The organism is Clostridium sp., assembly GCF_051650885.1.
GTDB lineage: Bacteria > Bacillota > Clostridia > Clostridiales > Clostridiaceae > Clostridium.
The window spans coordinates 1-57671 of record NZ_JBOFRG010000367.1; the positions used below are offsets into that span (position 1 = coordinate 1).

Annotated in this window: 63 protein-coding genes (1 of these 63 running past the window's edge); 11 read left to right on the forward strand and 52 right to left on the reverse strand. The window is 30.1% G+C overall.

Going from position 1 to position 57671, the window contains the following annotated elements:
- Positions 1–931 precede the first annotated feature (931 nt).
- From ACRC28_RS18465 to ACRC28_RS18655, 39 genes are all read right to left on the reverse strand, one after another.
- Positions 932–1525 (reverse strand): hypothetical protein, encoded by a 594-nt coding sequence (locus ACRC28_RS18465; protein ID WP_438544920.1) that lies wholly within the window; start codon positions 1523–1525, stop codon positions 932–934.
- 1 nt (position 1526) lies between these two features.
- Positions 1527–1694, reverse strand: a complete 168-nt coding sequence (locus ACRC28_RS18470) for a hypothetical protein (protein WP_438544921.1) — start codon at positions 1692–1694, stop codon at positions 1527–1529.
- A 2-nt stretch (positions 1695–1696) separates the two neighbouring features.
- The gene (locus ACRC28_RS18475; protein WP_438544922.1) at positions 1697–2032 is read right to left on the reverse strand and encodes a hypothetical protein; all 336 of its coding nucleotides are present in this window, start codon (positions 2030–2032) and stop codon (positions 1697–1699) included.
- A 180-nt stretch (positions 2033–2212) separates the two neighbouring features.
- Complete coding sequence (locus tag ACRC28_RS18480; protein ID WP_438544923.1) at positions 2213–2500, reverse strand: hypothetical protein; 288 nt, start codon at positions 2498–2500, stop codon at positions 2213–2215.
- Positions 2501–2517: 17 nt separating this feature from the next.
- Complete coding sequence (locus ACRC28_RS18485) at positions 2518–2670, reverse strand: hypothetical protein (protein WP_438544924.1); 153 nt, start codon at positions 2668–2670, stop codon at positions 2518–2520.
- Between the two features lie 127 nt (positions 2671–2797).
- Entirely contained in the window at positions 2798–3268 is a 471-nt protein-coding gene (locus ACRC28_RS18490; protein WP_438544925.1) for a hypothetical protein, read from the reverse strand.
- A 78-nt stretch (positions 3269–3346) separates the two neighbouring features.
- A complete protein-coding gene (locus ACRC28_RS18495) occupies positions 3347–3655 on the reverse strand; it encodes a hypothetical protein (RefSeq protein WP_438544926.1) in 309 nt (102 codons plus the stop codon).
- Between the two features lie 76 nt (positions 3656–3731).
- Positions 3732–4523, reverse strand: coding sequence for a hypothetical protein (locus tag ACRC28_RS18500; protein ID WP_438544927.1), 792 nt, complete (start codon positions 4521–4523; stop codon positions 3732–3734).
- 114 nt (positions 4524–4637) lie between these two features.
- Positions 4638–5189 carry a hypothetical protein gene (locus tag ACRC28_RS18505; protein WP_438544928.1) on the reverse strand — a complete coding sequence of 184 codons (552 nt, stop codon included), beginning with the start codon at positions 5187–5189 and terminating at the stop codon, positions 4638–4640.
- A gap of 1479 nt (positions 5190–6668) precedes the next feature.
- Positions 6669–7436 carry a sigma-70 family RNA polymerase sigma factor gene (locus ACRC28_RS18510; RefSeq protein WP_438544929.1) on the reverse strand — a complete coding sequence of 256 codons (768 nt, stop codon included), beginning with the start codon at positions 7434–7436 and terminating at the stop codon, positions 6669–6671.
- A gap of 34 nt (positions 7437–7470) precedes the next feature.
- Positions 7471–7614 (reverse strand): hypothetical protein, encoded by a 144-nt coding sequence (locus ACRC28_RS18515; RefSeq protein ID WP_438544930.1) that lies wholly within the window; start codon positions 7612–7614, stop codon positions 7471–7473.
- A gap of 355 nt (positions 7615–7969) precedes the next feature.
- Positions 7970–8566: a hypothetical protein gene (locus ACRC28_RS18520; RefSeq protein ID WP_438544931.1), complete on the reverse strand. Its 597-nt coding sequence runs from the start codon at positions 8564–8566 to the stop codon at positions 7970–7972.
- A gap of 191 nt (positions 8567–8757) precedes the next feature.
- Positions 8758–9336: a hypothetical protein gene (locus ACRC28_RS18525; protein WP_438544932.1), complete on the reverse strand. Its 579-nt coding sequence runs from the start codon at positions 9334–9336 to the stop codon at positions 8758–8760.
- Between the two features lie 75 nt (positions 9337–9411).
- Positions 9412–11877, reverse strand: a complete 2466-nt coding sequence (locus tag ACRC28_RS18530; RefSeq protein WP_438544933.1) for a helix-hairpin-helix domain-containing protein — start codon at positions 11875–11877, stop codon at positions 9412–9414.
- A 239-nt stretch (positions 11878–12116) separates the two neighbouring features.
- Positions 12117–13427 carry a PHP domain-containing protein gene (locus ACRC28_RS18535; RefSeq protein ID WP_438544934.1) on the reverse strand — a complete coding sequence of 437 codons (1311 nt, stop codon included), beginning with the start codon at positions 13425–13427 and terminating at the stop codon, positions 12117–12119.
- Positions 13428–13514: 87 nt separating this feature from the next.
- Positions 13515–13667: a hypothetical protein gene (locus ACRC28_RS18540; RefSeq protein WP_438544935.1), complete on the reverse strand. Its 153-nt coding sequence runs from the start codon at positions 13665–13667 to the stop codon at positions 13515–13517.
- A gap of 68 nt (positions 13668–13735) precedes the next feature.
- Positions 13736–15442 (reverse strand): DHH family phosphoesterase, encoded by a 1707-nt coding sequence (locus ACRC28_RS18545; RefSeq protein WP_438544936.1) that lies wholly within the window; start codon positions 15440–15442, stop codon positions 13736–13738.
- Between the two features lie 11 nt (positions 15443–15453).
- Positions 15454–16506 carry a toprim domain-containing protein gene (locus ACRC28_RS18550; protein WP_438544937.1) on the reverse strand — a complete coding sequence of 351 codons (1053 nt, stop codon included), beginning with the start codon at positions 16504–16506 and terminating at the stop codon, positions 15454–15456.
- 240 nt (positions 16507–16746) lie between these two features.
- A complete protein-coding gene (locus tag ACRC28_RS18555) occupies positions 16747–19260 on the reverse strand; it encodes a DnaB-like helicase C-terminal domain-containing protein (RefSeq protein WP_438544938.1) in 2514 nt (837 codons plus the stop codon).
- A 12-nt stretch (positions 19261–19272) separates the two neighbouring features.
- Positions 19273–19761, reverse strand: a complete 489-nt coding sequence (locus tag ACRC28_RS18560) for a hypothetical protein (RefSeq protein WP_438544939.1) — start codon at positions 19759–19761, stop codon at positions 19273–19275.
- Positions 19762–19765: 4 nt separating this feature from the next.
- Positions 19766–20047, reverse strand: a complete 282-nt coding sequence (locus ACRC28_RS18565; RefSeq protein ID WP_438544940.1) for a hypothetical protein — start codon at positions 20045–20047, stop codon at positions 19766–19768.
- Between the two features lies 1 nt (position 20048).
- Positions 20049–20711 (reverse strand): 3D domain-containing protein, encoded by a 663-nt coding sequence (locus tag ACRC28_RS18570; RefSeq protein WP_438544941.1) that lies wholly within the window; start codon positions 20709–20711, stop codon positions 20049–20051.
- Positions 20712–20784: 73 nt separating this feature from the next.
- Positions 20785–20967, reverse strand: a complete 183-nt coding sequence (locus ACRC28_RS18575) for a hypothetical protein (protein ID WP_438544942.1) — start codon at positions 20965–20967, stop codon at positions 20785–20787.
- A 40-nt stretch (positions 20968–21007) separates the two neighbouring features.
- The gene (locus ACRC28_RS18580) at positions 21008–21316 is read right to left on the reverse strand and encodes a DUF7296 family protein (protein WP_438544943.1); all 309 of its coding nucleotides are present in this window, start codon (positions 21314–21316) and stop codon (positions 21008–21010) included.
- A gap of 26 nt (positions 21317–21342) precedes the next feature.
- Positions 21343–21597, reverse strand: coding sequence for a hypothetical protein (locus ACRC28_RS18585; RefSeq protein ID WP_438544944.1), 255 nt, complete (start codon positions 21595–21597; stop codon positions 21343–21345).
- 47 nt (positions 21598–21644) lie between these two features.
- On the reverse strand, positions 21645–21890 hold the full coding sequence (locus tag ACRC28_RS18590; protein WP_438544945.1) for a hypothetical protein: 246 nt from the start codon (positions 21888–21890) through the stop codon (positions 21645–21647).
- 64 nt (positions 21891–21954) lie between these two features.
- Positions 21955–22185, reverse strand: coding sequence for a hypothetical protein (locus ACRC28_RS18595; protein WP_438544946.1), 231 nt, complete (start codon positions 22183–22185; stop codon positions 21955–21957).
- A 77-nt stretch (positions 22186–22262) separates the two neighbouring features.
- Complete coding sequence (locus ACRC28_RS18600; RefSeq protein ID WP_438544947.1) at positions 22263–23126, reverse strand: alpha-amylase family glycosyl hydrolase; 864 nt, start codon at positions 23124–23126, stop codon at positions 22263–22265.
- Positions 23127–23227: 101 nt separating this feature from the next.
- Positions 23228–25330 (reverse strand): AAA family ATPase, encoded by a 2103-nt coding sequence (locus tag ACRC28_RS18605; RefSeq protein WP_438544948.1) that lies wholly within the window; start codon positions 25328–25330, stop codon positions 23228–23230.
- A 51-nt stretch (positions 25331–25381) separates the two neighbouring features.
- Entirely contained in the window at positions 25382–25681 is a 300-nt protein-coding gene (locus ACRC28_RS18610) for a hypothetical protein (protein ID WP_438544949.1), read from the reverse strand.
- Between the two features lie 27 nt (positions 25682–25708).
- On the reverse strand, positions 25709–25912 hold the full coding sequence (locus ACRC28_RS18615; RefSeq protein ID WP_438544950.1) for a hypothetical protein: 204 nt from the start codon (positions 25910–25912) through the stop codon (positions 25709–25711).
- A 13-nt stretch (positions 25913–25925) separates the two neighbouring features.
- Positions 25926–26177 (reverse strand): hypothetical protein, encoded by a 252-nt coding sequence (locus tag ACRC28_RS18620; protein ID WP_438544951.1) that lies wholly within the window; start codon positions 26175–26177, stop codon positions 25926–25928.
- A gap of 65 nt (positions 26178–26242) precedes the next feature.
- On the reverse strand, positions 26243–27193 hold the full coding sequence (locus tag ACRC28_RS18625; RefSeq protein ID WP_438544952.1) for a hypothetical protein: 951 nt from the start codon (positions 27191–27193) through the stop codon (positions 26243–26245).
- 78 nt (positions 27194–27271) lie between these two features.
- The gene (locus tag ACRC28_RS18630; RefSeq protein ID WP_438544953.1) at positions 27272–28018 is read right to left on the reverse strand and encodes a phage antirepressor KilAC domain-containing protein; all 747 of its coding nucleotides are present in this window, start codon (positions 28016–28018) and stop codon (positions 27272–27274) included.
- 111 nt (positions 28019–28129) lie between these two features.
- Positions 28130–28360, reverse strand: coding sequence for a hypothetical protein (locus tag ACRC28_RS18635; RefSeq protein ID WP_438544954.1), 231 nt, complete (start codon positions 28358–28360; stop codon positions 28130–28132).
- Positions 28360–29394 (reverse strand): hypothetical protein, encoded by a 1035-nt coding sequence (locus ACRC28_RS18640; protein ID WP_438544955.1) that lies wholly within the window; start codon positions 29392–29394, stop codon positions 28360–28362. The genes ACRC28_RS18635 and ACRC28_RS18640 overlap by 1 nt, the downstream gene beginning before the upstream one ends.
- Positions 29395–29628: 234 nt before the next feature.
- A complete protein-coding gene (locus tag ACRC28_RS18645) occupies positions 29629–30285 on the reverse strand; it encodes a hypothetical protein (protein ID WP_438544956.1) in 657 nt (218 codons plus the stop codon).
- A gap of 47 nt (positions 30286–30332) precedes the next feature.
- Positions 30333–31439: a hypothetical protein gene (locus tag ACRC28_RS18650; RefSeq protein ID WP_438544957.1), complete on the reverse strand. Its 1107-nt coding sequence runs from the start codon at positions 31437–31439 to the stop codon at positions 30333–30335.
- Between the two features lie 64 nt (positions 31440–31503).
- Positions 31504–32136 (reverse strand): helix-turn-helix domain-containing protein, encoded by a 633-nt coding sequence (locus ACRC28_RS18655; RefSeq protein WP_438544958.1) that lies wholly within the window; start codon positions 32134–32136, stop codon positions 31504–31506.
- A gap of 343 nt (positions 32137–32479) precedes the next feature.
- On the opposite strand from ACRC28_RS18655, the gene ACRC28_RS18660 reads away from it, so the two are divergent.
- The gene (locus tag ACRC28_RS18660; protein WP_438544959.1) at positions 32480–33145 is read left to right on the forward strand and encodes a hypothetical protein; all 666 of its coding nucleotides are present in this window, start codon (positions 32480–32482) and stop codon (positions 33143–33145) included.
- Positions 33146–33437: 292 nt separating this feature from the next.
- On the opposite strand, the gene ACRC28_RS18665 is transcribed toward ACRC28_RS18660, so the two are convergent.
- Positions 33438–33770: a hypothetical protein gene (locus ACRC28_RS18665; RefSeq protein ID WP_438544960.1), complete on the reverse strand. Its 333-nt coding sequence runs from the start codon at positions 33768–33770 to the stop codon at positions 33438–33440.
- 167 nt (positions 33771–33937) lie between these two features.
- Here ACRC28_RS18665 and ACRC28_RS18670 point away from each other — a divergent pair, with 167 nt between their 5' ends.
- From ACRC28_RS18670 to ACRC28_RS18715, 10 genes are all read left to right on the forward strand, one after another.
- Positions 33938–34624 (forward strand): antA/AntB antirepressor family protein, encoded by a 687-nt coding sequence (locus ACRC28_RS18670; RefSeq protein ID WP_438544961.1) that lies wholly within the window; start codon positions 33938–33940, stop codon positions 34622–34624.
- Positions 34625–34684: 60 nt separating this feature from the next.
- Positions 34685–35245, forward strand: coding sequence for a RusA family crossover junction endodeoxyribonuclease (locus ACRC28_RS18675; RefSeq protein ID WP_438544962.1), 561 nt, complete (start codon positions 34685–34687; stop codon positions 35243–35245).
- A gap of 1 nt (position 35246) precedes the next feature.
- Complete coding sequence (locus tag ACRC28_RS18680; protein ID WP_438544963.1) at positions 35247–36086, forward strand: tetrahydrofolate dehydrogenase/cyclohydrolase catalytic domain-containing protein; 840 nt, start codon at positions 35247–35249, stop codon at positions 36084–36086.
- 99 nt (positions 36087–36185) lie between these two features.
- Complete coding sequence (locus tag ACRC28_RS18685) at positions 36186–36743, forward strand: hypothetical protein (protein ID WP_438544964.1); 558 nt, start codon at positions 36186–36188, stop codon at positions 36741–36743.
- Positions 36740–37198 carry a hypothetical protein gene (locus ACRC28_RS18690; RefSeq protein ID WP_438544965.1) on the forward strand — a complete coding sequence of 153 codons (459 nt, stop codon included), beginning with the start codon at positions 36740–36742 and terminating at the stop codon, positions 37196–37198. The genes ACRC28_RS18685 and ACRC28_RS18690 overlap by 4 nt, the downstream gene beginning before the upstream one ends.
- Positions 37198–37653 (forward strand): hypothetical protein, encoded by a 456-nt coding sequence (locus tag ACRC28_RS18695; protein ID WP_438544966.1) that lies wholly within the window; start codon positions 37198–37200, stop codon positions 37651–37653. Before ACRC28_RS18690 ends, ACRC28_RS18695 begins: the two co-directional genes overlap by 1 nt.
- Entirely contained in the window at positions 37653–38108 is a 456-nt protein-coding gene (locus ACRC28_RS18700; RefSeq protein WP_438544967.1) for a dUTP diphosphatase, read from the forward strand. Before ACRC28_RS18695 ends, ACRC28_RS18700 begins: the two co-directional genes overlap by 1 nt.
- Position 38109: 1 nt before the next feature.
- Positions 38110–38283 (forward strand): hypothetical protein, encoded by a 174-nt coding sequence (locus ACRC28_RS18705; protein WP_438544968.1) that lies wholly within the window; start codon positions 38110–38112, stop codon positions 38281–38283.
- Positions 38284–38363: 80 nt separating this feature from the next.
- On the forward strand, positions 38364–39002 hold the full coding sequence (locus ACRC28_RS18710) for a sigma factor (RefSeq protein WP_438544969.1): 639 nt from the start codon (positions 38364–38366) through the stop codon (positions 39000–39002).
- Positions 39003–39065: 63 nt separating this feature from the next.
- A complete protein-coding gene (locus tag ACRC28_RS18715; protein WP_438544970.1) occupies positions 39066–39800 on the forward strand; it encodes a Rha family transcriptional regulator in 735 nt (244 codons plus the stop codon).
- Between the two features lie 32 nt (positions 39801–39832).
- Here ACRC28_RS18715 and ACRC28_RS18720 read toward each other — a convergent pair whose 3' ends face one another.
- From ACRC28_RS18720 to ACRC28_RS18775, 12 genes are all read right to left on the reverse strand, one after another.
- Complete coding sequence (locus ACRC28_RS18720) at positions 39833–40810, reverse strand: tyrosine-type recombinase/integrase (protein WP_438544971.1); 978 nt, start codon at positions 40808–40810, stop codon at positions 39833–39835.
- Between the two features lie 24 nt (positions 40811–40834).
- A complete protein-coding gene (locus ACRC28_RS18725) occupies positions 40835–41173 on the reverse strand; it encodes a hypothetical protein (RefSeq protein WP_438544972.1) in 339 nt (112 codons plus the stop codon).
- A 71-nt stretch (positions 41174–41244) separates the two neighbouring features.
- Positions 41245–42867 (reverse strand): hypothetical protein, encoded by a 1623-nt coding sequence (locus ACRC28_RS18730; RefSeq protein WP_438544973.1) that lies wholly within the window; start codon positions 42865–42867, stop codon positions 41245–41247.
- Positions 42868–42911: 44 nt separating this feature from the next.
- A complete protein-coding gene (locus ACRC28_RS18735) occupies positions 42912–44387 on the reverse strand; it encodes a hypothetical protein (RefSeq protein ID WP_438544974.1) in 1476 nt (491 codons plus the stop codon).
- On the reverse strand, positions 44387–44665 hold the full coding sequence (locus ACRC28_RS18740) for a hypothetical protein (RefSeq protein WP_438544975.1): 279 nt from the start codon (positions 44663–44665) through the stop codon (positions 44387–44389). The genes ACRC28_RS18735 and ACRC28_RS18740 overlap by 1 nt, the downstream gene beginning before the upstream one ends.
- A gap of 84 nt (positions 44666–44749) precedes the next feature.
- Positions 44750–46084 carry a hypothetical protein gene (locus ACRC28_RS18745; RefSeq protein WP_438544976.1) on the reverse strand — a complete coding sequence of 445 codons (1335 nt, stop codon included), beginning with the start codon at positions 46082–46084 and terminating at the stop codon, positions 44750–44752.
- Between the two features lie 14 nt (positions 46085–46098).
- Entirely contained in the window at positions 46099–46311 is a 213-nt protein-coding gene (locus tag ACRC28_RS18750) for a hypothetical protein (RefSeq protein ID WP_438544977.1), read from the reverse strand.
- Positions 46298–51688, reverse strand: a complete 5391-nt coding sequence (locus ACRC28_RS18755) for a phage tail spike protein (protein WP_438544978.1) — start codon at positions 51686–51688, stop codon at positions 46298–46300. Before ACRC28_RS18755 ends, ACRC28_RS18750 begins: the two co-directional genes overlap by 14 nt.
- 19 nt (positions 51689–51707) lie before the next feature.
- Positions 51708–53195, reverse strand: a complete 1488-nt coding sequence (locus ACRC28_RS18760; protein ID WP_438544979.1) for a distal tail protein Dit — start codon at positions 53193–53195, stop codon at positions 51708–51710.
- Positions 53196–53197: 2 nt separating this feature from the next.
- Positions 53198–55939: a phage tail tape measure protein gene (locus ACRC28_RS18765; RefSeq protein WP_438545020.1), complete on the reverse strand. Its 2742-nt coding sequence runs from the start codon at positions 55937–55939 to the stop codon at positions 53198–53200.
- 866 nt (positions 55940–56805) lie between these two features.
- Complete coding sequence (locus ACRC28_RS18770) at positions 56806–57507, reverse strand: HNH endonuclease (RefSeq protein ID WP_438544980.1); 702 nt, start codon at positions 57505–57507, stop codon at positions 56806–56808.
- 109 nt (positions 57508–57616) lie between these two features.
- Positions 57617–57671, reverse strand: the 3' end of a protein-coding gene (locus ACRC28_RS18775) for a hypothetical protein (protein WP_438544981.1). Its footprint extends 194 nt past the window's final position; the window shows 55 of its 249 coding nt (coding positions 195–249); the start codon falls outside the window, past its right edge; the stop codon is at positions 57617–57619.

Here is a 57671-nt window from a genome sequence, read left to right on the forward strand (position 1 = left end):
ATTGTAAGGAAATTTTTATTTTTTTATATAAGAGTAGGGGGGTGGTCTTACATATACCATATGTGGGTGTATCTCGATACTATATACACTATATATTGTGGCATATATACCATATGTTATACTATATATATAACAATGCTAGTATAGTGAGTCAACAACCACACAAACATAATAATAATAAATAAATAACAACTAATACAACAACACTAACAACTACATAGTACCACCGACGGGACGGGAGGGGAGGGGAGGGAGGGGGAGGCGTGGGTAGGTAGGTGTGTAAGGTATAGGTATAGGTGTGGTGGTGTGGTGGTGAGTAGTATACACAACTATATACAACAACTACATAACAACTATATACATACAACACTAACAACTAATACAACAACAATATATACAATAACTACATAACAACTATACATACTACTATGTATACCCTAGTACACTACCCACCATACAGCTATATACAATAGCTATATACTACATACTATAAATACAATATCCTAAATTAAATCTATTATTATTTAATCCTACCTTTTATACCCTTACCTTTATTACCTCCAGTATTATTGACCCTACCTTTTATATGCCACCTTTATTCTACTAACACTACTATACAAGACTACATATATATAGGGCGTTATATATGCTATATACTATATACTACCTCTATATATACTCTATATGTAACACTACTTATACAGCACTACACTTATATAAAGCTATACAAGACGATATAAGACGATTATATATTTAGTAATGATATATGTATACTAACATAAATAGAACGCCTTATAATCCAATATAAAGCGTCGAATTAAAGTAGATTAATATTAAGTTATAGATATGTAGTATATTGGAGGGAGATAAAACAAGAAAAATATTCCGGATCTTTTTGTTTTTAAAACAAAAAAAGAAGGCTATTAACCTTCTATAAGTACACGTTATATTCTATTATATTCTTTAAATTATATTCTAATAAGTATTTATCTAAGTTTATATATTCATTTAAGTATTTGTAAGTTGCTTGTGACTGTAATTTTGTTTGATTAGGATACATTCTAAAACTAGCGTACCAACTTGCAAAGTATTCCATATTATCAGATAAAGCGTGTTCAAGTCCATTTTCTTCTTTAAACAATTTATAAGACTCATGTATAAGTGTTTTAGTAAATTCATTACTTATATTAAAATAGAAGTCAATGCAATGGGCTAATTCGTGGTAATAAGTATCTAAATCAAAAAGTAAGTCGTCATATACTTCAACTATCATTGTGAAACTTTCATAATTGTTGTTGAAGTAAGCTAACCCGACAGCACCTTCTACACCCTCATATTTTTCAATGTAGTTTTCATTTATTGTAAATATTCTATTAGTAACTTTTATCGTTTCTTCCTCCAATTCCTCTATTGTTATTCTGTCGTCAAGCTCAATTATATCTTTATTTAACTTAAATTCTAATACATTACTAATATTGAAAACTGGAAACAATGTAAAAGTTAATATAAAAGCTAATAATCTCATTTTAGAATCCCCCCTTCATTAAAGCTTTAGTAATCTTAATTATATCGCCCATAAATGGGAACATTGTTATTATCGCTAAGACTAAAGTAGTTGTAAAATTTAAGTTTCCGTTGCTCCAAACGCTCAATACCCAAAATACTAATATCCATATCATTCTAACCTTTTTCATTATTACTTCCCTCCATTTTTAAACACTGTATCTCTAGTCCCGTCTGATAACATTAATCTTACTTCTTTTACTTTTACTATTGTTGCAGTCCCGTCTTCTCTCGTTGCTTTAACAATCCCTTCTTCAATTTCTATGTTATCGTGTTTAGCAACTGTAAAGAAATCACTTTTCATATCCGTTGTTGTAACATGAACTCTTTCAACTCCTTCTATTACAGTATTGTTGATTGTTACAACTTTGTTTATTTTCTTATCTATTGTTAAATTCATAAGAGTAATTAATACCCAACCTGCTACAAATATTGCAATTGCTATGTTTTCCATTTTTACCTTTTTCATTTTATACCTCTTTCCGTTCCCTTGAACGCTTTAATTTATCTTATGTACTAATAATAAGCTATATTTAGGCTAAAGTCAATAGTTTATAAGAAAAAAATAAAAAATATTCCGGATCCCCTTGTATCAAAAAATAAAAAATCACGAACGGATCCGGATTTAAATGCACAAAAAAAGAAGGCGTTAACCCTCTTTATTTATATACTCTTCTCTTAACTCTTTCAGACTTACTAAATTATCTATCATATTGTTATCACTGTTTCCGTCTAAATACACGACGTCTTCTTTTAACTCAAATGCCTTAATCATTAGCTGTTTAATAGTCTTCTTTGTTGTTGTATTATCTAATCTAACTAGTCTTATCTGTTTTGTGTTTGTTGGAATACATACCCTTAAACCGTCTTTAAGTTCTTTATACACTATCCCATACACGTCTATATAATAATCTTTATAACCTTCTATTTTAACCATTTGTTCTACCTCTTTAATTATTCTACTACAATTTTAATAATTTCTATATCAAAAGGATTGTTTGTTATAAACTCTTCTTTTACTCTATGAATTAAAGTTGTATTCATTTCAACCACACCATAACACACTTCTTTTTCACCTTTAATTCTCCAATATATATTATAATACATACTATTACGCCCCCTTATTGCTTATAATTATGAACTCTTTTAAGTTATTAAGGAAAGAAGGTTTTAACCCTCTATCCTTACAGTATTGTACATACTTTAAAATACTTATATCCTTCATATTATCGCCCTACCATTTTTTGATAATATCAAAATTAACTTTTCCGTCACCAAATTTAAAATAACTTGTTGCACTCACATTTTTAACTTCACTAAATAGACTTTGTAATAAGTAAAGTTCTGTTTTGCTTAATTCCTTTTCTAGTCTAAAGCTTATAACAGTCTTGCATTTACTATGTTTATTTCTATCAAATTCCAATGTGCTTACTTTTAAAGAACCGTCTTTGTTAGCTTTGCAAGTGAAAGAGTCGGCTGTATAATCCCAATTTCCTTTCCTTTGTCCTTCGTGGTGATATACGTAATTGCAATTAAACTTTAATTCTGTATTACTTTCTATTCTCTTTATAACCTTTCTTACTTCAACGCTCATCTCATCAACTAGTAATATCGTGTTAAAATTAAGTTCGTTTTCAATAGCCTTTTTCCCTTCTTTAAAGTTGTAGAATAATTCCTTTGCTTTTAATTCATTATTTTGTTTCATTGTTAAAACCACCTTTTTTTAATTATTAGATTTTTAAATCTTATTCTAGCTTACTAATTAAAGTAAGCTAAGTAAAATTTAAACCCCTTCTATCATCTTACAAAGTTCCCTGCTACAAAGATAAACATATAGGTCAAAAGGTTCTTCAATATTGTTACACTTAAATAAATCTAACTCTTTTAAAAATTGTGTCATATCATAGTTATATATTAATAAGCTACCTCCCTCTATCCAATGTTTACACGCTTGTATATCGTATACTATTCTTCTACCGTCTTTAATGCTTTCTATCTCTTCCCTAACACCTTGTAAGCCTCTATCGTCTAATAAGTCCAATATATGCCCTCTTACCTTTTCTATCACTATTTTACTATTTGTTCTGTTCATTTCTTTACACCTCTTATTATTATTTTAAGATAATTAATCTTATTCTAGTACACTAATTAAAGTGTACTAAGTAAAATTAATTTGTGTATTCTTTTATTATATCAATTATTTCTGTATCGCCTTCAATATCGCTTATATATACCTCTCTTTCTATACCGTCAATATAGTACATACCACCTTCACATAGTCCGTCGGTGCTTACTCTATACGTTTCCCCTTCTACTTCAATTTCGAAACTAGTTGTTGTTTCACCTAACAACTCAAAAAAACTTTCTTTAGTATCTAACTCAATTAACATTATATCAGAATAGTTCGCCCTAACATCTCCAAATAAATGTACTCTAAAAGCTACTACAACCCCATATGTCTCTTTTTCATAAACTGTAAATTGAATTTCATTGCTTAAATTACTAGCCCAATTATAAGTATTGTGCCCTTCAACTTCACTAATTAACCCTGTTTCCTCAAGGTAGTTAATATACTCTTCTTTGTCTTCGTTCTCTTTTGTGTCATAGTCTAATATATCATCAATGCTCATATCTAAATCTCTAGTTGTTAAATTCCATAAGCTCAATTGTTCCTCAAGTTCCGATATTGTTCCAATATTGTTGATAGTTTGTTCTATCTCTTCAATATCGCACCCACTTTCTTGCATTTCAATTCTTATTAACTCTATCTCATTTTCAACGTCAATCCCTAAATCGCTACCCTCTTCTAATCTCATTTCAAGTATTTCGTTTTTTGTGTAAGGTAAATCTAAATCCATTATTTCGTAGTTATCAACTTTTTCTAAGAAGTCACATACATTAACTAAACCTCTTTGAACTTCATTTAATCCTAAATCTCTTTTTAATTGTAATATATTCATCTTTATACCTCTTTCCGTTCCCTTGAACGCCTTTAAATTATTAGGGGTTTTTAGTGTAGCCCCCTTACTACTCTTTTAGTATAACATTTCTTTTAGTCTATGTCAAGACTATTTTTAAAAGTTTTTTGAATTTATTTCTTCAACCATATCTTTGAACCAACTTCTTTCAATGTAGTTTTTCCACTTCTTTGTTGTTAAGTGTGGATAATCATAGCCCCAACTATAAGAAGTTTCGTAAAAAATTGGACAGTCACTTGAATAACCATTATCAAACATTATTTCTATTTTCATTTCATCAAACTTATCTTTAGTCATTAAAATCCCGTTGTCTTCATTTCCTATTAATATGATTTTTTCACCTTGTAACATTTCTTTAAATGCTTTAGTTATATTTTTTCTTGTGCCTCTTCCCTCTAGTTTCTTGTTTTCTATTACCTTTTCTATCTCCTCTAACCTCCATAAAGTTTCACTTTCTTTAATTTGAATGTATTTTCTATTATCTTTTTTTATACCTCCAACCACAGTATATATCTTTCCTATCTTTTGTCTTCTAAAGCTATCACTTGAACAAACTACCTTTATTTTATCACCAGCTTTAAACCCTTCTATTGTTATCATCTCTTCTTTAAACATATTGTTAATTTGATATTCTCTTACTTTTTTCATTGTTAAACCCTCTTTTCATTTTAATTTGTTTTTGTAAGAGTTAAAGTTGTTTCTACTTCTTATTGAGTGTTTCCCCTCAACCCTTGATTATATTGTAACATTTCTTTTAGTCTAAGTCAAGACTATTTTTAAAAGTTTTTTGTAATTTGTTTGGAAACATTGTTTCTACTTCTTATTGAGTGTTTCTTGTTTCGTCCCTTGCTACATTTATTATTATAGACTATCTATATACTAATTGCAATACTTTTTACAAAAATAATTGAAAAAACTTTTCCTTCCTTTATATATAAAAAATAACTTCCTTTATATAGCGAAAATAAAATCAATGTTTTAACCTTTTAAAAGCTTGTAGCGATATAGTAGCAGCACAAAAATATTCCGGATCTGCTCATATCAAAAATAAAAAATCATGTGGAGACATGGAATTAAAACTATAATAATTTATCACTAATAATAGTCTATCAATAGATTAGTTTAATTATTTAGCAAAAAGGGGTAGTAGTCTATCGATAGACAAGTATATTATTAAAACATAGCAGAAACACAACGCTTTAATATAGATATAAATAAGAATGAAAAGGAAAGTAGCACTTCTGCAGCACTTCTGTAGCAGATAATTAAAATAATCTACCCTCTAAAATGGAGTTATTACTAGCTTTAGAGGTATTTTTCAAAAAAATAAAAAAAATTCTGAAAAAATGTGAAAAAAGGGGTTGACAACGTGGGGGTGTTTGTGATATAATATAAGGTTAGACTTGTTGTAAAAAAATCAAAAAAATCTTCCACCGAGTTTTACAGAAAGCTTGGGAGACTCACAAAACTCGCGCGTACGTGCGCGTGTACGTGTGTAGAGCAGAGTCGTTGTAGTGCCATATGGTGGGGAGGGGGAGCAAACTTCAAAAACTTCTTCTCAAAAACTTCAAAAAATTTTTCAAAAACTTAGAACAAAATTTCTAGGTTTTTTTGTTATCCAAAACTTTTTTCAATCAAAATAATTTTTTCAAACTTTTTTTCTAGGGGAATTTTCAAACTTTTAATCAGAATTTCAAAAGTTTTTTTCTTTCAACTTTTTTCAAAACTTCTACTTGGTTTTTTCAACTGAATTTCAAAATTTTTTTTCTCTGAAATTTGATGGGAATTTTCAATTTTTTTCTGAATTTTTCCTAGGTTTTTTCAAATTTTTTCTTCAACTTTTTTCAAATTTTTTTGGAGGAAAAACAAAAATATTTTCAGAACTTTTTCAACAAAAACTAGAATTTTTTCTAGAATCAAAAAACTTTTTTGAAAACTGCTATATAGGGTTTTTCCAAAAAAAAAGCCAAAAAATTTTGAGTTTTTGATTTTGATGGGGGGGTATTTGTTCTAGGCACACATTAAAAAAAATAATTTTTCACTAGTATTTAAAATTGATTGTACATTGCTGGGGTATTATATAATAACATATAAAAATCAACAACAAAAAAGAGAGGTTGTCCCCCTCTAAACTAAATCTATAAACTTTATGTTTTTCATCTTAAACCATCTCAACATCTTTGTTCTAGCTATACCACTAAGCCTATTAACATATCCTCTCTTTATACCCATAGCTTCTGCTGTCTCATCTTGAGTATACCCTTTAAGATAGAACAACTCTATTACTTGTCTTTCTTTTTCGTTTAACACATCCAGAGATTCAAATATTATATGGGTATTATCATTAAAATTGAAATAACTTTGCTTATCTTCTAATACTGAACCTAATTCAATTTCTTTTCCACTAACGCTTATTGGAGCATTAATACTCATACTAGAGTGTATAGCACTCTTCATATTGTTTAACTTTCTTATCCCTACTCCTAACTCCTTCATTGCTTCTTCATCTGTTATATGGGGATTATCATTCACCAATAATCTGTACTTAGCTATCTCAACAGATAATAAAGTACCAGCAGATAATCTACCACCTTTAATATCATATTCTGTAAAGAATCTCTTACAAGCAAAATGAGTAGTGCCTCCTATAAGTGTTTTAATATCAAATTCTACCTCTCTTTTAACAGAGTTCTCAATAGCTTTTAATATCTTTAAACAACAGTATCCGAATAAATCATCTATCTCATATAGTGTAGATTCAAACTTATAACCATATTTATTACATACCTTATATATTAACATTGTGTTGTTCTCTACTAACTCTCTACCTCTTGTTATATCCCCTCTGTTTATCTCTGCTAAAATCTCTTGATTTAATTTCTCATTATAATTCATTTCTCTATCCCCTTTTTATTTATTATTGCTTGTCCTATTTCATTGTACAAAAAGTTATACTTAATAATATACTAGCTAATATCATATAGAATACTAACTCTAAACCAAAGCTTGTTGAAGTTTTTAAAAAAGTTACTACCAATAACACTGATATAACTATTCTTCCTAATGTCTTCATTACTATCTCCCCTTTCTTTACCTTATATACTTATTATAATGCTTGTCTCATATAAAGTCAACACTTATTTATATATTGTTTAAAGAAAAATTTTTAGCTAAAACATACTTGTTTTTGCTGCTTTATCTATCTATGTTATCTATCTATGTTATCTATATATATTATCTATCTATTTAAGGGGCATATTATTGGACTAAGAAGGCATAAAATTGGACTGAAAAGGCACAGAATTGGACTGAAAAGGCATAAAATTGGAAAGTTTATTTTTAAGTAGTATACCTAGAGGATTCTCCTTTTTGTCCAGAGGATGTATAATTTGTCCTTATAGAAAAAGAGGGCATTTCGCCCCCTATAATCAATCTAACATTGTGATAGCTCTATACGTAATCCACTCACCGTTTTCATCTCTTTCTTTTCTAGCCCAGTAATCTATATAACCTTTTTCCTTTAACTCATCTAAGCAGTTCCTTATCAATCTCTTGCTTGTATTAGAAATTCCAATCTTTTTACTTAACCACTCATTAGTAACCCTCTTCGTTTCATTTTTCTTGATAGAGTATTTTAAAACAATATAAGTTTTAATCAGTATCTTACTATTTACATCAGCCATTTTTCTTAGCTTAGAATATGGAATAGTAACAAACGACCTACCGTACTTATCTTTATGATATAGTTTTAAGACTATTTCTTCTCCTACTTTAATAGCTTTTACTAACTCTGCTTCTTCTTTTAATCTGTTTAGACTTGAGTAGAAGGTGCTTTTCTTTATTCCTAGCTCATCACATATATTATCCTTATTATCCTTTAAATCACTCAAATATATAAACCTATGGTCCTCTCCAATATTATGCTTACTGTTTAGCACGATTGATACATAGAACTTATATGGGAACTTATTATCTCCAATATACTTATCTTGAGTTGTTAAAGGCACATTCCAATCTTTATTCATATTTATTCCTCCTTGATTAATATTTATACACTATTATAGGAAAAAATGCACAAAATAGCAATTAATCTTGAATTTTTGAATTTACGTTATATTTGCTCTCGAATACTCGCTCATACTCCCAAATACTCCGTTTTTCTCACTCAGAACCACTAATAAAATGTGCATTTTATATTATACATATTATTCAGTTTTTATAATCTTATTTGTTTCATTAAATCTATATATTGCTGTCTATGTGGCTCCATTCCACCATCTTCTTGTATTCTTTGTTCTAGTTGTTCTAATGTCATTCCATTTTGGCAACCTATGTTACATCTTTGGACCCCTTTTAAGTCTTTATATATAGTAATTAATCTAGTTGGGGTTTGAATAAATAAGACAGACTCATATTCTTTACAAATTCTACCAGTTATTTTACCACTATCAATATAAACTTCTCTAGAAACCCAAGATTCTCCACAAACACTGGCATCACCATAAACCCAAGCTTTTCCACTAACCCTAGCATTTCCATAAACCTTAGCATTTTCATAAACCTCGGCATTTCCATAAACCTTAGCATTTTCATAAACCTCAGAATTTCCAGAAACCTCGGCATTACCATAAACCTTAGCTTCTCCATAAACCCAAGCATTTCCGCATTGAGATAAATTCTCCATTTTTTCTATATATCCTCCAATATCACCTTTTTTAACATTTCCAAAATCTTTTAATGCTCTTACTCTGCATAGCCCATTTTCTTCTCTTTCTAATAATTCATATTTTTTCATAATACTCTCTCCTTTATTTTTTATTATATATTTATTATACATTAAAAAAAGGAGCTTGTCTACTCCTTTTTCAATTTATTTAAACTTTTCTGTTTGTAGCTCACAATCCTCTTGTGTGTATTTTAAAACCTTAACTACTGAATGATTACTGCTATAAGACTTTCTATTTATAAACATATCTCCATCTCTAAACCCTTCTACAACCAATATAGTGCCCTTCTCAAACCAACCTCTAGTCTTTATCTTCTTAGCACCATTGATTATTTCAAACTCATTCTCATCATAGTATTTTATCTTACTTCTAGGTATTCTAGTTGTTACTACCCCATCAGAAGTTAGTAGTGTAATCAAACCTTTATCTATATTCTTGTTAATAACTACACCAGCCATATGAGTTGTTACTGGTATAAATATTATGTTGCCATTTTTAGTTTTCTTATACTTGCCTTCTGGCTTAACAGTCATCTCACTAAATCTCTTTATACTGAAGTATTTGTGGAATGGGATACTATCTATTTCATTATCCCCAAAGTACATATTTAATGATTGCATCTCCCATCTAGCAGTTGTTCCTAGACATTCTTCTCTCCAAGTATTATTGAGTCTTGCTCTGTTGATTAGTTGTAAATACTTCTCATCTTTTAGTTCTAATTTTAGTGGTTCAATATAAGAATCATACACTTTTTCAAAACTCTTTTCTTCTATCACTAATTGACCCTTGTCATCAAAATCATAGCTAATTCCTACGTGATTTTCATCAATATACTTAGCCATTTTAACAATTGTTTGGCTCTCAAGTTTCTTTTTCTTCTTACTAAGACACATTTGTTTAATTCTATAAAGTTGAATTGCTTTAAAATGGTTGTCTATTTTAGTAAGTTTTAGCAGTTCATTCAGTTGCGAAATCCCCACACTCTTAACTTGAGGTGTTAATAGTCTAACTACTTCCATTAAACATTTTTTTCTATCTCCAAAGCAATCAAACGCTCCACTCTTAGCAATAGCAATACATTTCTTTAAACTTAACTTAGTTCTTGTAACAAAGTCTTTTACATCTGTATATGGTTGGTGTTCTAGTATTATTGGAATATCATTTTTAGATAATCCCATTATCCCTTTAAGCGAATATCTAATACTTTTTCCATCAGAGCTTGGAGTAAATCCTACTTTTGACTCATTGATGTGTGGAGGTAATATCGCTTCTTTTAAGTTAGTTGCAGCTATTGCTATTTTACCAAAATCTGTTGTAGCTATACCACTTTCTGTTATTCCTGCATCTACTGTTAAACACGCAGTTTTCCACCATATTGTACCAAACTTATAACACACATAAGCTTCTATCATTGAACACAGAGTATAGGCTACGGTATGTGGTTTTGAGAATGAATAATCAAATGAAGGTCTGAATTGATATTCCCATACATAATCTAAGAACTCTCTTGTTCTACCAAATTCTAATCCTTTTTCAATATACTTCTCATACTCAGTTGTTTCAAGATATTCTTTCTTTTGTTTAGCTACTAATTTTCTGAACTTATTAGCTTCTGTCTCATCATAATTAGCTACTGCACTTATTATAGTCATTATATCTTCCTGAGAAGTGCATACACCGTAAGAATAGCTAATTATATCTCTAAGAACCTTTCTCTCTCCTTCTTTAATATTAAGCTTGTCCATTTCCTCTTCCCAGAGGTTGTTATTATCTCTGAACCTAATATATTTATCAATAGGTTGTTCCCCCTCTTCTGCTTTAATCCTCATAAGCATATTAGCAGCACATAACTCATCAAAGTTTCTAGCGTTTAACTTTTTTAATATACTCTCGCCAAATGTCGAGGAAAACTGGAAACAGTTAACAACTTCACCCTTATAGAATAATTCATATAACTTAGGGTCGTTATATTCTAATTTATCTGGATGAAAATAAAACTGATATGTTTCTCTCAAACTACCTTTCCATTCTATTTTTTTATTCTCTAATAATAAATTTATAACTGCTCTCATAAGGTCAGGTAGCTCTGTTTTTAAAATGTCATACTTAACTCCACCAACTAGTTCTACATCTTCCATCGTATATTGACTAGCTACTGTTCCAGTTGGGGTTCTCATTAATGGTGTATACTCCCAACATTCTTTAGGGAACATTATAATTCCTGCGGAATGACTACTTCTATTACTAACTAAACCTCTAATATCAAGCATACAGTTTTTTACTTCTTCAAACTCTTCTTCTGTTTCTAAACCAAATACTTCTATTATAGTTTCTTTAAAATGACTACTTGGTGGATTATCTCCTTTACCATAGAAAGCTTCATACATTGTATATTCTACATTATTCTCTTTAGGAAAAGCATTAGCAACTAGTGAAGCTATATCTCTACTAATTCCATAACTTGCTGCTACATCTATTATAGTCGACCTAGTTGCTTGTGTCGTAAGAGTACCTATATTGCAAGTACGCTCTCTACCATAAGCTTCTCTAATTATTTCAAATATTTCTTCTGTTAAAGATGACTGGAAGTCAGAATCTATCATACCCATAAATGGGCTTGGACTATATCTTCACCCTCACCATTACGTGCTAGGGGCTTCGCACTTCGAGTAACGTGTTAATAGTTACCCTACATTTAGTCTCTGCACCTTCAATTAAGCTTGGCACAGGATTGTCCAATAGGAGTTTTCCTGTTAGCACAACTTCTATTACTCATTGCCTAGTAATCCTAAACGTAAGTTGCACACCCTATAACAAATAGGTTCACGAAGTTTCTTGTAACATATTACTATGCTACCCAGACAAGATTAAGTTTATCTGGCATTGAAGCTCTTTTAGCTGATAAGAATCTACCAAGTGGTAAATTATATTTAATTGCATCAACTTGAGTTATATCTAATAAATAGTTAGTGTAGTAACAAGGAGCTGAACCTCTTCCTGGAGCAACTATGGAAACTTTCCATATCTCATCTATCAAGTCTTTCATAACTACAAAATATTGAGAAACTCTATCTTCTAATATATCAGAAGTTAACCATATTTCTTTCAACTCTGCTTCTACTCTTAATACTCTCTCTTCTGTCATTTCAATTTTTAATCTGTTAAACCCTTCCTCTAACAGTGTTAAGTAATACTTGTCTACTTCATAATCACTATTGAAGAACTTTTGTATATATTCTGTATTTAACTGAATCCCTCTATTAAATAGCTTATGAGCTAAATTATATGTTGTTGGAATCTTAGCAGGTGGCATTACTTGTTTTCTCATTAGACTAAATTCTTGTACCTTATCTGCTATTTCTTGGCTTGTCCTATTTGCTTCATCTATAATTGTTTGTGGGAAGAACTCTAATAACTCTTCTTCACTCATTAAGTAAGTTGTAGCATAGAAACTAGCAACCTCTCTTTCTGCATTTCTACTCTTTAAAAACTGTTCATGTGATTTAGCATCTTCTTTTGTTGGATAATGAGCATCAGTAGTGATTACATAATTTATATTAAGTTCTCTAGCTAATTGTAATATCACTTCATTGACTCTTGTTTGTTCTCCTTCAAAGTTAGGTTGTAACTCTAAGTAGAAATCATCTCCAAACAATCCTTGACACCATTTTATAAACTCTTTAGCTTTATATATATCTCCATTAAGTATATGATAAGCTATTTCACTTCCTAAACAAGCTGTTGAAGCTATAAGATGTCCTTTATCCTCATTAACAACCTCTTCTAAGAATGATTTATAAGTTGAATTTCTAAACTGGAATCCATCTTGCCAACCTTCTACCCAAGCTTTTGTACTCAGTCTCCTAAGTTGTCTATGACCAATTTCATCCTTAGCTACCAATATAAAGTGGAAATGTCTAGGAGTTTCTTTATCGTTAATTAGATAGATTTCATTCCCTAGCATTATTTTAAATCCATTTAATTCATTTGCTTTCTTGTATTTTTCAATAGCTAGATGTCCTCCTAACCATTCATGTTCAGTAATGGCTATCCCTTTCAATCCTTTTGCTATTGCAGTTCTTACTACCTTGTCCAATTTATTTATACTATCCTTATTTTTAGTGTTTGATAGTTCAGTATGTGTGTGTATGTTATACATAATATCACTCTCCCTTACAAAATCTATTATATCATAGTTGGATAATTAATGCAATAAAAAAAGGAGAAATTTATCTCCTTTTCTAAATTATTTTTTTTCTGTTATAAATAAATGACCAAACTTATCATTTAATTCTTTTGCCACACTTGCTCCATGTTTCTTTGCAACCCATCTACTTAATCTTAAGTATTGTTCCTTTACTACTTCTTCTTCTGTTGTTAATACTACTTTTTTTGTCATTTTAGCACCTCTTATATTTTATTTCATTTGTTATTCTATACTACAACTAAATATTTGTCAACTATTTTTTAAAAGAAATCATCAACTTCTACTTCTTCTTCCTCCAGTAACTCTATATCTTGTATAAAGATACAGTTGTTACCTCCCATAAAGCTTCTCATAGGTTGTCCTACTATATTGAACCTTAAAGAGTTCTTATAAGTATAGTTTATCTTCTCTATTAGAGTTTTGTCAGCGTTAAATAAGAACATTTCTACACCATTACTATAAAAAGAAATCATAGAACCTTTTACTTTAATTGAATTAGTGAAAATGTTGGTATTCTCTAACCCAAGTAGTGGGTATTCAATCTTTCCACCAAACAAATAAGTGTTCTCTATTATATCATCTATTACTTTTGCACTAGGTTTCTTTCCTATGTTTGCTACTTCATATACTGTCTCTTCGCTCTCCATCGTCCTACTCTTGTCAATGAATGATTCTAGCTCATTGCCCTTAATACTTATACCAAAAGCGTTGTTATGACCTATTGACCTTATACTTCCCCATTGAGCAGTTAATCTATTAAAATCTGCTGTTAATTTATCGCTACTTCTAGCAGAACCTCTATAAACCACTTCATTATCTATTACTGTTTTAGATAAAACTAAACTCGGTTTATTATAAGAGTGAGTAAGTTTATTAGCTATTAGTCCAGAAAGAGTAGCTATATCCTCTCCTACTGCTATTACTATTTTATCATTTTCTATTAACTCAATCTCTTGTAAAGCCTTGTCCACATATTTCTTTTGTTTAGCTTTAACTTTTTCTAATTGTTGTTTCATTAAAGCGTAACCAGTATGTTCTTCTGGAACTCTTTCAAATTTGTTAGTTGCTTTATTCTTTCTTCTTTTCATTACTGTTTGCTTTTGTGCCAATTCTTCATTACCTACCAGAGCTTCAAATAATCTAGTTTTATGTTGCATATCTCCTACTCTACAAACACTATTAATTAGAGAAATTATTCCAAAACTTAAATCCATAGGTCCTACCGTTCTATCAATTCCTTCTACAAACAGTTTAACAAACTCATTACTCTTAACATTTTGTAAGCCTCTCATAATCATATATCTTATATATTTGTTAGTTACATCACTACAATCTCCTATTTGTCCTAGTGCAGCTAATACTGAACATTTGCTAATTACTTCTTCTGTAGCTAAAGCAGATACAAATATAAACGTTAAACCAGCTCCAGTAAGTTCTTCACTAGCCCATCTATTTCTTCTGTCCTTAGGATTAACTAGGCATATTCTCTTGTTACTATCATATCTCAACTCATTATTATTTTCTATATCGTGGTGGTCTAATATTATAACATCTATCCCCATACTTGTTAACTCTTCTAATTGCTTAACATCATTTGTACTTGAGTCTGGAAGTATCACTAGGTTAGGATTATGAGACTTTATCAACTCAAAAGCCTTTAAATCCTCTATTCCATGTTGCTTACCACTATGGAAGACTGTTATTATATTTGGATTCATTATTACCAGTTGAGCTGATGAAGATACTCCATCGACATCCACATCTTGTAAATTTACAATTGTACTTCCTAACTCAATATGCTTCTTATACATATCTACTGCTGCTCTCCCATTGTACATCTTGTCTACTGTAACCATATCTTCAATTTGAGGATTTGCTAATAATAATTGCTCCTCTTTATTTAAATATAAATCTAATATTCCTTTAACAATACCTTGTCCACTTTTTACTTCACATTTCATTTTCATAATAATCACTCCTAAATTATATTAATTCTATTTTTCATTAATTCTTTAAACACTTCTTCACCTTTATCCACTGGGGAATCTTTTAACTCTAATAAGTTATGTTTGTTGTCCCATAAGATACTTACATTAAACTCATTCCTAAGCTTGTCTACTATAGTTGCCCTAAGTTTCTTAGCTTGAATCAGTTCCATTGTTTTATCACCAGTCTCAAACTCTTTATCATATGCTATTATTACATTTTCTACCCCCATTTTTCTTAACATCCTAATTTGTTCTTCTGAAATCTTAGTTCCATATGTTGCTACCCCTATGCTTGGATAAGAAGTATAACTGTGTAGCTTCAAAACTGACTTTTCTCCCTCAAATAAAATCGCACTTTTATACTTAACAATATCGCATTTATTCTCATAAACACCATACAGTATGCTATTAGAAGGGAAGCTATAATCATTATTTTCGTAAAATAAGGGTAGGTATTTTGACACTTCGTTATTCTTTCCTCTAACTAAGTTACGTACTCTTATTCCTACTAACTCACCTTGTACATTAAAGTTAGGAATTACAATTCTGAAACGTTCTGAACAAAATCTGATACCAAACTTCTTCATTGTACTATAAGTTATTCCTTCTTCTAACCAACCTTCATAATACAACTCTTTAAAATCATTTAATACTGTTGCATCATAAACTTTAACCTTTTTCTCTTCATACTTTTTACTCTTTAGCTTGTCCAAAAAACTTAAATCCTCTTGAGTAGTTAAATTAGAAAAACTAGTGTCAGTTATGCCCACAATATTACACACCCATAATAAAGTCTCGTAAAAGCTTAATCCTTTTACCTTTATTACTAAGTCTATAATATTGAAATTAGGTTGCTCACACCCTGTATAGCACGTGAACACCTTCTTATCATCATAATACACTAGTTTTCTACTATCTCCTCCATGACATATAGTCTTAGATTGAATATAGTTATTAAGTTTTTGTGGTTCAGCTCCTAATTCTGTTAATAATAGAATTATATCTGTCTCAGTTAAAGCTTCAACTAAATCTTTAGCTTTCATTCTCCCACCAACCTTTTTTCTAGCATAACTATATTATATACTAAGTTGGTGAGAAAGTCAACTATTTTATTCCATTTGGATACAATTCTTTTAATATGTTATTCATTCGTTCTCTATTAACTTTATTCGTATTATAGCCTTGTTTCTTCAACAAGTTGTTTACTAGAGTATTTCTACTCCAGTATTTAAAATCACAACTTGGTTTACCTCTCCAAAACTCAACTAAATGTTTGACATCTTCTATATACAAGCTCCGTCATCACCTTTCTTTATTATTAAATCTGGTATCTCTTTAAGATTGAAGTTATAATCAGTACAGAAACAAACTTCTTCTCTACAATTACCAAGATTCATTTTTGTAAATATATATATTAGTTTTAACCCTAATCTGTTTTTATATACACAATGTACATAATCTGGCTCTTTATAATTAGTATCTGGGCTATCTAATATAGGTCTTATCTTTTTCATAAAGTCTTCATTTAAGTTTGTAAGTATAATTCCAGTATCTACTTTATTTGCAGTTGCCTTACCTCCTGCAAGTCTAGTTGAACCGTATCCTTCACCTCTCGAAAGTTGAGTTGAAGAAACCATATATACTTGATACTTTTTAGCTAGTTGCTTAAGAGTTTGAGCAAACATACAAAGCATCTCATCTCCTCTTAGTTGCATACCATATAAATCATTATAATACTTATTCATTTTTGGAACAATTTGTAAATAATCAAAAAATACTACTTTTATATTGTGCTCAACTATATGCTTTTCTATTATTTCCTCTATATCTCTAACACTGAAATCCTCTATTTCTTCTACAAATATATTGGCTTTAGTTAACACTTCTTCTGCTTTATTTAATCTTTGAACCTCTTGTGGTGTAAAGTTACCTTTGTTAATAACTGATGTTTCTATTCCAGATACACTAGCTAAGAACATTGTAAGTATCTCTTCCTTTTCTAACTCTGTTGAGATATATAATACATCTTCGCTCTTGCCGTTATCAATCCAACCCTTATTAAAATCATACCATTCTTCACAAGCTAAGTATGCTGCATCTGCCATCATTGTTCTTGATTTACCACAATTTCCAGTAATATTAATTGTATTGTTATATCTTAACACTAACATACCACTTGGAACAGTGAAACAATATTTATACCCATCACTAGATTTAACTGGTGTTATTGGAGCTTTAGTATTTGATTTCATAGAACATTTAGTTCTACTTGTAAAAGCCACATTATATGTTATGCTTTTTGTGATATAGCTTGTCCCTTTTTTTACTTTTCCTCTTCTATCATCTAATTTTATCGAGGCTCTAAATCCTCTAGTCGTTGCACAATATTGTATGAAATCTGCACTTTCTTTGATAGTAGTTGAGAAACTTCCTATTCTGTTGCCATTACCTTTACTTCCATCCCACTCCATTACTTCACTCCAAATAACATTAAGTTGCGAATCGTTGCAACCATACCAGTATTCTCCATAGTATTTGTGTTTTTTAGGAGCGTGGAATAAATAAGCAGTGTAGCCTTCTGAACTCTTACAAGTTTTCCACTCTATATTTGCTTCTTTTAACAGAAGCTCTAATCTCTCTTTCTTTCTCTGTTTCTTAAGATTAACTCTACATCTATTATCAGTCTTGTTCATAAAACTACCATCTGCAATAACCATTACCATTACTCTGATTTCCTCATCAGTTAGTTCAATCCCTTCTCCACTATGATTAAAAGTTGTAAAGAATTTTGCTGTGAATCCGTTTTTTGCTTTTTCGTGTCTTTCTCTAAATTCAGTAAATGGCATTTTTTCTAATTTGTTAAATGATTCTCCTCTAGCTATTGCTAAATCATGGTCCTCTGAAACTACTTGGTGTACTCCATATTTGGTTTTAAGCTCAAACATATCTTCACACTCTTCTTTGATATATCTTTCTGGAAGAACCATCTCCCCTTTGCCATCTTTAGTGTATTGCATTACCATACCACCATCATAATCTGCTATCCTAGTCCAACCCTTACCATTGAAGTATTCTGTATTAGCATCTACACACCCTGTATCAGCTGACCTTAATAAAAATCTTCCTGGTTGCATACCTAACATTAAATTATTATATTTTAGATTTTGGAACGGTAATCCAATACTTGGTTCTTCTTTCTTTCTTGAGAAGAAGCCTTTGATTTCTTCCTTAACATTAAAGTTAGGTATCTCTCCAGGGAAGTCCCAACCTTCATTTGTTTTAGCATTTTGCAATTTAAAGTGTTCCACTATCTCTTGCTCTGACATACTCTCTAGCTTTTTACTTATCTTTTCTGCATATAAGAAATCATATTGAGCTTTTTCATAATCAAATAGTGTTCTAATATCTACTAAGTTGTCATAATAATGTTTTAATAGAGCATTTTTTCTAAGTTTGTTGTAGTTGATACTAAATGTTTCAATGTTAGCTAACTCTATGCAGCTATCTACAAACTCTATTCCTTTATTCTGTAAAAAATACTCTAATTGATTAGGATATGCTCCTAAATAGTTAGCTATATCTTTAGAAGTTATACTCATAAGTGTGTAATCTGAATCAACCATATTGTTAATAGCACTAAACACTATCTTGAATAGTTTGCTATTGAAGAAATCTACCTTTATACTTATGTTTGTTTCTCTCAGTAATGAGCATTTTTTACATACACTTCCTATAATTGAAGCTACAACGTGTTTATTCTCTAAAGCTTGGATTGGTTCTCTCTTAAATTCGTTCATAATTCTCTCCCCTTAATCAAAAATAGACATATCTATTTGTTTTAAATTATTATTTTTCTTTCTCTTAGTTGCAACAGCTACTTGAACTTCTTGTTTCTTTATCTCAAATTTAGCTATTTGTTTTTGTTTTTCTTGCAACTCTTTATAAGCTTGTACCATTTGTAGATGATAGTTGCCTATTAAAGTAATACCATATTTTAAATCTAATTTCATTTTCAATCTATTAACCATATAGTTTAGAGTTAATCTTTGTTCTCTATAACTTATGTTATATTTCTCTTGAAAATTGTTAGCTTGTTTTTGTATCATTGGAGTAACATAAGGAATATCAAATATTACCTTAATATACTCAAACAATTTTGTTCTCTCTTCAACAAACTGTCTTCTAATTTGGTAACAAGAAGGGCAGTAGTTTTTACCACCATCTTTTACCAACTGGGACTTGTCCCACTTTTTATCAGTCTTTAAACATTCCTCTCCATAACATTTGCTCAATCTCATATTACTACCCCTTTACTTTTACTACTGTTATGTTATCTAGTTCTATAACAATTTTATAAGCCAATACTTCTTCTCCATCTTTCTTAGCTATTACATATCTATTGTTATCATCTTGCTCTATGCTTAGCATTATTCCTTTTTTAAATAATTCTATTTCCACATCTCCAACATTTTCTTCTACTACACCATAGTTAATCCCTATTGTTGTTATAACCTCGTTAGTTCTCTTGTTTATTGTTCTCACTATCTTCTCTCTTATTAAATATTCCATCTCAAAATTTCCCATCTTATTTTACCTCCAAGTATACTTCTACTTTCCTTCTACCAAATTTGTTGGCTTCTGCCAATGTATTAAAATAAATATCTATCTTGTTTCCTTTTATAGCTCCTCCAGTATCACCAGCTACTCCAGTTCTGAAACTTCCATCGGGCATTTTAACCTTAATCTTTGTTCCAAACTTTATCCAACTGTTGTCTATTGCAAATACTCCTAGTCCTGGTCTCATACCACTTGCTGTAACATTTCTATTACCTTGGAATTCCATACCATCTTTTGCTCTAGGGTCATTAGGAGCATATCCAGTAGCTTCAAATATATATTTTCTATATTCTACTCCACCTCTGCTAACTACTTTGTTATTGTTAGTTGTTGTTTGCACTGCTCTTTGCTTCTCTTTATTCTTTTTGGAGAGTAACTCCTTTACTTTTTCCAAATGTTTGTTTGACTCCTCTAATTGATGTTTAAGTGAGCCTTTTTCTTTTTCTAAAGTTACCAGTTCTGAGTTCATTTCTTGTGTTTGCTTAAACAAATAGCCATTTTCACTTTCGACTTGAACTACCTTACTCTCTAATTCTTTTATTCTGTTACTTATTTTTTTATAAACACTCATACCACCTATTATAGTGGAGGTTATTACTACCATTGTTATTACTTTTGCTGTTCTACTCATTCTTATTATCCCCTTTCACTTTATATACTTATTATAGCAGAAAAAAAAGGGCTTGTCTACCCTTTTTTCAAAATTATTTTACATGAATCAATCTAAAATGACATTCGTACTCTTCTATTTTATTTACATATTCAGCTTCACTAAGCAGATTCCTTCTCTCTCTACCCATTTCAATAACCACTTTCATTCTACTTAGTTCTTCTGAATCATATTCCATTAATATATCTCTTAATTCAAGAGCGTTTATTTTTTTCATTTTACTTTTTCTCCTTAAAATTATATTTTTATTTACACTCTTACTTTAATTTATATCTACTCTTTTTACCATCTAAATAATATATTATTGCTTCATCATTCCTATAAAAATAGTCTTGTTCTTCATATAAATTCTTCCCCCATATTGAAGGGTATTTTTTTTTGCTATGACACCTATCTCTCCATCTTTCGCCACAACATGGGCAAAAATCACTATAGTTTTCAACTATTGCTTTCATTTTTTCATTAGCCTCGTCTTCATTATTAGCCTCTATTATAATAAAATGAGCTACATCATCATTTACAATAAAATATCCCTCACTATTATTTTGGTTATACGTATAAAACATAACTGCTCCTCCTTAAAATATCCTTTTTATCTATCAATCTCAAACTCAAACTCATCTAACACTCTATCAGCTACTATAAACATTGTTCTACCTAGAACACCTTCTTCTGTTCTTTCCATTCTAATTTCAATAGGGTGTTTTCTTTCTCTTGCTAGTTCTGCATACTCCTTAGGTGTAAGATTAGGTGGATAGTTCAAGTGCTTTACTAAGCACTCTCTTATCCAGTCGTTTAACTCGCCTTGTTGTTGGTTTATTATTCTCTCTATTATACTATTAATCATATTCCACCTCCATAAAAGTATCTTTTTATTTGTATTTTGAACTATTTTTAATCACTTATTCCAATCCACTTGAGATTTCTTAGAACATAATGTTCTTTTCTATTTAAATATATATCTTTTTGTATTTCCTCTAAAGAATCTCTTTCATAATATTTACCATTTCCATCTATGCTCATTAAACTATATACAGTTTTAGTTCCGAATATAATTGGTGTACTAAACACTATATAAATTCTCCCTGTATATATAGACTTTATAAAATCTCCAACCTTTATATCTATAGCTCTCTCCATATATATCTCCTATTTACTACATAATTTTAAAGTATTATTCATAAAAATCATATTTTATTTGTCATTAATACGTTTTCTCACTTATTCCACAACTCTTAATACCATCCCAAAAACATGCATCGGTTTCAGAATCAACTCTACAATATCTACATCTGAAAGCTTCAACTTGTATTGGTATTTCTTTTTCACAGAAATCTAAATATTTAGGTATTATTTTCCAATTTACTCTATTCTTGCAATCGTAACAATAATCAGTGTTCTTTGGAATATATTTTTTCATTGCTCTCTTTTTCATACTACCTCCTACAACTTGTCTTACTATATTAGTATTATAATATAAAAAAAGAGATTATGCAACCTCTTTTACTAATTTTAACCCATATTATTTGAATTTTTAATTATCTCTTTTCTCCAACTATCATTATAAGGTCTACAGTAGAACATAGTGTTAATTGCATAGTTGCATAATATATTATACTCACTCATAATCAATTCGTCACTCATTTTCCTTGTATAACCTACTCCATCAGTATTTAAGAAAGTATCGTGATTTTCTATGTTTAAAACCATTCTACTCTTATCTTGTAGTGAGTTCATACTCATAACATAACATAGTTCAGCGTATTGTTTTAATATCTCTTGGTCCTCTTCAAACAATACCTCGCCTATATACTCATACTTGCTCATAACATTTGTTAGGAATGTACCTCCCTCAGAAGGAAGTCTATAATGTTTTGCTTGGTCTAATCTGAACATATCAACTCCACAAGCCACTAACTCATCTAAGAACCTAATACAAAGCTTCTGATAACCTTGGTCCTCATAATCTAGCATAGGCATACCACAACTATTATCAGTTACTTCTGCTCTGTTATTCTCATTATATAGCCTTGGTCTTTGAACAACATAAGGTAATAATTCTTTATCAACTACTTCATTAGGTTTATCACAGTCAAGATTATCAGTTCCTACGTGTCTTAAGACAACATCTACTATAACTTTTAATCCTAGCTTATGTGACTCTCTACATAGCTCAATTAAATCCTCTTTACTTCCTATTTGACTATTGCCTATAGTTAGTGAACAAGGTTGATATAATAACCACCAATCCACTCCATTATCTTTAGTACGTTGTATCGGGCTAGTTTGTATATGAGTAAAAGATTTACTCTTTATCTCTTGTAGATTGTTTGTAATATCTGCTAACTTCCAGTTAAATGTTTGAATTATTCTCATAGTTATACCTCTTTTTTATATTTTGTTTTGTTCTATATATTAATTATAACAAAAAAGAAGGTTTGTGCAACCCTCTTTTAAAATTAATTAAATATTTTTTTCTATAATGCTCTTTTTAATTTATCTACTACTGATTTAACTACATCTACTTGCTTTTCAGTACAGTTAGATAACTTATTACCTACACCAATAACACTTTCTGTTATTGATACATATTCTGCTACTCTTCCAACTTCTTTATACTTAATAGCTAATCCTTTTGCTTCTTCATATAGTTCATTGAAGTTTAACTCTACTACTTGTACCTTTTCTTTAGACTCTTTCTTATCGTTTGGAATCTTATCTACTGCTTTCTTTAATTCTTCTCTTAGGTTTTCTGCACTAGATTTAATTATTGGATTTACACTCTCAAACGTACAACCAGCTCTGTATTGTAATGTTTCTCTTAAGTGTAAGAATCTTTCTTCGTTTCCGTTCTCATCTAAACCAATATTCATAAATACAATGTTATCAACTTGGTTTTCTACTACTGTTAAATATCTTGGATGTAAATCTGGAACATATTGTTCTACTTCAAAGTATTCAACTTTTACTTTTCCTTGTCCTTCTATTTCCTCTTCAACCTCAACTTTTCCTGCTCCAATACTTTCTGCTGCTTCTTTAGTTAATTGGTTAATTGGAACTCTTAATGTATGAGTTGAACTATGTCCTGCAAAAGCAAAGTTATAACCTAATTTAGGTATCATTTGTATTCCATCTCTCCAAAATCTCTTAACATCTGCCCAATCCTTACCGTAGATTGTTGTAAGTTCTCCTAGAGTATTTTCATTCCATTTAGCAGTAGTAAATTGCTCACACATAACTGCTAAGTTATCTAGTGTATCTATTATAATTGTATCAAATTTTTCTTTAATTTGTGGCATTTGTAATTGAGACATTACATTTAAGTAATCTGACCAACTGTTAATTCTTAATACGTTTGCTCCATGTAAGTGTTTGAATCTATCTTCTGTAAATAAGAATAATGCTCTTTCTCCATATAAATCGTGCAAGAATTTTGTATTATGAGTTACTATATAATCATTAGTTAAATAAAGCTCTTCATAATTTGAAACCTTGATACACATCATTTCTGCTTGTCCAACTTTTTCTATATTTACTATTGAGTTTGCTCTGAATTTAAAAGTATTATTCCCAACCGTTCTATTATTCCATCTTTTTGAGTGTTTAACACTTGAAAAGATTTTATACTGACTATAAATAACTATTGTAAATTCTTCACTAGGTTTATCTTCTCTTTTTCTACGCTTAACTTTACAATTCATACCCAAACTTCTACACACTTCCAAAAAGTCTTTTGTTAGTCTCTCAGAAGTTGTTGTAAAGGTTATAGAATTTTTTCTTAAATCTACACTTCCATCAGTATCAACTAATCCTCTTATTAATTCTAATCTTTGTTCTATTGAACCTTCTTTATATTCTGTTGGTATAAATTTTTCCCCAGATTTTTTATTATTTAATTCTAATCTAGTTAATTCTTCATTTATATCTTTTATCTTTATATTTTTTTCTGAATAACTAACTCTTGCCACATTATTATAGTTATGTTCTGAGTGCCATCTAAAAACTATATCCAATTCATCAGATAGTTTAGCAACTAAATCCTCTTCATCATTTGAGAAATTTATACAACTCTCATCCATAGTTAGACATCCATCTCCAATTAACAAACCTAAAGCGTATGGTGATATTTTATACTCTTTTTCCTCTTTATAGATAGCTTCATTTAAAGGCACTCTGTATTTGTGTTTAGTTATTTCTTTACCTTTGTACTGTGTTACAACTTTATAATCTACCATCATTTCTTTAAGAGTTTTGTTGCAAATATTTCTTCTGTCTAAATTTATATAAGGTATTATGTGCTCTTCATTGCAGAAAAATTCTCTTCCATCGCACAGAGTAACTTTATAATTATCAATTACTCCTTGTGGAAAAATTCCTGTTACTTTTGTAGGTTTCCCCATTCTGTCATAAACCTTATCCCCTATTTTTAAATCCCCAAATTTCATTTCACCATTTGGTGTAGGAATAACAGTATCAACTGGTTGGGCTTTACCTACCTTTGACTTTCCGTATAGTAGCATTGAGTAGTTCTCTATATTTGAATCCATTTTTTGTGGTTGTATATCCATTAAATTAATCATATTAAAATCTCCCTAAGCTATATTGAGGATTACAGCTAACCTATTATTTATTTACTTGTTCATATATATTGAAGTTAATCTTTCTATCTCTTCTTTTAAACACTCTTTGTAATCTATGCACTCTTTACATAGTTCTTCATCAAACTCATCTTCAACAATTTCTCCTGCATCTTCTACGTGATATGAAACTATAAAATTCACATTCACAAACACTTCTTCCCCATCTACGTTAATCAGTATGTGTCCATCCTCTTCTGCTAAATCAATATACTCATATACTTCTTGTTTAGAATAAGGAAAAACCTCTGAATATTCTGTCCCATCTATTGCAACTACTGTTAATTTTGTCATATAAATTCCCCCTATAAATTTCTTATTTTATTTGAAATGTGTACCAAACTTAACTTCTCCACAAGCTAACCAGATACCAAATATTATTAACCATAAAGGCTTAAATGTTGTTGTTACTATAACATCTTCGTTGCTGAACAATGATATTAATCCTAATATAAATGCACCAACTCCAAAAATTTTAATCACTATATTAAAAATTATATTTCCATATTCAATTAGCTTTTTCACATTTATCACCCTCTTATTTAATTATTGGAATACTCTTAAACCATTTCTCCATTGGTGCTTTTCTAGCTTGAAATCTCACTTCTCTGTTTTCTTCAATCATTTTTAATATCATTGGATTAGTTTTTGTATCCTTTAGTAATCTTTCTATATCTCTTTTTTCAAAAAATAACTGGTCATTAGCAAATAATAAGGCAATCCCTAATTCTTGTTTACTAACTTCTTTACCATCTTTTAAATCTATAATTATATCTAAATAACTTCTCACTTCTTTCTCTCCTTTACTTCACAATTTAAAAGTATAATGTAGAGGGAACTTAATCCCTCTCATTATTAGAATGGCATATCGTCATCATTTACTGGTGTAAAGCTTGGTTGTGTATCAAAACCACTTGTTGCTCCACCGAATGTAGTTTGTTTTGGAGCTTCTTGACTAGGTGCTCCTTGTGTTGGTTTAGTAGCTTGTACTGTTTTAGTCATTGCAGAAGCATTAGCTACTTGTATATTTCTCTTTAACTCTTGTACTTCTTCTTGTCTTAAGTGTCTTTCCATATTAGGAATCTGTTGACAACCTACTAATTGATAGTTGTTAACAAACTCTTTCTTAACAGAGTCAAAAGATTTAGGTTGAACTCCAAACCCTAGAGCACTTACTTCTTCTTGTTTCTCTTCTACTATCATATAGTTGTTTATCTTCATTGTTATAATCATTGTACTACCAGCATACATTATATTTTTTGCAGTTGGTAAAGACTCTTTATCTACAAAACAGTTTACAATCTCTATCGGTCTTCCTTTATATCCAGAAGAAAGAGCTTTTAATGTTGCTTCTCCAGTAGGTAATCCCATTTCATTGTTCTTTTCTTCAAACCCTTCTATATAAGCTTCTAAATCTATTCTAGCTACATCTTGCTTATCATCTAGCTCAGTTAATCTATGAATGAATTTACCATCAATTGTATTTATTATCATAAGTTGTCCACTTTTATTTTTATATCTATTAACACCTACTGAACCTTCTACAGATACTCTCATTCCTGGTGTTACTGTTTCTTTTACTGTTTTTAATCCCGTAAATACTTTGTTTCCATCATAACAGAATATATTAACTCTTATTGAGTTTACTTTATTTCCATCTTTAACTTCTAATAATAAGTTACCCATTATCTTTTCTCTTTCAGCAGTTTGTCCATCTTTTGTTTGAGTATACTTAACTATTTTCATTTCGTTCTTTTTAACTGTACCCACTATTGTTGCTTTGTTGTTTAATTGTTTAATCTCCATATTTCCTCCTAATTTAAAGTCTTTCGACTGTTGTCTACTCTTATATTATAAGCTTTATTTAAATATTTGTCAACACTTTTATGAAAGTTTTTTTGATTTATTAACTAAGTTTTTTAACAAGTATTCTATACCAGTTATTGTTATTCTAGCTTGTTGGTTGAATTCTGTTTTATTACTTCTATTAGTGAATGGAACATCTTTTATTACCATTAAGTTTTGTTTTATAGCATAACTTGAAGGTACGTTTCCAGTAACCAACAATTTCTTCTCTAATAAATATGGGAATAATATTTTTCTTGGTTGTACTCCTAATTTTTTAGCAGCGTTAGTTATAGTGTAAGTTCCATCTGTTTCTATAAACTTATCATAAACTTCTACCTTTGGAGCTTGTTCTTCGATTGTTCCTACCAACTCTTTTGTTTGCTCTGCTACTTCTATTTCTGTTAACTTAGCACTTGCTATTATTCCAGCTTGTCCACCATTATAAATATCTAAAAGTAATTGAGCTTTATTCTGAACCTCTATCAACTGTTTTTCACACTCTATAAAGTAATTTCTATACTCGTGTGATTTTTCAGTTCTTGACATCATAGCTAAATGTTTTGCAAACTCTAAATTTATAGCAAAATCCTTAGTTTCATTACCGTTCGTCATAAGTACGAACCCTACCCAACTATCATTTTCAGTGAAGAAATCGTTGTTTTCTATATTTTTAACATACCATTTCTTCCAATTTGATTTATCCATACCTAATCCTAAATATAATTCCTTAGCACTTACTAACTTCTTTCCATTTTCTTCTTTAATTCTGATTAACTCTTTCATCTTAACACCTCTTTATTATATTTGGTAACAATTACCTTAATATTATAATATCATACTCTATATAGTTTGTCTACATTTTTTTAAAAGAAAAAAGAGTAGAATTTACTACTCTTACTTTCTAGTTATATTTATTTCCATTAACCTATCTACTCCTTTTACAGTGTCATAGACTATTAATAAGTTATTAATTATAAGTGCTAATATAATTTGTATTTCAAAACTAAATCCATAATCGAACATCTTATTCAGTGCAAAAGTTATAGCCCAACAACAAAATATCCTAAAACATTGTGTTATTATTAACACCACAATTAATATAATTCTTTCTAATATTTTCTGCATTAATAACCTCCTAATGCTGTTACAAGACTTGCTACCCTCTTAGAGATACTCTTTAGAGTTCTAATAACATAAACCTTGTTTCTTTCTATTCTCTTCTTTTCGTCTTCTTCTTTTGAGTTTGACCTATCTAACATTTCTCCAATCTTTGTTTTGCTATGCCCTAATTTCCATAGCTCTAGTATTTCTAATTCAATTTCACTTAACTTACATCTATTTATATATTGCTGTAAGTCATACATTATAATAGTAAAATCTTTATCGTCTTCCATAGATTCACTAGCATATTTTAAACAATGAAGTACGTGTAACTCATTACCTAAGTCTATTTTTTCAAGTAAATTATAATCTGTACTCTCTTTAAAACCGTCAAGTTTCATATTAATAGTACCTTTATATATTCTTTTTGTATCTAGCATATCTTTTTTAATTAAGCTCTTAGCTGTTGTAAGTTTAAATCTTTCTCCAGTAAATTCTCTATTAATAAGTTTGTGATTAATAACATCAAGTAGCACTTGATACTCTCTTAACACTTTACTCATCTCACTATCTCCAACTAAGTCTTTTGAGTATATATCATCTTTCTTATGGTATTTAACATTTTTTTCTTCACCATTTCTTAGAAAGTGTATTACATCTAATCCTATTTCATTTCCTACTCCATTACCTAAGTTTTCATATTGGTTAATAGATAACTCTCTTTTTAGCTCAGAATTAAAATAAGCTGGTGTTCTATAGAAAACATATTGAGTTTCTTTATTCTTTTTCTCTAACTTAACTTCCTCTGAATTTAAGATATAAGTAGCTAGACTCTCAAGCCCTTTACAGATATTGTTGTTTTCAGATAAAGCATCACTCATATTAAGTTCAGATTTATAATATTCTGCAAAATACACATCAAAGAAGTTTGTCCCATTTAACAACTTTCTTATAAATTCCATTCTACCATTTAAATCAGTAATATTGTAATCTAATTGTTTAACTAACCCCAGTAAAGTATCACCATCAATTTTCCCTTTAAAAATCTTGCTTTGCATTTTTTCTACCTCCCATAATTGCTATACTATATTATAGGAATAATTATATAAATTGTAAACATTTTAAAAAATATAGTTGAAAGCTCTGCTTGAAACAAATGTCAAAATGTATTTTGGCATTTAGAGTACAGTAAAAGATTAAAAAAATAGGGTGAATTCGATAAGTGGTTATAAGGTTCACCTTGTTGACCACTATTATATTACCTTCTTGGTCAACAAGTTGTTCCTTATAAATTATTCCATTATAAGTTTATATAAGTAATTGTCGTATTTAATAGCTATTTTAGAAACTTGGTAATACATATACTCACTCTCTAAGTTATAAATGGTATTTTCTCTTAAGTATTGTAAGTCTTTCATTGTTATTTCTTTTTCAAAAAACTTCTTATCTAGTATATCTAACTGATTTCTTAATGCTCTATTTCTGTACCAAAACTCATTATAAGCTTTTTTATCTACTAATACTTTGTTTCCTGTTTTTCTTTCTACACAAATATATAGCACATCATCAAGTTTTTCTAATACATTGTTTTCTAAAAGCTTCTTATCATAGTTTTTTGAAGTGGTTATAGCAGTATTTGTTTTGTTACAAATCTCTTTTCTAGTTCTTAAATCAACTTCTTCAATAGATTTAACTTTCTCTTTGGTATATGTTTTAAAGTTCTTAACATTTCTCACTTTAAACACCTCTTTCAAATGTTCATCTGTATTTTGTTCATACTCTTCATACTCACAATAATAATATATAGTTCTCCATTCTTTTTCTATTTTAATAAGTTTATAACAATTCTTTTGTAACTCTAACTTGATTTCTTCTTCTGTTTTTTTAGACATTGTAGTTTTACTTACTCCAATTATCTCTGATACTTCTTTTTTACTAAATTTGTACATTAACTCACCTTCCTTTTTATATTAAACAAGAGAGGTATAAACCCCTCTTATTGTAAATCTATTATTGACATTGTTTTAAGACCGTTAGGACTAAATACTAAATGTAATGCTTCTGGACTAGATTGTTTATTGATAGCCCTAGCGTAGGGGCACACCCCCACAAATGAGCCACAAGTAACAACGTGCTTATTAACTCCTACTGTTTTAAGGTTACTATTATGATAATGTCCCATTAACACTGTTTGGAAGTCTTTGTTATACTTTTGATAATAAGCTCCAATTACATCATCTGCTTTCTTTTGTGATATTTGGTGTCCATGAACTGCAATAATGTTCTTATCAAATATCTTAAACTGTACAGTATCCTCTATAAACTCTTCATTAATAAATACTCTATCATTCTCTGATAACACATCTTTTAAGTAAGCAACTAAAATGTACTCTACACTCTCTTGAGCAAATGAACCAGCTTTAGCATTAAGAAAACGTATCTCTGAATGATTAGCAACTCCTACATTATAGTATTTAACTTTACAATATTGAGATAATCTGTTTAACCATTCTCCTAAATATCTGCATAACTTTATAACTGATTCTACAACTGTAAATTGGTTAACTTTTAAATCAGTCATTCTCAGTATGTTTTGTATTATATCCCCAGTATTTACTATTACTATTTCATCAAGTTCCTCAAATACAATGTACTCAAACAACCTCTCTAATCTTTCTAAAAATACTGACTCATTATAAGTATTGAATGGTGTAACAAAATCTGCTCCAAAGTGTAAATCTGACATCATTATTACATCTTTCTTTTGTTTAGCTTTATATGAATTTGTCTTTCTTTTAACTTCTAATAATGGTAGCTTGTCCCATTGTTCTCTTAAGTCTTGTACAAAATTTTGTATTCTACCAGTTTGTCTTATATGGTTGTTCTCATCATATTTAGTAGCTGATAACTTAGCTCTTTCTACTTTAATCTTATACTCTTTATCAGTTTGTTTGCTAACTGCTCCATTTACTGGTGTATCAAATGCTTCATCGATAGTCCATCCATTTAGCACTCTTTGATAAATTGCCATATAAGGTAATTCTTTTTCTTTCACCAACTGATTAAAACTTCTTTCTTCACCTTTGTAAATAACTTTTTTCATATTAATTCCCCCTAAGTTTTTTATTATATACTTATATTATAAGCATTTTGCATTATTTTGTAAACTATTTTGGTTGCATTGCTACATTATCCATATATTTTCTGTAAAAATTAAAAGCTTTTGAAGGTATTCTTTGACCTTTATTGTAATATACTTGTATAATATCTCTGAATAAGTTAGAAGAACAGTTAACTTGCCATTTCTTTCCTTCTACTTTGCTCTTGAATAGCTTGTACCCTTCAACTACATTTTCATAACTTAAGCTTGTACACATATCTCTTATAGCTTCATTACTGTCTATTTCAACATATTTTCTTAAGAATCTTATGTTGTTATGTTGCTCTACTTTATGTCTTTTAACTTCTTCTTCTGATTTTATCTCATCTACTTTATCATTAACACTTGCAGTAGTTTTGTTTAAGATAATGTGCTTAGGCTTGTACTTATTATGGTTTCCAAGTTTACATTTTTGTTTCTCTATTGCTAAATAGCCTAAGTCTCTTAAGTGCTTAATAGCTTTCTTAACAGTTGTAATTCCTATAGATAATTCTATCGATATTGTTGATAGAGCTGGATAAGAACACTTCTTATCTTTGTTATATAGAGATAATAAGTAAGTGTATACTCTAAATTGATTAGAATCTATATTCCTATCTGTTATTAATGTGTAATCTAATTTTAAAAATCTAATGTTCATTGTTATTCCCCCTTAACTTTATGTATTTATATTATCACAAAAGGAAAAGAAATACAATCTTTTTTAGTAAATTTTTGCTTATAGTACATAAGATTCTTATATTGTTAAGTCTAAGTAAAGTCTTATAAGGTTAGTCTATCTTATGGGCACCTAACGACCTTTTAAGCTATTAGTTGTTTAGAGCCTATTTTGGAGCTTATAAACGTGAATAAATGGTAAAGAAAAGTAAATTGTTAAAAGTACAAAATATGACCTTTTAAGAAAAAACTATTTTACAGATTTAGTTTACAAAAGTTTGCCAAATTCTATAATATATTAGAATATAAAAAAAGGTGGTAATATAATGAAAAACAAAATTGATAGAGTAATGATTTATAATATGGGTAATGCTATTAGAGCTGCAAAGTATGCTATGGCAACTGATACAAACAAAGTACAAAATAACATAACTAAAATGACTTTAATATTAGGAAATGCTAAACCAAGCAGTGGGCATAATAATTTCTTAAAAGGAATATTAGTTAGTTTTGATATAACATTATCTAACAAGCTATGGGTAGAGTGGGAGAGATATATATTTGCTCCAATAATCACTAGCCAATCAACAATGCACAAGATATGCTCGTTAAACTTAGATGAGAGTTTAAATGGTAGAGTATATAGTTCTACTATTGAACAACTTAAACTAGATATAGAGAGATATAATAACTTGGAAGATAGAAATACAACAGAAGCTAAAGAGCTATACCAAGATATATTATATAATGTTCCTTCTGGAATAGAGTTAACAGCTCACGTAACTACTAACTATATGGCATTAGCTAATATATATAGACAAAGAAAAGGACATAGATTAGATGAGTGGAAACCAATATTAAAAACTTTTGAGCAATTCCCTTATTTTAAAGAGTTATGCTTACAAGATGAGAATAGAGAAGAAGTTATTGGTAATTATCCAGCTAACTGTTATACTGGAGTATATACAGAAAAAGGTTTGAAATTTATTTAAAAAACTTTCATAAATTAGTTGCTATTAATTAGTTTAATGTATATAATATAAATGTAGGGTTTACTTTTAATTATTTCATATGAATCTCCTTACCTCATAACTATATTTGTAAATACCTCCCCTACACAAATTAAGTCGATTTTATCGGCTTTTTTTGTTGCTTTATTTTAATATTATTCCTATAATATAGTACAAACGATAATTTATCTTCATAAAGCCGTACTAACTAATAAGGCGTTTTGGCGAACGTCTTATTTTTTATGCAGAAAAAAAGAGCAGTTATTACTACTCTCTAAAGTGTTTCAAGATAAGGTATTTCTAAAGGTGGTAATCCTTTTAATGCTCTTATCTTATCTATTCTTTTTAAATATCTTGGTTTAGTGTATCTTATCATTGTCATAAGAATATCACAATCTTCTTTTCTTACAAATCTAAATTCTTTGCTGTTAGAAGTAAATACATGGATTATTGTTTCTCCATCTCTCTCTAAAGTGTACATATGCTTTATCTTCTTAACATTTAAATCACTCCTTATGTTTTTAATAACCTTACTCTCATCTCTCTTGCCTTCCATTCTTGATAAGTATCTTTCAATCATATGCTTTGATATTTTATAATTGTTCATTTTCGTTCCCCCTAATGTTTTGATACTCTAATTATAACATATATAGCATAGCTTGTCCATAATAAAATGACCATTTTACTACTATTATTTTGTAAAAAAATGGTTGACTTAAAAATGTACAAGCCATATAATAGTAGTATAATATTAATTAAAGAGAGGTTGATGTAATGAAACAAGGGATAATTAACGAGCTAGTTAAAGTAGAAAGTGGTAAATGTAGTGCTAGGGAACTAGTTAAAGCATTGGAATTTAAAACAACAAAAAGTTTTGAAGCTATATTTGAAAAGTATGTTAAAGAAGAGAACAAATTTAGATTCAAAAAGAATAAGGATTTTGCAATTATCCCAGTTAGGATAGTTGTAAATAACGGTGGTTATAAAGAAGTTAATGACTATCAAATAACTATTGATATGGCTAAACATATTTGTATGGTTACTGGAACAGATAAAGCATTTGAAATAAGAGAGTATTTTATCCAATGTGAAAAATTCATACAAGAGTCTCAACTTACAGAAGAGTTTTTGCATTATAGAAAAACTGGAAAAGTGATTAGAAGAGATATGACTTATGCAATACAAACTTGTGTTAAACCTTCTAACAAATTTGCTTATAGTAATTTTACTAATATAGTATATAAAGTAGTATTTGGAATGAATACTAAGCAATTAAAAGAGTCAAGAGGTTTAAATAAGAAAGATAATGTTAGAGACCACTTAACATCAGAAGAAGTTAAAGCAGTGTTAAAAATGGAGGATATAGTAAGGTCTATGCTAGTAACATTTGAGGCTATGGGGATTGAAGAAAAAGAAATGTATCATAAAGTTAAAGAATTAATTGAAAATAAATACAAATAATTTGTTGAAGAGGTGGACAAACTACCTCTTTTTTTCTATAATGTAATAGAGGTGATAAATATGGAGTTAAGATTTACAGTTCCAATTCCTCCAAGTGTAAATAGTTACTTAGATTGGAGAAGTGTGAGAGTTGGAAGAAAAGTGATACCAAGGTCGTTTCCTAGTAATGAAACAAAGCAGTTCCAAGTAGAAGCTACAGATATAATTGTACAAGCTATGAATGAGCAACAATGGATAAAAACTGAAAAGAATGAATGGTGTGTGGCAGAACTAATATATTACTTCCAAAGAAAGGGTTGTGATACACATAACCATACTAAGGTGTTGTTTGATGTAATGACCAAATGTGAAGTGTATGCAGATGACCAGTGGCTAATAGCTAATGAACAAAATAGTTTTATAGACAAAGATAATCCTAGAATAGAAGTAGTTGTTAAAAAAATAGAAAAGATGGGTATGTTTGATAATGAAGAAGCATATAATAAATTCTATAAAGAACAATGTAGTGAGTGTAAACTAAATAAGAAAACTTGTAAATATATGAAAGAGTTCTTAGATAATAGAGTGCATAATATCAGAGATGATAAATGTATAAATTTTGTTAAGTATAAAGGAGAGTAATATGAAAATAGATTGTAGACCAATAATAGAAGAGTGGAAAAAAGAGTTAAAAGAAAGAGTGGAGCATTTAAATACTTTAGAAATATATCCAAGATTAGTTATATATCAGTTTGGCAATGAAGGACCAAGCAACCTATATGTAGGGAATAAAGTTAAATTAGGTCAAGAACTAGGAATAGAAGTATTTGTAGAGAAGAGTGAAAAACATACTACAAGTATAACAGAGAGTTTAGAAGAGTTAACTGTACCAGTTATTATTCAGAAACCTACACCAGGAGTTGACTTTGAACAATTATTAAATCATTTAGACCCAACACTTGATGTAGATGGATTAACTTCGCAACAACAAGGTTGGTTGCAACAAGGCGATATTAGAGCATTTACTCCAGCAACAGCTAAAGGAGTGCTTAGAATAATAGATGAGTGTTTTTGTGAAGAAACTTTGGAAGGGTATAATGTATTAATAGTAAATAGAAGTGAGTTAATAGGTATGCCTTTATTCCATAAACTACTAAAGAAAAATGCTACTGTCACTATTGCTCATTCAAAAACAAACAAAAATGAGTTAAAAAGATTGATGAAAAATGCTGACATAATAATAACTGGCTGTGGGCAAAGAAAAATATTTAATAGTGATGATTTATCAATGTGTCAATTAATAATAGATTGCTCTATGCACAAAGTTGATGGGATAAATGGTGTTGGAGATTTTGATTTAGAAGATGTAGTTGAAAATTGTTGGTCAAATGAAATAGTAGGTGGTTATGGTTCAACTGGTCCTTTAACAGTGTTAGGTTTAATGGAATCAGTATTAGATTATTATGAATTATATGAAGTTTAAAAATTAGTGGATTTATTTCCACTTTTTTTATTTAAAGTATTGACATATCTTATAATATTATATATAATATATTTATAGTCATTAAGGAGGTAGTTGATTATGAATGGAGAAACAATTTTAAAACTAGTAGAAGAGGACAAGCTTAAACTTATGGGAGATGGGAGTACAAGAAAAGTATACAAATTAAATGATAAATATGTAGCTAAAATTGATAGATATGACTCTGACCATAATCAATTAGAGTATAATATATATACCCAACTTAAGGACAAGCTTCCATTAACAAAAGTATATAAATATTGTTCAGTAACAAAAGTTGAAATTTGTGAGAGAGTAGAAGAGTTTGGTAGAATTGCACTCAAGTTTATAGTGGAAAATAACTTGATTGTAAAACTAAACAAATTCTTAGAACTTTATGGGGAAGAGAGTATTGAGGATTTAGATTTACAAATAATATCTGGATTCGATGAATTAGAAAAGCACTTCAAGATAAAAGAATATATAAGAAAATTTGATAAATATGAGAGTGAACTTGATTTAGAAGAGGCACTAGTAGGATTTAATACTGGAGTAAGAGATGGAGAACTGGTTTGTTTAGATTATTCAAGAGCAGTTCATGGAAGTAAATTAGAAAAGAAATTAAGAGGTGTGATATGAAAATAAGAGAGGTATTAAGTAGTTTATACGAAGGACAAGAATTTATTGGTAAGATAAATGGAAAAGAAGTATTATTTACAGTAGTTAAAAGAGGGTATAATGTATGTGGAGAAGTAAAGAAGATAAATCACATACCAATTAACAGAAACTTATTGGAGCAAAATTTTGATTTAGTAGATGTTTTAGATGGGGAATATGAGTTAGCAGCTAATTGCAAAACAATAGACAACATAGATTGGAGTAAAGTACCTAGAGATGTAAAGGTTAATGTAAAAAATAATAAGTATGATACTTGGGAAAGAGCATATTTTATTAGTTATAGTGAAGATATAGAATGTAAATTTATGGCTACACAAGCTGATAAATGGTGTAATAACTATGGAGCATTAGATAAGATATACAAATATTGTAGAATAGATGAGTCAGTAAAAATTAAAGATGGGTGGTATAAATAATGAAGAAAAGTGATTTAAAGAGTGGAATGATAGTAGAATTGAGAGATGGTACTAATATGGTTTTAATAGGAGATAGATTTATTGGCGAAGCTAGTTATTTAAGTATATCTAATATGCAGGATAACCTTACTTGTGGAACAACTGGGGTATTTAAAAGTTGTGATATAATGAAAGTTTACAATAGTGAAATATGTTATTTTCATAGTGTTAATACTCATAAGAAGAGTTTATTATGGGAAAGAGAAAAAGAAATTGATTGGTCTAAAGTTCCTATAGGTACAAAAGTTGAAGTTAGGGATAGATATACACAAGAGTGGAAAGAATGTAGTTTTTTAATTTGGACAGGAGATGTATGTAGTGATGTATATTGCTTTTTAACTTATTCAGAAAGTAGTACAGATTTTTGGCAACAATGTAGAATAGCAGGAGAAATTAAAGAGGAGTGGTGTAAGTAATGAGAGGGTTTGGAATAGTAAGAGAAGAGTGTAGAAAGAATAATGGGTATCCAATAGTGTTACCACAAAGAGGTACAGAAAGAAGTGCTGGTTATGATATTAGAATACCAGTAGAAGTTACTCTACAACCTGGAGAGAAGAGATTAGTGTTTACAGATATTAATGCTTATATGCAAGATGATGAAGTACTAGAGTTACACGTTAGAAGCTCAATAGGAGTTAAAAAAGGTATAGTTCTATGTAATATGACTGGTATAATCGATGCAGATTATATTATGGGAGATAATAATGGTAATATAGGATTTCCTCTTTGGAATACAAGTGATAAAGTAGTAACACTAGAAGCACAAGAAAGAGTATGTCAAGGGATATTTAAAAAGTATCTTATAACAGATGATGATAATCCAATTAAATCAGAAAGAAAGGGTGGATTTGGTTCCACAGGAGAGGTATAATATGAAAGTAGAATTAAGCAAAAAAGAATTAGAAATTTTAAGTAATTTATTAGTTGATATGGATGAATTAACTTTAACATCACTAGGATATAAAGGAACAAGGTTAATGGTAGTTGAAGATGTATTAGATAAATTGTATAAATCAATCGTAATAGAAAGAACGAAAAAAAAATAAAATAAATGTAGACAAGCCTATTGAAATATGATATTATAATATTGTAAAGTAAATAGGTAATTTTTTTGGAGGTAGAAGAGATGAGAAAAGAGATAATGGTAGGAAAAAACAAACAAGGAACACTAAGCGTAAAAGGAGAAGGTAACAAGATAGTAAGTAGTTTAATGAACTTAGAAGAGGTATATGAGCTATATAGGGATTATATAAAGGTTATAGCAAAAAACTATTCAATGAACACTGGAATAGATGAAGAGGATTTAACACAAGAGTTTTATATAATGTTAATTAAAGCATTTGAAAGTTATGATATAAAAAAGAAAACACTGTTCACTACACATTTAATTTGGAATATAAAAGGGTGTAAGACTCAGCTAGTTAGATATTCGTTTGCTTCAAAGAGAAAAGTGGATGGTAAAATGACTACAAGTTTAGATTGTCCAACAGAAGATGGCAAGAGTCCATTAAAAGACTATATAAAAGATAATAATGTAAATATTGAAGATGATTATATAGAAAATGAATTAATGGGTTTTTGCAATGATTATGCAAAGAACGAAAGAGAAATGGATATGATAAAATACTTAATGGGTTCTAAAGGATATAGCACTACACTAGAATTGAGTAAACGTTGGGGTTGTACTAGACAGAATGTATCTAATAGAGTTATAGATTTTAAAAGAAAATTAGCTAAAAGATATAAGAAAAATTACTTAGTATAGTTTACAAATATTGTAATAAGTATTATAATATAATTATAAAATAAAAAAGGAATGGTGAAGTATATGACAAATTTAACAACAAAAACAGAAACAATTAATTCAAGAGAAATAGCTGAGATGATGAGTGAAAGACATGATAGTGTAATAAGAAAAATTGAAACAATATCTGATAATTTAGGAAAACACAATTTTGTGTTATCAGAATACTTTATAGAAACTACTTATAAAGCAGGGACAAGAGAGTATAAATGTTATGAAATAACTAGAAAAGGTTGTGAGATGATAGCTCATAAAACTACTGGGGAGAAAGGAATAATATTTACAGCTAAGTATATTGAAAAGTTTCATTCAATGGAACAACAAATAAGTGGACAAGCTAAGATACAAACTAAAGAGATAACTGTTGAAGAAGAACTGAGATTAAACAATATGATGTGGGATATTTTAAAGGTTAATGATAATTCAAAATTGTTATTAGGTAAAAAGTTCTTTGAAACAAAACAATTACCTACAACTGCACTTCCAACTTATACAGATTCAAAAGGAACTTTGTTAAGTGGAACAGAATTGTTAAAAAGAAATAATATAGAAATGAGTATAAGAGCACTAAACAAGTTACTACTAGAAAAGGGTATTATAGTTGAGAAAACTAGAAACTCAAATAAAGGAGAAAAGAAATTTAAGAGTTTGGTAGGAATAGAATATGGTGAAAATCAAGTAAGCCCACATAATCCTAAACAAACCCAAATATTATTCTATGAAGATAAGTTTATGGAATTAATCAATAGTATAGTTTAATATGTATTAGAGAGGGATAAACCCTCTCTTTTTTATATGCTAAATAAAGCACTTTCTAATTCTTCATCTTGATTTTTGATATATCCCTGAGTTGTCTCAACTGACTCATGGTGAAGTAATAATCTTATCTCATTTAAGTCAAGCTTATCTCTTCCAAGTTCTTCTAAGCAATAATGAGTACCATCAAACAAACATTGTGCTGTCGTGTGTCTGAGCGAATGTACGTTGAATAACTTTATATCTTCTCCAGTTATTTCAGATAATACTTTTCTACAATAAACTATCCAAGAGTAGAAGTTCCCACTATCTATTTCCTCTCTTTCGTTTTTGCTGCTTGTTTTACTATAGAATAAAGGACCATCAACTACTCCTTCTTCTCTGATGTATTTTTCATATATTTCCTTCGATTTTGAGAAATATCTAAGTTTGAACTTCTTTGCTCTCTTACCAATTACCATATTAGTTTGGTTATCGCCTTCAAAAGATGTTCTATCAACTTGTGCAAGTTCATTTTTCCTTGCTCCAGAGTCATAAGCTAGAGAAACTAACATAGCGTGTTTATATTTTTTTCTCTTGATTAGCTCATCTATTAACATAGTTATTTCCTTATCTGTTAAGAATATAATCTCTCTTACTGACTCTTTAGGAACACCTTTAATAAATTGCATAGGGTTATTTTCATATTCATCATAATCGTCATCATTCTGACAAGCATAATTTAATAGCCCTCTAATTGAAGACTGTTGTCTATTTATTCTAGCACCAGAAGCTCCATTTTCCATTAAATCTAAAAAGTATCTTCTAAATATTTTCTTTTTGTAATCTAATACATTTTTATTTTTGGCATTAGTTTCTAACCAACAATACATTCTCTTAATATCGAAAACATATTGACTTATAGTCTTTTCACTTCTTCTTTGTGACCTCATTTCTAATATATAATCTTCTAGTAATTCCTTACTCTCTTCATTTACTCTATCGTATATCTCATCTGTGTAAATATTGTACATAACCATATTCCTCCATAAATCAATTTATTTTTTTACTACTTTACTTCCCTTGTTTATCTTTCCCTCAATGCTCTCAACTCTCTTATCAATGTTTGAAAGTGTTGACTCAAATTTATTCATAGTTCCTTGGAAATTCTTTAGAGTGACATCAAAGCTTTCTAATCTCTTGTCCATCTTAGCTTCTCTACGTATCATGTCCTCTCTATCTCTTTCCTCTTTAGCTAGTCTATCCACTCTCTCTTGAGCTTCTCTTTCTAGCCTTTCAGTCCTCATTTGGTTGGTACTGCTCCATATAAACCACCCTAAAAAAGTTATAATTGCAATAGGTAATCCTAAAGTCTCAATGATTTTAATAAAGTCCATTTAAATCTACTCCTCTAATATAATAAGTAGCAACCCACGCCCATTTATCTTTCGTTTATGAAATAGTTATTTTATTTTTTAGCAAAAACACCTATTGCTTTAGTTATTGTTTCATTTCCTGCTCTTATAGCTTCATTCGTTTCTCTAAGAGATTTATTAGTAAACATTAAATCCTCTAACACTGCTTTTTGATTAACTGGAAAATCTGCACTTATCTCGCCACAAATTGTATCTTCTTGAGTTACATGAGTCATATCTTTATAAGTGTTAAGTGAAGTTGATTTTAGTTTGTATGTTTTAGGTTCTCTTTTTAAATAAATAGTCAATGGATTTTTTCTTAAATAATCATTTAATCCATTTGAATCATCTGAAATTAACTTTGTTCGGTCTATTTGTATAATTAATAAGCCACCAGTTCCACCAATATTTGAAGTTATACACTCTACATCTCTTCTATCTGTATATGCCATTCTATCATATGGAAGTTTATCACAAATAAAATCATCATCACCAATTCCTGTTTTATAAAAAGTTGAACATTTTTCAAATTGTCTGCCTCCGATATACCAACCACCTTGCTCTCCATTAAATATTCTTTTTTCAATATTCTCTATATAAACTCCAGTGTTACCGTTATAAACATTTTGTATTTTTTCCAATCCTCTATGTGGAACTGGTAATAAAATTTCCTTTTTATCTTCTACATAAGGTTCATAACTTGAAGCTATTGTTCCTTCTTCAAACATTATATAATAAGTCCCATCAAAAAACTGCTCCATTTTTTGAGAGTCTGTATAGTTTCTATTTCTTAAAGCTATATAGACTCTTCCATTTTTGTCAGATGTTACTGTAACTGGTCTATCACTCCATACTCCATTACTACCAGAGCTTGGTCCGTTGAAAAATATCAATGATGTTGTTGGTGGTTTTGGAGCGTTTGTAGAACAAGTGTATTTAGTATTAGGCTTGACATTGAAATAACAGCACCTTGCTTCGCCTAACCACTCTGCACTTGTGTAATCGCTTAATATTTTGTTAAATAGGTTCTTTCCACTAGATAAAATATCAATTTTATTATTAGTTTCACCACTAGATTTAATACCTTCAAAGTAAGATGGTGGATTGTTTATATGGTCGCCTTCTATTACCATTATATCTTCAAACGAGCACCTACTTCCAGCATCATAATCAGTTGGTGGATAATAAAAACGAATCTTACCATTTTTAGTTGGTTTGATAGTTACTTTACATTCATTCAAGCTTCCAACTCTTGTGTACTCTCCTTCACCACCACCGTCATAAACAATATATATGCTAACGGGTACACTTCCAGTAGTTTTTAGTTTAGAGATAACGGTATAAGTTTTACCAGCTTGAACTAAATATAAAGTAGATAATTCAGCTATTCTACTTTTATCTAAATTGGCACTCTTTATAGTAGCTATATTCTGCAATGTTCTACCTTTAATAACTAAATTCTTAGTAGCACCTTCTCCAGTATTCTTAACTGATACTTGTCCAATTCCTTTGTTATTGACAAAAGCATATTTATTATCATTAACACATAAATCTTCAAAATCATTATCTAATCTATATTTTAAATTATCGAAATCTCTACCAAGTATTCCTTTTCTTGATTCAATAACTTCATTCTCTAAACTAGTTAAAATCCCTTTTTTATTAATTGGTATCATTCTTTTTCCTCCTTTAAATAGAAAGAGGGATTGCTCCCTCAATCTTATTCTATTATGCTATTTAACTCTTCTATAATCTCAACTAAATCTGAATTGTCACCGTCTGGTATGATAGTAGGTTCTATCATCATTTTTAGAGTAGAAGCTAATCTAACTTGTTTATCTTTTAAGTTAGTGTATTCATTTCTTAAACTATCATTTTCTTTACTGATACTATCAATAGTTTTTGGAACATTAACAACTGCTTTACAACTCATTTCACTTTTAATGTTATTTTCTTGAGTTATATAAGTTTTATCTTTGTAAGTGTTAAGACATACTTTCTCTATATTGTGTATTATAGGAGTTTCTAATTGATAAACTATCTTTAACGGATTTCCTTCATCATTCCATTTTTTCAACAGTTTTTTTAATCCTGTTACATCATGTGTTTCTAAATTACTTTTTAGAATTGAAAGGTATAAATATCCCTTATTTATGTGAAAACTCTCTGTATTTGCGAAGTCTTTTGAATTCCACAAAAGTTTATTGCTTATCGCCTTTACAGTTCTCCCACTTGGAGATATAGCCCCACCACTAGAATGAAATGATATAGTATCTGCATTTGTTACGTATAAGCTAAATCCTTCTGTGCCATCTATAATCTTTTGTCCACTATTCTCCTCATATTTACCAGTTTCACCTTCATAAATATTCCATTCTCTATGGGGGCAAGGTAATTGAACTTCAACTTTATGCTCTTGATATGGTTCATATTTTGAAGCTTTTGTGTCCTCAATTAATCTCCATTTGGCTGGGAGTACATCAGTCACACATCTAAAATTAAAAAACTTTAAATTTGGTTCGAATTTTACTCTTGCAATTCCATTCGTAAAGTTAGTTATTTTAGCACTGTACGGGGTAAGTACCTTGTCGGAATTATAGCATCCCATATTAGTATTTGATGAAAACTCTACATTAACCATTAATTCATATGTTTTTGTGTAATCAAATCCATTGGGCAATTCTATATATCTATCAACGCAACGTATTTCATTAGGTGCGACAACGGGAGTTGCATTTTGAATACCCCATGCTCCACTCTCCATATCTCCTTGTGCAATAATATTCATATTACAACTTTTAATAATTACTTTATTGTTTTCTTGCTCTGCACTAGACGTAATTGGAACGAAATGTTCATTGTTTAAAATACTAATTTTATTTTCCTCTCCAACAGATACTAAAGTCACTCCTTCTTGCCACTCAGATACTTCTACCCCATCTTTAAACATTGCAGTTCTACCTTTAATAACTAAATCTTTAGTTCCACCTTCTGCACTATTTGGTATGTCTATTGTCCCCTTACCACTAAAAGTAAGATACTCATATTTATTATCTTGGATAGCTAAATCTTCAAAGTCTTTAGTTAATCTCTCATTTAAACTTTTATTTGGATAACCAAACAATCCAGTTCTTGCATCAATAACTTCATTTTCTAAGTTAGTTAAAATTCCTTTACGTCCTTGAGGTATACCCATTACTTAGCACCTCCGAACAATGTATCAATTAATAAGTCTAATTTAGCTTCTATTGCTGCTAAATCACCAGGACCTATCTCTGCTCTCTTCATTATAAGTTCAACTAGATTTATTACTCTCCCATCAGTATCTCTTACTATACCAGATTGTGGAGCATAACAATAATCATCTAATTCTTGTGGACTAACTTCCACTCTTTTACCTAACCATAATTGGTCAATTTTATAATATTTTCCATTTACATCTTGCATTACATTTGTACTTGGTTGCATATTCATATTTTTTCATCCTAATATATCCTATTTTATCATCTTTTGTATTTCTTTTAATATATCCTATTCTGACATATTTAGTACATTAAGTTAATTACCGATTGCATAATACCTCAACCTAACCTTGTTTTGTTTAGTATCAGTTGTATTAATCTTTTGAACCCAAACACTTACTGTATTAGCATTAAACGAATTTAAACCTAAAACAAATATACAAGTACTGCTACCCGACCAATCTGGAGTTACTTCTACATTTAAAGTAGTTTTCTCGAAGGCTCTTGGAAAAGGAAATGAAACTGCTTGTATACCATACGTAGAAGGATTGATAGTTAGCTCTACCACTCCCCATTTAGCTATTATATTGTTTGTTAATTCGCACTCACCAGCAGAAGAACTAGCGACAACACCACCAACCCATACTGATTCAAAAGCTTTATTAGGAGAACCTAAACTTACATAATCATTATACGAAGGTGAAAGACTACTGTAATCAAAAGTAAATCCATCATTTTCTGTACTACCTATTATTACTCCTCCATTGTAAGTTTGATTAGACTTAATAAACCAATAGTTGGTATCTTCAACTGTCTTTAAATTGATACCAGTTTGTTTATTAGCGAACGTTAAACTATTGCTCATATCTACTGTACCTTGTTTATTAACAGAGCTAGATTTCAAGTTATTTATATCATCTGTATTAACAGAATTATCCCTTTTTAAAACTGATATATCATTAGTATTTGTTTGAACTCTAGTATCTAAATTATTAACAGTTGGAACTAGAACATTTAACTGACTTGTGTGGCTATCAATCTCTGGTGAAATAGCATCAAACGTAGCTTGTAAGTTATTCATTCTAGTAGTTAAACTAGCCAAATCACTTGAACCAATAGCATTTTTAATAGCTAACCATTCATTATCAATATCACTAAATGTTTGAACCTTTTTAGCGTTTACTTCTTTTATAGCTTTATCGAACTCAACTAAGAACTGTACTATTATCTTATCAAAATCTGGTATATAATCTCCTGCATCTGGTGATAAATCACTAGAAGCTAATTCTATAACATCAATATAAAATGAAGCAGTGGTAACTATTTCACTTACTGTACCATTTACTTTAGATATAGTGATGTCACACCTATTCCTCCCTGGAACACTTGTCACACCACTAGCTAAATCAATCATAACTAGATTCTTATCATATGTTATATTTTCTGTTTGAATAGCTTTTGAGCCATCTGGTCTTGTTATGCCTAGTCTAATCAAATAAGAACCAACTCCATTAATAGGAGGTATGATAAAAGGAACTCCGTTTTCAAAGAGTTCCATAGTTATTATCATAGCTGTTCCTTGTTTAATTTGACATATAGCACTTTCATTTTCATTATCTACATTTATATTAGTAAATACTTGTCTTTTCATGCTACGCCTCTCCTTTATATTACTGTTTCAATATATGCCATTAATTCATCAATGTTGTTGCATACACCAGTGTTAGATTTATTTTGTTTAACTAGAGTTTTTCTAATTCTAACATTGTCTTTAACTAGATTGTTATTAGCATCATATTCATTAAACATAACACTCACCACGTGTTGGTCATCAATCTTTTTAATACTTATACCTGTTACTACTTTATAATTTTCCATAAAAAATTTCCTCCTCGTCTTGTTGAACTTCATTATCCCAAGCTTCAAGCTCGTTATGAGTTCTTTCTTTTTCTACTCTTTCAATATCTTCTGAATTTATATCATCTAAATTTTGGTCGATAACTTCGTCACTCTTCTCAAATTTAGTATAATATCTTCTAGCATTTTCTCCATATTTCTTGCATTTAACTTCCCAAGTAAATTCTGTTCCTACTGGACCTTCAACTACAAATCCATCTTCATTCTTTTCAATAGTATAAACTCTATTTGGTCCTAATACATCATAAGTTATATGATATACATTCTTTGTATCTGCATGACCTAGGAAATCAAAATCAAAATCAATATAAGCTTTTCCATCTTCTTGTATTGTAGCACTACCAATATCGCTAATTGTTTGAGTAGTTCCAGTTTGATACAAAGCACCAACTTTTTCTCCTCTATTATCAAATTCAGTAGCAGATTTAATTGTCTCCCAAGTTGCAGCTCTACAAGTTCCATAAGCATCGGCATTACCAGTACCATTATTTATTACTACTTTACTACTATTCCATTGATTTAATCTCAGCCAACTTTGATATGGTCCACTAAGAGAGTTTAATTTAACTAATAAACTATTTATTTCAAGGTTTCTTCCCATGTCATATTCGTTTATTTTAGTAGTTCTTAAATCACCAGATTTAACATCAAAAGCATTAGCATAGGAAAAGTTTACAGTGTTACCTCTCCTAGTTTCTATTGAAGGGATATATTGATTTTGATTAACTGCATCCTCATATCCTAAGATAGTAGCAGTACCAAATTTTCCTGCTAAGAAAGCTAAGTGTTTTTCACTAGCTAATAATCCACTTGTAATCTCTCCAATAGGTTGTTGTGTAGTTCTTGAATAATCGTAAACAATAATATTAGTATCACCAAAAGCTAGTGAAGGATTACCATTGCCATTATAAGTAAATAAACTACCTTGTGCTAAATCTACTCTTGACTTGTTCCCTGTATGAGAAACTGAAAACTTGTCTTTTGTTATAGTTGTAGAAGTACCTTTGATTGAGCCACCAGCTCCTAATTGTTCTGAAACTGCATTAGTTATAGCAGTAGGTGTTATTTTGTTTTCTGCATTTTGTATCCTTTCAGTATTTTTTACAACCTTACCATCAACTGTAACCATTTCTTTTTCAACGTGTTCTACTTTAGAAGTAATACCATTTAGTTTAATATCTATTCCAGACACTTTTTCGTTAGTCTTTTTAATTTCAACATTAGTATGACTTACTGCTTGGTCTTTTGCATCACCTATACTCGTATTAATTTCTATTTTAGTATCTTCAAGTTGCTTCTGAGTTACACCTAACTTAATTTCATTTTTCAGAATATCAATGCTAGATTTATTTTCAGTAACTTTTTTATTAACTATTGTTACTTCTGTATCAACATAATTCTTGCTCTCATCTAATACTGATTGACTTCTAACTTCTGCAATCTTATTAGTAGCTTTATTCATACTCTCTCTTAAACCAACTAAACTAATCTTATACTCTGAAAATGCAAGAGCAAGTTGATTATTTGGTTTTTCAATAACTTCAACTGTACAAGTAGCAGTTTTATTATTGTGTGTTCTAGCAGTTATTGTAGTTGTTCCTATACTCTTAGCAGTAACTAAACCTTTACTATCAACAGTAGCAACAGAGCTATGTGAAGAACTAAAAGTTACAGTTGTATCAGTTGCATTACTAGGAGATACAGTAGCAGTTAATTTAAAAGTATTGTCTATATGACAAGTTTTGCTACTAGGCATTACAGTTATGCTAGAAACTGGTATTGTAGGAGTTGATTCATCTTCAACATTTACAGTACAAGAACTTGTATAACCACCGTCAGCAGTTCTTACAGTAATTGAACAAGTACCTTTAGATAAAGTAGTAACTTCACCTTGAGATACAGTAGCTACGTTTCTATTAGAGCTTGACCAAGTTACACTAGTGTTAGTAGCATTTGAAGGCTTTACTCTATGTGTTAATCTAAAAGTATCTCCAACTATACAGTTTTTGCTTGTTTCAGTTAACTCTACTCCTGTTACTGGTATTGTAGTATCTATTTCATCTACTCTAACCGAACATTGTGCTACTTTACCATTATTAGATGTAGCTTTTATAGTTACCGTTCCTGCTTTTCTAGCAGTTACTCTTCCACTACTACTTACAGTAGCTATATTGGTATTTGTACTTGACCAAGTTATAGTTTTGTTTGTAGCATTAGAAGGATTTACAGTAGCCGTTATATCAAAATAATCTCCAACATAACAAGATTTACTACTAGGATTAACAGTAACACTTGAAACTGGAATATCTGTTGCTCCATCTTTGATAATTACAGTGAAATCATTGGATTGTATCCAGTTAGTATTAGCATCATAAGTACCAATATAACAGTTATAAGTTCCTTCTGCTTGTGGACCGAAAGTTAAAGTATTAGAAGTACCAGAGTCACTATAAATAGCACTGTTACCTATACCATACAAATACCCATAATCTACTTGAACCCCAGTAAATTTTATAACTATTTTGTCTTTAGAAGTAAAGTTATAAGTAGTTGGACTTACAACGAAGTTAGATTTACTACCTTGTGTAACAGTTGGTCCTATCACTTCATTTATCTTACTCATTAAGTTAGAGTGTTTCTTTACAAAGTTAGATTTGCTTTCTACTAATTCAGTATATTCTGGAGTATTCTTTAACTCAAGTGTGCTTAATATAGCATCAGTTTGAGCCACTACATCAGCTTTTTCTTTATCTAAATTAGTTAGTTGTTGTTTTAAAACTTCTTTCTCTTGGTCATCTATGATTCCGTCTTTATATGCACCTTCAAGATAAGTTCCTAAATCTGCAACCGAATTTAAAACTTGACCAACTTCTCTATTTGTATAAGCTATAGTTTCTTCTTTAGCTTTAGTTATGTTATTGTTTAATTTAGCTACTGTTTCTTCTAGCTTATTTTCTGTAACTGCTAAAGCTATCTTATCTTTTAACATTTCGATACTAGCTTTATTCTGAGTTATAACAGTATTTACTATGTCTATTTGTCCATTAGTATGTTTATTAGCTTCTTCAATAGCTTGTTGTTTCTTTTTATTCTCAATAGACTTTGTAGCCTCTGCTACTCTTTGAGTTAATAGAGAATTAGCTTTATCATATTCTGTATTCATTCTATCAATTTCATTTACTTCTTCTGTTGTAGCTTTACTATCTGCAATTACTTGCATTATATAATTAGTTAATTCTGCATAAGTAGAATCATATAAGACTTTACTACTTGCTAAATTAGTCTTAGCTTCTCCAACTAAAGAGGTATCACTGTATAAAACTTCATATTGTTTATCTGCTTCTAATTTCTCTTTCTTACATCTTTTTAAGTTCTCTTTGATAGCTTTTGCTTCTGCTTCACTTATAACACCATCTTTAAAAGCTCCATTCATAGTATCATTAAGATTACCTATCTCAGTTGTTACATCATTTATTTCACTATCAGTAGCAGTCTTTAACTTATCTGCATATGCCTTAGCTTCTTTTAAAGCTTTATCAGTTGAAGATATTATATTATTACTTACTTGAGTAATAGTTTCTTTATTAGCTCCAACTTCTGCTTTTATACCATCATTATCCATTTTTAATTCTGCATACTTAGTTTCTAATTCTGTAACTGTACTTTGTATCTCTAAACCAGAAGGACTCCAAGGAATGTAAAAAGGTGCTTTACTTAACATCCAGTGTAAAGTTTCAAACTCATCTTCACTATCACATTCAAATCCACAAGTCATCATAGTTTCAAAAGCTTCTGTAGTAAAAGTTACTAGCATATATTTACCAACAGATAACTTAGTTTCTCCATAGTAATAAGTCTTATTTCCACCATCACTATCTAATTGAGCAATATAAGGCTTAATTCTTCCATGTTTAGATTTAACAAAACAAGAGAATGTATATTTACTACCTACATCTACATTAATAGGGGTCATATATTCAAACTTTATTCTATCCCCTAAACCTGCTAATACTCTCATAGTAGGTTGTTTTAAGATACTGTTGTGTGCTTTATCTACTTCGTCTTTTACTACTTCACCAAAGCTAACAAACTCTGAGTTTAAATATCTGTATGAAATCTTAGTTATTTCTCTTACATTTTCAGTAAAAGAAGTGAAAGGTAATAAGTTTTTCTCAGAACCATCTTCTAAGTTTTCTATCATACCATTTACCATACCTCTTATAGAAGTATCTGAAATATTTAATCCGACATAGTTACCAAAAGTTACATTAGTCTCAATAGGATTGCACTCAGAAGTTTCATAATGTCTAATCTTAGCTTCTAAATATAAAGGAGGATTAAGAGTCTCATCTTTAACACTTACTACATCACCAACTTGTAATTCATAAGGGTTTTGTGAATGGCTCTCTAAAAATTGAACACCAACATTATACATATATTTTGGGTGGTCATTTGCTCTTAATACACCTAAAGCACTATCAAATAATTCTGTTGGAGACTTTGAAGTAGAGTCTTCTAATACTCCCCATAAATGTTGTCCATCCTCAGAATATTTGCTTAATGCTCTCCTACTTATTATAAATGTAGTTCCTTTTTTATAAGAATAACCATCTTCTGTCTCCATACTTGGAAGAGAAGCAAAGTCAAATATTGTATTATCTTCACCAGTTCCAGTAGCTTTAATAGCAGTTATAACTTCACTAGAGTCAACTGTTCTAGTAATTTGAGTAAGGTCTTTTCCGTCAACAAATATCTTACCTTTATTAGTTCCAATATTAGAAAGAATATCTATATTGTACCCCACTAAATCATCACTTACTGTTTTTCTAAATTGCATCTCATATCCGATTGAATGACATAATTCTATTAAAGCAGATAGTCTTGTGCTATCCTTCTTTATTTCAAAAAATGGAACTGTTCCCTCATAGTTAGAGTATCCAAAAACAAATTCTGAATCAAGTAAAATGTATTCCATAATACTACCAATCTTAGCAAATTTAAATTCAGTCTCATCTAACTTATCCTTCAATAAAAGAGTGTTTTCATAACGTGAACATTGTATAGTTTTTGTGTAAGCGTTTGAATCATTGTTCTCTTCTGTTATCAGTATCTTATATAAATTATAGTTATGCCCTATAGTTGGATATAATATAAATCTACCATTCTCAATATCTATAGTTCTATTATCATAACCATTAAATACCATACTAACATCATCTGTAAAGTTATCTAAGTCAGTCACTCTTCTATCTTCAAGAACAGATATACCATTATCTATACCATTATCAAATACAGACATAATAACCTTATCATAATCTAGTAAAAATATTGGTCTCATTTTTTTCCTCCTTTATAGTTTAATAATATCTTTCAACAAATTTTAATTCTATGTCTTTTATACTTTCACTTGGTTCAATACTAAATGTATTAATTCCAGGTTCTAAATTAGTAAATGTACTTGCTAATCTTAAGTTAGCCAACCAATAAGCATTGGATTTAAATATCTCTCCTTTGCTATAATCTATTTCTATTTTATCTCCTGCTTTTGCTATTATTGTAGGCTTCTCTTTATCACTAGTAGGTGGAGCATCAAAGCTCTCTAACTCAAAGTGACTTACAAACATATAGTTAACTGGTTTCTTCTCAAATCTTTGGAAACCAAATTGTACCCATTTAGGTAAGTTGTTAGAGAATTGTTTTTCACTATCAAAATAACTTACATCTATTACAGTTCTAGTTGAACCATTAATATTGGTAGAGAAACTTACATTCCATCTATCATCTCTTCTACTAACCTTTACTGTACCAAAAACCTTTGAAAGGGATTTATCAAATTTATATCCAGTTGATAACCACTTAGTCTCAACTCCTTGTTTAACTAAAGCAGCTTCTAATCCTATCATATTATCTCCAGAGTTATCAAAAAGTCTAAATAAGAATAAATCTGTATTATCTTGGTCTTTTAAAACCACAACATTTTTACCATATCCAGTTTTTTCTTCATCACTAGCTCTAGTAAAATTCATATTAGCTCTAAACTCAAAATTCTTAGGAGATTTAGTAATTTGTTTTTGCATAGCTGGTCCATACCATTTCTTGTTTTCAGTTTCATCAACTAATCCACCACTAGGTTCAAAAGACTCATTACCATCTATTTGAATAGCTTGGTCAGTAACAACTCCCCCATATATAGAAGAAGATTTAGTCCAACCATTTAAACTCCTACAAGCATCATAAAACACTAATGGGTCATAAGTTGTATGGTCTTCATCAACAGTCAATGACCTTCCAAACTCAACAAAACTATCATTTAAATTAACTGAGAAGTTAGTTAAATCATGGTTCAATGTAAAGCTAATTCTTGGTGGTGTTGGAGCAGAACCTTTGTTCATTATGTTTGCATAAACTAGTTCATCTAAATTAGGATAAGTTATTGTTGTTTCTTGTGCATTATAGCTAAAAGGACTTGGACAAGCAAACGTTAAAGTAGCTTCACCTTTTGTAAGCAACTCAGTAAAAGTTGTATCACCTTCTAACCTAGCATAGTAAACTCTATTTAAATTATCACCTAATATTAACCTTTTTGGTTCTTTATGAAATAGCCATTTTGCTAATTCTTCTAGTTTTTGTGGTAGTGTATTTGTTTCTTCACTTAATACAAAAACATTAACATTAATATATCTAATACCAAGATTAGGAGCGTTGACATCAATCGCTCCATGTCTCCCAGGTATTTGGATATAATTATTGGTGATTCCAGATAACATTGAGTGTTCAATCGAAGCAACTTTTAGATAGTCTGGATTCTTTACACCATTGAAAATTATACCTTGAAACTGTGCCATAATTACCTCCTAAATTCTCTTACTACACCTCTTGCTCTATCTTGATTCTTTTCTAAATCAAATAATTGCCTAGAGATTTTTTCAATATCTGATTCTTTTCTTATATTCATATTTTGTACTATAATTGGTCTACTTACACTTGAACTAGTTTGTCTATTAGACTCACTCATTCTACTCATTCTTGAACTAGAACTACTAGAAAGTTGATTAGTAGAAAGTTGTTGTCCCATATCAATACTACGTTGTGTATTAGGGTTTAGGTTTGGTTGAGTAATGCTTCTTCCTCCACCAACAAATCTTGAACTACTTCTACCATTAGGACCAGTACCCCCATTTAAACTAGCACTACTACTAGTATAAACTCTGTTTTCTCTAATTTGATACTCAAGTTTTTTTGCTGGGAATGTAGCAGTTGCCCATTTTCTTACTGCTGCATCTACACTATTTCTAATCTCACCAGTAACTAAATCTACTTCGTGACCTAAATCTGGATAAGCTTCCATCAACTTATCTATAACACCTTTCTTCTGCTCTTCTGCTTCTGCAATAGTTTTCTTTCTTACTTCTTCTGCATTTTTTATCATTTTATCTGCAAAATCTTTTTCTTTAGGACCAGCTATTTTTCTAAAGTTTTCAGCTGCTTTTATTGATTCATCATATTGCTCGTTTGCTTTTTTAACTACATCTGTTTTTAATGTTTCTGCTCTCTGTAATAAATCTACTGCACCTTTTTTATCAATAGTATCTTTGCTATCTACTATACGTTGCATTATTACTTTTTGCTCTGCCTCTGATTCAGTTAATAGTTTTGAAGCCATATTGTTTATTTGAATCTGTATCTGTTCAAGCTCTTTTCTTTCGGCATTAGTGATATTTACTTTATCACCTTTTTGAACTTTAAGGATTTCCATTATTCTATCACTATGAGCTTGTAAACTTTTTTGTGTGTTTTCTTCGTGAACTTTAGTAGCTGCTAAAGCTTTAGTATACTCTTCTGTTGTTAAACCTAATCTTTTTGCACCTTGTTCAACCATAAAAGTTGTTAGTCCCTCAGTATCTTTTTTAACTTCTTCCATTATTAATCTATTGTTAGAAGCTAAAACTCCTCCCACACCTTCAATTTGCTCTTTAGTCATATTACCACCATTGACCATTGCTAAGTTAAATGTGGTAGAAAGTTCTTGCATATGAGCAAAATGTTTTGTCATTAAACCTTGTGTGTGTTCAGAAATAGAAACCATTGTTTCACCAGTACCGTTAGCAGTTTTTACTGAATGTTCTGCGAATAAATCAAGTTGTGGGATAGCTTCTGTGTTAAGAGCTTTTACTGTTCCAACTACCACTGCCGTAGCTGCCGTAGCTGCAAGTCCCCAACCAGTAAATTTAGCAGCAGTTAAAGCTACCTTACCAGCTAATCCTAATATGCTTCCACCAGTTGCCATCGAAGTTGCTCCAGTAGTAATTAATGAAGAAGTTACTCCACCAGCTGCATTACCTAAAGTTCCTACACTTGCTGCTGTCTTGGCTGCATTACTAGTTAATCTTATAACAGAACCAGTAGCTATATTAGTTCCTTGTGATAATTTTAAACCAGCTGGGAATGTTCTCCCCATATTTGAAGCCATTAAACCAGTTTTCTTAGCAGCGTTCTCTGCCGATTTTGAAATAGCATTGGCTGCCCCTTGTGACATTTTTCCACCAGCTGCCATTTTCTGTGCATCTTTAGCAGTTCTATCTAAGGATTTAGCAAATCTCATTTGCTTACCAGTTGCCTTACTAGTGATAGTCATACTCTTTCCTTTAGCTTTTCCCATATTAGTTACTTCTCTAGTTGTTTGTTTTAGTGAATTAGTAGCTCCTCCACTTACTTTTTTTATTCCAAACATAGATTTAACTAAACCTAGTGCTTGAACTGATGTAGTTTTACAAGCTAAACCTAATTTCATTGCACCAGATACTACTAACATTATAGGTCCTATAACTGCTGCTATACCAGCTATACCTACAATCAAGCTTTTAACCATAGGGTTAGCATTTGTAAAAGCATTAGCTAAGTTACTAATACCATTAGCTATTTTCTCAACTGCTGGAGCTAATATTCTAAATATAGCTTCACCAGCTCCCTCTAAAGCCGATTTCATTAATTGTAATTTGTTTTTTGTTGTATCTTCCATTGTTGCTCTTAGCTTATCTAGTGCACCATCAGAATTTTTAAACTCTTCTGTTAAACCTGGCATTGAACCATCTGCTGCTGCATCTACTAATTGCATAAAAGCGTTTACGTTTCTTGTACCAACTGCCATCTTAATAGCGTTCTGTTGTTGTTCTTGGTTAAGTTTACCCAAACCTTTTTTAGCTTCTTTTAAGACAGTTGTTAGTCCTCTAAATTTACCATTATTATCATAAACTTTTACACCCATCATTCCAAAACCTTTAGCAGCTACACTTGTTTGTGCAGTCATACCAGTTAAAATGGAACTAAGTTTTGTACCTGCTGCCGTACCTTTTAAACCATTGTTGGCAAAGATACCAAGAGCAGCTGCCGATTCTTCTAACGGTATTCCTAAGTTTTTTACCGAAGAACCAACTCTTAGATAAGCGTTCATTAATTGTTCAGCTGATTGGTTAGTACTAGACTGAGCGTTTGCTACTATGTCTAAATAACCCTCTAAATCTTTCACTTCCAACCCTAGGGCAGAAAGCGAGTCAGTTGCTACACTTGTGATTAACTGTAAGCTTTTTATCTTACACTCTGGAGGTTTCCCTCATTTTCATTAGACGGTCATTTCCGTCTCAGTTTGGCGTACTTCATCACCCACAATATAATTGTTAGGGTGTCGAACACTCTTGGGTTTATTTTATTCTACACTTTTTTACAAAGAAAAAAGCATAGGTTCAAAACCTACGCTCTACGGTGATAAATACTTTTTAATTTATTTATTTACCTCGGAATTGGTATATTTTTAATATCAAAAACTTAACGTCTTCCGATTTTGTTCGATTTATTATCATTACATTACTGTAAAGGTGACCCGACAACTTAAGTCACTTGCTGTGGCTAGGTCCATCTGACCTGCTACGGATAAATCTAATACGGGCTTCAATCCTGCTGACATCTCGGCAGTATCCCACCCGGCAAGAGCCATGTCAATTATTTCCATTATTTCTAATGGGTTAGACTATTTCTTAACTCTATTGAGTTCCTAGCACTTCCAATAGCGTATTAATAGCTATCGTACTCCATAATGGATAGTCGTTACACCTTCAATTAAGCTTGGCACGAGATTGCCATATCATCTCTGACTTAGGTTTCCTCGTTAGCACCTTTTACAAGGCACACCCAGTAATAGACTGGTTCACTAGGTTTTACTTGGGCAATAGCTTTACCCAAGAGCATCTGCTGCTTCTGTAGCACTTTTCATACATTCTTAACGTGAGCCTTTTTATACTCACCTCTGGAGGTTTCCCTCATTTTCATCAATGTGTCTATTCACATTCAGTTTGGCATATATTTTCACCTACAACTTTACTTGTTTAGGGTAGGACACTCGTGGGTTTATTATATTCTATGCCTTTACAAAAAGAAAGGCATAGGTTCAAAACCTATGCTCTACAATGCTAATAATTTTTTACTTTTATTAGTTATCTCGGTATTGTCAGTTTTATATTTGTCAAAAAAATTTAATAATTGTTGTTGTGTATTATTAGAATAACCAAATTCTCTATGAAACAATTTGTGACATTCACTACACAAAACTATACCATTTTCTAAATCCAATGCTTTTTCAAAATTGTCTTTATAATTAAAAATATGGTGTGCTACTATGTTTTTTGTACTGCCACAACATTGGCAAGTATGGTTAAATTTTTCATAGACATCCTTTCTCCATCTATACATTCCACTTATTTTTCTCTCTTTAACTCTAATTTCATAACTAATGTTAGGATTAAAATTAGTGTTGTTTATAGATAATCTGTTTTTAGCCATATAATTATAATAACACTCTTTGGTACAGAAATGATTGTCTCTAGCGTTATAGTACGAGTGTGTTTGTTCAAACTCTTTTCCACAATCGTCACAAACAGTAGTGACTCTTTTTCTACGAATAATTCTACAACATTCATCACAATATTTTGTAGTTTTATAATCTATTGTCCTATGTTGTTTGCCACATAGTTTACAAATAATTACTCGCTTCTTCTTCTCTCTTCTGCAATCCTTACAAGTTCCTCTATAACCATCTTTGCAAGAACTCGATTTTTCAAAACATTCAACTTCCTTAACTTGTCCACATTCATTACATTTTTTCATAAAACTCCCCCTAATATTTATTTTAAACTTAATATAACATAAATATTAGAACAAGTCAACATAAATAAGATTCTACCGATTTTGCCCTATTCTCTATAAATATTTCTATTTATACGAGCAAAAGTTCACTCGTTGTTCTTCCCATTTCTCTTGCTAAGTCTTCT

Bases quoted from the DNA above. Each gene is read 5' to 3' on its own strand.
- ACRC28_RS18465 (WP_438544920.1), bottom strand. From the start codon at position 1,525: ATGAGATTATTAGCTTTTATATTAACTTTTACATTGTTTCCAGTTTTC.
- ACRC28_RS18470 (WP_438544921.1), bottom strand. From the start codon at position 1,694: ATGAAAAAGGTTAGAATGATATGGATATTAGTATTTTGGGTATTGAGC.
- ACRC28_RS18475 (WP_438544922.1), bottom strand. From the start codon at position 2,032: ATGAAAAAGGTAAAAATGGAAAACATAGCAATTGCAATATTTGTAGCA.
- ACRC28_RS18480 (WP_438544923.1), bottom strand. From the start codon at position 2,500: ATGGTTAAAATAGAAGGTTATAAAGATTATTATATAGACGTGTATGGG.
- ACRC28_RS18485 (WP_438544924.1), bottom strand. From the start codon at position 2,670: ATGTATTATAATATATATTGGAGAATTAAAGGTGAAAAAGAAGTGTGT.
- ACRC28_RS18490 (WP_438544925.1), bottom strand. From the start codon at position 3,268: ATGAAACAAAATAATGAATTAAAAGCAAAGGAATTATTCTACAACTTT.
- ACRC28_RS18495 (WP_438544926.1), bottom strand. From the start codon at position 3,655: ATGAACAGAACAAATAGTAAAATAGTGATAGAAAAGGTAAGAGGGCAT.
- ACRC28_RS18500 (WP_438544927.1), bottom strand. From the start codon at position 4,523: ATGAATATATTACAATTAAAAAGAGATTTAGGATTAAATGAAGTTCAA.
- ACRC28_RS18505 (WP_438544928.1), bottom strand. From the start codon at position 5,189: ATGAAAAAAGTAAGAGAATATCAAATTAACAATATGTTTAAAGAAGAG.
- ACRC28_RS18510 (WP_438544929.1), bottom strand. From the start codon at position 7,436: ATGAATTATAATGAGAAATTAAATCAAGAGATTTTAGCAGAGATAAAC.
- ACRC28_RS18515 (WP_438544930.1), bottom strand. From the start codon at position 7,614: ATGAAGACATTAGGAAGAATAGTTATATCAGTGTTATTGGTAGTAACT.
- ACRC28_RS18520 (WP_438544931.1), bottom strand. From the start codon at position 8,566: ATGAATAAAGATTGGAATGTGCCTTTAACAACTCAAGATAAGTATATT.
- ACRC28_RS18525 (WP_438544932.1), bottom strand. From the start codon at position 9,336: ATGAAAAAATATGAATTATTAGAAAGAGAAGAAAATGGGCTATGCAGA.
- ACRC28_RS18530 (WP_438544933.1), bottom strand. From the start codon at position 11,877: ATGGGTATGATAGATTCTGACTTCCAGTCATCTTTAACAGAAGAAATA.
- ACRC28_RS18535 (WP_438544934.1), bottom strand. From the start codon at position 13,427: ATGTATAACATACACACACATACTGAACTATCAAACACTAAAAATAAG.
- ACRC28_RS18540 (WP_438544935.1), bottom strand. From the start codon at position 13,667: ATGACAAAAAAAGTAGTATTAACAACAGAAGAAGAAGTAGTAAAGGAA.
- ACRC28_RS18545 (WP_438544936.1), bottom strand. From the start codon at position 15,442: ATGAAAATGAAATGTGAAGTAAAAAGTGGACAAGGTATTGTTAAAGGA.
- ACRC28_RS18550 (WP_438544937.1), bottom strand. From the start codon at position 16,506: ATGAAAGCTAAAGATTTAGTTGAAGCTTTAACTGAGACAGATATAATT.
- ACRC28_RS18555 (WP_438544938.1), bottom strand. From the start codon at position 19,260: ATGAACGAATTTAAGAGAGAACCAATCCAAGCTTTAGAGAATAAACAC.
- ACRC28_RS18560 (WP_438544939.1), bottom strand. From the start codon at position 19,761: ATGAGATTGAGCAAATGTTATGGAGAGGAATGTTTAAAGACTGATAAA.
- ACRC28_RS18565 (WP_438544940.1), bottom strand. From the start codon at position 20,047: ATGGGAAATTTTGAGATGGAATATTTAATAAGAGAGAAGATAGTGAGA.
- ACRC28_RS18570 (WP_438544941.1), bottom strand. From the start codon at position 20,711: ATGAGTAGAACAGCAAAAGTAATAACAATGGTAGTAATAACCTCCACT.
- ACRC28_RS18575 (WP_438544942.1), bottom strand. From the start codon at position 20,967: ATGAAAAAAATAAACGCTCTTGAATTAAGAGATATATTAATGGAATAT.
- ACRC28_RS18580 (WP_438544943.1), bottom strand. From the start codon at position 21,316: ATGTTTTATACGTATAACCAAAATAATAGTGAGGGATATTTTATTGTA.
- ACRC28_RS18585 (WP_438544944.1), bottom strand. From the start codon at position 21,597: ATGATTAATAGTATAATAGAGAGAATAATAAACCAACAACAAGGCGAG.
- ACRC28_RS18590 (WP_438544945.1), bottom strand. From the start codon at position 21,890: ATGGAGAGAGCTATAGATATAAAGGTTGGAGATTTTATAAAGTCTATA.
- ACRC28_RS18595 (WP_438544946.1), bottom strand. From the start codon at position 22,185: ATGAAAAAGAGAGCAATGAAAAAATATATTCCAAAGAACACTGATTAT.
- ACRC28_RS18600 (WP_438544947.1), bottom strand. From the start codon at position 23,126: ATGAGAATAATTCAAACATTTAACTGGAAGTTAGCAGATATTACAAAC.
- ACRC28_RS18605 (WP_438544948.1), bottom strand. From the start codon at position 25,330: ATGATTAATTTAATGGATATACAACCACAAAAAATGGATTCAAATATA.
- ACRC28_RS18610 (WP_438544949.1), bottom strand. From the start codon at position 25,681: ATGACAAAATTAACAGTAGTTGCAATAGATGGGACAGAATATTCAGAG.
- ACRC28_RS18625 (WP_438544952.1), bottom strand. From the start codon at position 27,193: ATGGAGATTAAACAATTAAACAACAAAGCAACAATAGTGGGTACAGTT.
- ACRC28_RS18630 (WP_438544953.1), bottom strand. From the start codon at position 28,018: ATGAAAGAGTTAATCAGAATTAAAGAAGAAAATGGAAAGAAGTTAGTA.
- ACRC28_RS18635 (WP_438544954.1), bottom strand. From the start codon at position 28,360: ATGCAGAAAATATTAGAAAGAATTATATTAATTGTGGTGTTAATAATA.
- ACRC28_RS18640 (WP_438544955.1), bottom strand. From the start codon at position 29,394: ATGCAAAGCAAGATTTTTAAAGGGAAAATTGATGGTGATACTTTACTG.
- ACRC28_RS18645 (WP_438544956.1), bottom strand. From the start codon at position 30,285: ATGTACAAATTTAGTAAAAAAGAAGTATCAGAGATAATTGGAGTAAGT.
- ACRC28_RS18650 (WP_438544957.1), bottom strand. From the start codon at position 31,439: ATGAAAAAAGTTATTTACAAAGGTGAAGAAAGAAGTTTTAATCAGTTG.
- ACRC28_RS18655 (WP_438544958.1), bottom strand. From the start codon at position 32,136: ATGAACATTAGATTTTTAAAATTAGATTACACATTAATAACAGATAGG.
- ACRC28_RS18660 (WP_438544959.1), top strand. From the start codon at position 32,480: ATGAAAAACAAAATTGATAGAGTAATGATTTATAATATGGGTAATGCT.
- ACRC28_RS18665 (WP_438544960.1), bottom strand. From the start codon at position 33,770: ATGAACAATTATAAAATATCAAAGCATATGATTGAAAGATACTTATCA.
- ACRC28_RS18670 (WP_438544961.1), top strand. From the start codon at position 33,938: ATGAAACAAGGGATAATTAACGAGCTAGTTAAAGTAGAAAGTGGTAAA.
- ACRC28_RS18675 (WP_438544962.1), top strand. From the start codon at position 34,685: ATGGAGTTAAGATTTACAGTTCCAATTCCTCCAAGTGTAAATAGTTAC.
- ACRC28_RS18680 (WP_438544963.1), top strand. From the start codon at position 35,247: ATGAAAATAGATTGTAGACCAATAATAGAAGAGTGGAAAAAAGAGTTA.
- ACRC28_RS18685 (WP_438544964.1), top strand. From the start codon at position 36,186: ATGAATGGAGAAACAATTTTAAAACTAGTAGAAGAGGACAAGCTTAAA.
- ACRC28_RS18690 (WP_438544965.1), top strand. From the start codon at position 36,740: ATGAAAATAAGAGAGGTATTAAGTAGTTTATACGAAGGACAAGAATTT.
- ACRC28_RS18695 (WP_438544966.1), top strand. From the start codon at position 37,198: ATGAAGAAAAGTGATTTAAAGAGTGGAATGATAGTAGAATTGAGAGAT.
- ACRC28_RS18700 (WP_438544967.1), top strand. From the start codon at position 37,653: ATGAGAGGGTTTGGAATAGTAAGAGAAGAGTGTAGAAAGAATAATGGG.
- ACRC28_RS18705 (WP_438544968.1), top strand. From the start codon at position 38,110: ATGAAAGTAGAATTAAGCAAAAAAGAATTAGAAATTTTAAGTAATTTA.
- ACRC28_RS18710 (WP_438544969.1), top strand. From the start codon at position 38,364: ATGAGAAAAGAGATAATGGTAGGAAAAAACAAACAAGGAACACTAAGC.
- ACRC28_RS18715 (WP_438544970.1), top strand. From the start codon at position 39,066: ATGACAAATTTAACAACAAAAACAGAAACAATTAATTCAAGAGAAATA.
- ACRC28_RS18720 (WP_438544971.1), bottom strand. From the start codon at position 40,810: ATGTACAATATTTACACAGATGAGATATACGATAGAGTAAATGAAGAG.
- ACRC28_RS18725 (WP_438544972.1), bottom strand. From the start codon at position 41,173: ATGGACTTTATTAAAATCATTGAGACTTTAGGATTACCTATTGCAATT.
- ACRC28_RS18730 (WP_438544973.1), bottom strand. From the start codon at position 42,867: ATGATACCAATTAATAAAAAAGGGATTTTAACTAGTTTAGAGAATGAA.
- ACRC28_RS18735 (WP_438544974.1), bottom strand. From the start codon at position 44,387: ATGGGTATACCTCAAGGACGTAAAGGAATTTTAACTAACTTAGAAAAT.
- ACRC28_RS18740 (WP_438544975.1), bottom strand. From the start codon at position 44,665: ATGAATATGCAACCAAGTACAAATGTAATGCAAGATGTAAATGGAAAA.
- ACRC28_RS18745 (WP_438544976.1), bottom strand. From the start codon at position 46,084: ATGAAAAGACAAGTATTTACTAATATAAATGTAGATAATGAAAATGAA.
- ACRC28_RS18750 (WP_438544977.1), bottom strand. From the start codon at position 46,311: ATGGAAAATTATAAAGTAGTAACAGGTATAAGTATTAAAAAGATTGAT.
- ACRC28_RS18755 (WP_438544978.1), bottom strand. From the start codon at position 51,688: ATGAGACCAATATTTTTACTAGATTATGATAAGGTTATTATGTCTGTA.
- ACRC28_RS18760 (WP_438544979.1), bottom strand. From the start codon at position 53,195: ATGGCACAGTTTCAAGGTATAATTTTCAATGGTGTAAAGAATCCAGAC.
- ACRC28_RS18770 (WP_438544980.1), bottom strand. From the start codon at position 57,507: ATGAAAAAATGTAATGAATGTGGACAAGTTAAGGAAGTTGAATGTTTT.